57 protein-coding genes (2 of these 57 cut by a window edge) are annotated in these 55,153 nt (G+C 70.8%); 29 read left to right on the top strand and 28 right to left on the bottom strand.

Features of this window, described 5'->3' with window-relative positions:
- Positions 1-18, bottom strand: partial view of an HD domain-containing protein gene (locus tag N5096_RS04070; protein WP_379789938.1) — the 5' portion only. It extends 918 nt beyond the left edge of the window; only the first 18 of its 936 coding nucleotides appear in the window; the start codon lies at positions 16-18; the stop codon falls past the left edge of the window.
- Between the two features lie 303 nt (positions 19-321).
- Between N5096_RS04070 and dapA the strand changes: the two genes are divergently transcribed.
- Genes dapA through N5096_RS04100 form a run of 6 tightly spaced genes read left to right on the top strand, consistent with a single transcriptional unit; the run spans position 322 to position 6,530 of the window.
- Positions 322-1,323, top strand: a complete 1,002-nt coding sequence (dapA, locus tag N5096_RS04075; protein ID WP_267663053.1) for a 4-hydroxy-tetrahydrodipicolinate synthase — start codon at positions 322-324, stop codon at positions 1,321-1,323.
- Entirely contained in the window at positions 1,320-2,117 is a 798-nt protein-coding gene (gene dapB / locus N5096_RS04080) for a 4-hydroxy-tetrahydrodipicolinate reductase (RefSeq protein ID WP_267663054.1), read from the top strand. The genes dapA and dapB overlap by 4 nt, the downstream gene beginning before the upstream one ends.
- 57 nt (positions 2,118-2,174) lie before the next feature.
- Positions 2,175-3,014: a 2,3,4,5-tetrahydropyridine-2,6-dicarboxylate N-succinyltransferase gene (locus N5096_RS04085; RefSeq protein WP_267663055.1), complete on the top strand. Its 840-nt coding sequence runs from the start codon at positions 2,175-2,177 to the stop codon at positions 3,012-3,014.
- Positions 3,011-4,360 (top strand): diaminopimelate decarboxylase, encoded by a 1,350-nt coding sequence (lysA, locus tag N5096_RS04090; RefSeq protein ID WP_267663056.1) that lies wholly within the window; start codon positions 3,011-3,013, stop codon positions 4,358-4,360. The genes N5096_RS04085 and lysA overlap by 4 nt, the downstream gene beginning before the upstream one ends.
- Entirely contained in the window at positions 4,357-5,307 is a 951-nt protein-coding gene (gene dapF / locus N5096_RS04095) for a diaminopimelate epimerase (RefSeq protein ID WP_267663057.1), read from the top strand. The genes lysA and dapF overlap by 4 nt, the downstream gene beginning before the upstream one ends.
- Positions 5,304-6,530: a M20/M25/M40 family metallo-hydrolase gene (locus tag N5096_RS04100; RefSeq protein ID WP_267663058.1), complete on the top strand. Its 1,227-nt coding sequence runs from the start codon at positions 5,304-5,306 to the stop codon at positions 6,528-6,530. Before dapF ends, N5096_RS04100 begins: the two co-directional genes overlap by 4 nt.
- Here the strand turns inward: N5096_RS04100 and N5096_RS04105 are convergent.
- Complete coding sequence (locus tag N5096_RS04105) at positions 6,527-7,024, bottom strand: LabA-like NYN domain-containing protein (protein WP_267663059.1); 498 nt, start codon at positions 7,022-7,024, stop codon at positions 6,527-6,529. The two genes, N5096_RS04100 and N5096_RS04105, sit on opposite strands and share 4 nt — an antisense overlap.
- 218 nt (positions 7,025-7,242) lie before the next feature.
- On the opposite strand from N5096_RS04105, the gene N5096_RS04110 reads away from it, so the two are divergent.
- Positions 7,243-9,153, top strand: coding sequence for an ABC transporter substrate-binding protein (locus N5096_RS04110; protein ID WP_267663060.1), 1,911 nt, complete (start codon positions 7,243-7,245; stop codon positions 9,151-9,153).
- A gap of 184 nt (positions 9,154-9,337) precedes the next feature.
- Here the strand turns inward: N5096_RS04110 and N5096_RS04115 are convergent, their stop codons facing one another.
- The 5 genes from N5096_RS04115 to tpiA form a co-directional block, all read right to left on the bottom strand.
- Entirely contained in the window at positions 9,338-10,078 is a 741-nt protein-coding gene (locus N5096_RS04115; RefSeq protein WP_267663061.1) for an acyl-CoA synthetase family protein, read from the bottom strand.
- A gap of 134 nt (positions 10,079-10,212) precedes the next feature.
- Positions 10,213-10,533 (bottom strand): cupin domain-containing protein, encoded by a 321-nt coding sequence (locus N5096_RS04120; protein WP_267663062.1) that lies wholly within the window; start codon positions 10,531-10,533, stop codon positions 10,213-10,215.
- 63 nt (positions 10,534-10,596) lie between these two features.
- Entirely contained in the window at positions 10,597-11,769 is a 1,173-nt protein-coding gene (dnaJ, locus tag N5096_RS04125) for a molecular chaperone DnaJ (RefSeq protein ID WP_267663063.1), read from the bottom strand.
- 74 nt (positions 11,770-11,843) lie between these two features.
- Positions 11,844-13,778, bottom strand: a complete 1,935-nt coding sequence (gene dnaK, locus N5096_RS04130) for a molecular chaperone DnaK (RefSeq protein ID WP_267663064.1) — start codon at positions 13,776-13,778, stop codon at positions 11,844-11,846.
- 204 nt (positions 13,779-13,982) lie between these two features.
- Positions 13,983-14,627: a triose-phosphate isomerase gene (tpiA, locus tag N5096_RS04135; RefSeq protein ID WP_267663065.1), complete on the bottom strand. Its 645-nt coding sequence runs from the start codon at positions 14,625-14,627 to the stop codon at positions 13,983-13,985.
- A 131-nt stretch (positions 14,628-14,758) separates the two neighbouring features.
- Here tpiA and N5096_RS04140 point away from each other — a divergent pair, with 131 nt between their 5' ends.
- Complete coding sequence (locus N5096_RS04140) at positions 14,759-15,562, top strand: DICT sensory domain-containing protein (RefSeq protein ID WP_267663066.1); 804 nt, start codon at positions 14,759-14,761, stop codon at positions 15,560-15,562.
- A gap of 21 nt (positions 15,563-15,583) precedes the next feature.
- Here the strand turns inward: N5096_RS04140 and N5096_RS04145 are convergent, their stop codons facing one another.
- On the bottom strand, positions 15,584-16,120 hold the full coding sequence (locus N5096_RS04145; protein ID WP_267663067.1) for a multiprotein bridging factor aMBF1: 537 nt from the start codon (positions 16,118-16,120) through the stop codon (positions 15,584-15,586).
- Between the two features lie 142 nt (positions 16,121-16,262).
- On the opposite strand from N5096_RS04145, the gene aroA reads away from it, so the two are divergent.
- Together aroA and N5096_RS04155 are read left to right on the top strand one after the other, a co-directional pair.
- Positions 16,263-17,648: a 3-phosphoshikimate 1-carboxyvinyltransferase gene (gene aroA / locus N5096_RS04150; protein WP_267663068.1), complete on the top strand. Its 1,386-nt coding sequence runs from the start codon at positions 16,263-16,265 to the stop codon at positions 17,646-17,648.
- 528 nt (positions 17,649-18,176) lie between these two features.
- Positions 18,177-19,361, top strand: coding sequence for an ArsA family ATPase (locus N5096_RS04155; RefSeq protein ID WP_267663069.1), 1,185 nt, complete (start codon positions 18,177-18,179; stop codon positions 19,359-19,361).
- Positions 19,362-19,756: 395 nt separating this feature from the next.
- Here N5096_RS04155 and N5096_RS04160 read toward each other — a convergent pair whose 3' ends face one another.
- Together N5096_RS04160 and N5096_RS04165 are read right to left on the bottom strand one after the other, a co-directional pair.
- Positions 19,757-20,404 carry a DUF2238 domain-containing protein gene (locus tag N5096_RS04160; protein WP_267663070.1) on the bottom strand — a complete coding sequence of 216 codons (648 nt, stop codon included), beginning with the start codon at positions 20,402-20,404 and terminating at the stop codon, positions 19,757-19,759.
- Positions 20,401-21,135: a hypothetical protein gene (locus tag N5096_RS04165; RefSeq protein WP_267663071.1), complete on the bottom strand. Its 735-nt coding sequence runs from the start codon at positions 21,133-21,135 to the stop codon at positions 20,401-20,403. Before N5096_RS04165 ends, N5096_RS04160 begins: the two co-directional genes overlap by 4 nt.
- A gap of 90 nt (positions 21,136-21,225) precedes the next feature.
- On the opposite strand from N5096_RS04165, the gene N5096_RS04170 reads away from it, so the two are divergent.
- From N5096_RS04170 to N5096_RS04205, 8 genes are all read left to right on the top strand, one after another.
- Positions 21,226-21,993, top strand: a complete 768-nt coding sequence (locus N5096_RS04170; RefSeq protein ID WP_267663072.1) for a DUF2103 domain-containing protein — start codon at positions 21,226-21,228, stop codon at positions 21,991-21,993.
- Between the two features lie 77 nt (positions 21,994-22,070).
- Complete coding sequence (locus N5096_RS04175; protein WP_267663073.1) at positions 22,071-22,730, top strand: metal-dependent transcriptional regulator; 660 nt, start codon at positions 22,071-22,073, stop codon at positions 22,728-22,730.
- A gap of 134 nt (positions 22,731-22,864) precedes the next feature.
- Positions 22,865-23,563, top strand: coding sequence for a LysE family translocator (locus tag N5096_RS04180; protein ID WP_267663074.1), 699 nt, complete (start codon positions 22,865-22,867; stop codon positions 23,561-23,563).
- Positions 23,564-23,639: 76 nt separating this feature from the next.
- Complete coding sequence (locus N5096_RS04185; RefSeq protein ID WP_267663075.1) at positions 23,640-24,692, top strand: NAD(P)-dependent glycerol-1-phosphate dehydrogenase; 1,053 nt, start codon at positions 23,640-23,642, stop codon at positions 24,690-24,692.
- A 96-nt stretch (positions 24,693-24,788) separates the two neighbouring features.
- The gene (locus N5096_RS04190; RefSeq protein WP_267663076.1) at positions 24,789-25,448 is read left to right on the top strand and encodes a DUF420 domain-containing protein; all 660 of its coding nucleotides are present in this window, start codon (positions 24,789-24,791) and stop codon (positions 25,446-25,448) included.
- Between the two features lie 62 nt (positions 25,449-25,510).
- Positions 25,511-26,833, top strand: a complete 1,323-nt coding sequence (locus N5096_RS04195; protein ID WP_267663077.1) for a M28 family metallopeptidase — start codon at positions 25,511-25,513, stop codon at positions 26,831-26,833.
- Between the two features lie 52 nt (positions 26,834-26,885).
- On the top strand, positions 26,886-27,656 hold the full coding sequence (locus N5096_RS04200; protein WP_267663078.1) for an NAD(+)/NADH kinase: 771 nt from the start codon (positions 26,886-26,888) through the stop codon (positions 27,654-27,656).
- A 24-nt stretch (positions 27,657-27,680) separates the two neighbouring features.
- Complete coding sequence (locus tag N5096_RS04205) at positions 27,681-28,124, top strand: DUF7313 family protein (protein WP_267663079.1); 444 nt, start codon at positions 27,681-27,683, stop codon at positions 28,122-28,124.
- A gap of 287 nt (positions 28,125-28,411) precedes the next feature.
- Here the strand turns inward: N5096_RS04205 and N5096_RS04210 are convergent, their stop codons facing one another.
- The 7 genes from N5096_RS04210 to N5096_RS04240 all read right to left on the bottom strand — a co-directional run bounded on the left by N5096_RS04210 (position 28,412) and on the right by N5096_RS04240 (position 32,786).
- Positions 28,412-28,696: a DUF7314 family protein gene (locus N5096_RS04210; protein WP_267663080.1), complete on the bottom strand. Its 285-nt coding sequence runs from the start codon at positions 28,694-28,696 to the stop codon at positions 28,412-28,414.
- A gap of 4 nt (positions 28,697-28,700) precedes the next feature.
- Complete coding sequence (locus N5096_RS04215) at positions 28,701-29,132, bottom strand: DUF7315 family membrane protein (protein ID WP_267663081.1); 432 nt, start codon at positions 29,130-29,132, stop codon at positions 28,701-28,703.
- Positions 29,133-29,177: 45 nt separating this feature from the next.
- Complete coding sequence (locus N5096_RS04220; protein WP_267663082.1) at positions 29,178-29,966, bottom strand: cytochrome b family protein; 789 nt, start codon at positions 29,964-29,966, stop codon at positions 29,178-29,180.
- Between the two features lie 4 nt (positions 29,967-29,970).
- Complete coding sequence (locus N5096_RS04225; RefSeq protein WP_267663083.1) at positions 29,971-30,780, bottom strand: cytochrome b; 810 nt, start codon at positions 30,778-30,780, stop codon at positions 29,971-29,973.
- A 4-nt stretch (positions 30,781-30,784) separates the two neighbouring features.
- On the bottom strand, positions 30,785-31,174 hold the full coding sequence (locus tag N5096_RS04230) for a DUF7318 family protein (protein ID WP_267663084.1): 390 nt from the start codon (positions 31,172-31,174) through the stop codon (positions 30,785-30,787).
- The gene (locus tag N5096_RS04235; protein ID WP_267663085.1) at positions 31,171-31,818 is read right to left on the bottom strand and encodes a halocyanin domain-containing protein; all 648 of its coding nucleotides are present in this window, start codon (positions 31,816-31,818) and stop codon (positions 31,171-31,173) included. The genes N5096_RS04230 and N5096_RS04235 overlap by 4 nt, the downstream gene beginning before the upstream one ends.
- Positions 31,819-31,913: 95 nt before the next feature.
- Positions 31,914-32,786 carry a DUF7319 domain-containing protein gene (locus N5096_RS04240; protein ID WP_267663086.1) on the bottom strand — a complete coding sequence of 291 codons (873 nt, stop codon included), beginning with the start codon at positions 32,784-32,786 and terminating at the stop codon, positions 31,914-31,916.
- A 95-nt stretch (positions 32,787-32,881) separates the two neighbouring features.
- Between N5096_RS04240 and N5096_RS04245 the strand changes: the two genes are divergently transcribed.
- Positions 32,882-33,364, top strand: a complete 483-nt coding sequence (locus N5096_RS04245) for a DUF7321 family protein (protein ID WP_267663087.1) — start codon at positions 32,882-32,884, stop codon at positions 33,362-33,364.
- Positions 33,365-33,447: 83 nt separating this feature from the next.
- On the top strand, positions 33,448-34,068 hold the full coding sequence (locus N5096_RS04250) for an HAD family hydrolase (protein ID WP_267663088.1): 621 nt from the start codon (positions 33,448-33,450) through the stop codon (positions 34,066-34,068).
- A 9-nt stretch (positions 34,069-34,077) separates the two neighbouring features.
- Here the strand turns inward: N5096_RS04250 and N5096_RS04255 are convergent, their stop codons facing one another.
- From N5096_RS04255 to N5096_RS04265, 3 genes are all read right to left on the bottom strand, one after another.
- Complete coding sequence (locus N5096_RS04255; RefSeq protein WP_267663089.1) at positions 34,078-34,920, bottom strand: MBL fold metallo-hydrolase; 843 nt, start codon at positions 34,918-34,920, stop codon at positions 34,078-34,080.
- Between the two features lie 4 nt (positions 34,921-34,924).
- Positions 34,925-36,805: a radical SAM protein gene (locus N5096_RS04260; protein ID WP_267663090.1), complete on the bottom strand. Its 1,881-nt coding sequence runs from the start codon at positions 36,803-36,805 to the stop codon at positions 34,925-34,927.
- A gap of 94 nt (positions 36,806-36,899) precedes the next feature.
- Positions 36,900-37,892 carry a DUF429 domain-containing protein gene (locus N5096_RS04265; RefSeq protein WP_267663091.1) on the bottom strand — a complete coding sequence of 331 codons (993 nt, stop codon included), beginning with the start codon at positions 37,890-37,892 and terminating at the stop codon, positions 36,900-36,902.
- A gap of 56 nt (positions 37,893-37,948) precedes the next feature.
- On the opposite strand from N5096_RS04265, the gene N5096_RS04270 reads away from it, so the two are divergent.
- On the top strand, positions 37,949-38,104 hold the full coding sequence (locus N5096_RS04270; protein ID WP_008004573.1) for a DUF7559 family protein: 156 nt from the start codon (positions 37,949-37,951) through the stop codon (positions 38,102-38,104).
- Between the two features lie 3 nt (positions 38,105-38,107).
- A complete protein-coding gene (locus N5096_RS04275) occupies positions 38,108-38,536 on the top strand; it encodes an Hsp20/alpha crystallin family protein (protein WP_267663092.1) in 429 nt (142 codons plus the stop codon).
- 24 nt (positions 38,537-38,560) lie between these two features.
- On the opposite strand, the gene N5096_RS04280 is transcribed toward N5096_RS04275, so the two are convergent.
- The gene (locus N5096_RS04280) at positions 38,561-39,784 is read right to left on the bottom strand and encodes an NAD(P)/FAD-dependent oxidoreductase (RefSeq protein WP_267663093.1); all 1,224 of its coding nucleotides are present in this window, start codon (positions 39,782-39,784) and stop codon (positions 38,561-38,563) included.
- A gap of 136 nt (positions 39,785-39,920) precedes the next feature.
- Between N5096_RS04280 and N5096_RS04285 the strand changes: the two genes are divergently transcribed.
- From N5096_RS04285 to N5096_RS04310, 6 genes are all read left to right on the top strand, one after another.
- Positions 39,921-40,952: a glutathione S-transferase family protein gene (locus N5096_RS04285; RefSeq protein WP_267663094.1), complete on the top strand. Its 1,032-nt coding sequence runs from the start codon at positions 39,921-39,923 to the stop codon at positions 40,950-40,952.
- Between the two features lie 396 nt (positions 40,953-41,348).
- A complete protein-coding gene (gene mutL, locus N5096_RS04290; RefSeq protein ID WP_267663095.1) occupies positions 41,349-43,676 on the top strand; it encodes a DNA mismatch repair endonuclease MutL in 2,328 nt (775 codons plus the stop codon).
- A gap of 121 nt (positions 43,677-43,797) precedes the next feature.
- Entirely contained in the window at positions 43,798-45,342 is a 1,545-nt protein-coding gene (locus N5096_RS04295; RefSeq protein WP_267663096.1) for a methyl-accepting chemotaxis protein, read from the top strand.
- Positions 45,339-46,055, top strand: coding sequence for a bacteriorhodopsin (locus tag N5096_RS04300; protein ID WP_267663097.1), 717 nt, complete (start codon positions 45,339-45,341; stop codon positions 46,053-46,055). The genes N5096_RS04295 and N5096_RS04300 overlap by 4 nt, the downstream gene beginning before the upstream one ends.
- Before the next feature lie 162 nt (positions 46,056-46,217).
- Entirely contained in the window at positions 46,218-47,378 is a 1,161-nt protein-coding gene (locus tag N5096_RS04305) for a thiolase family protein (RefSeq protein WP_267663098.1), read from the top strand.
- Positions 47,375-47,848 carry a PhlB family protein gene (locus N5096_RS04310; protein ID WP_267663099.1) on the top strand — a complete coding sequence of 158 codons (474 nt, stop codon included), beginning with the start codon at positions 47,375-47,377 and terminating at the stop codon, positions 47,846-47,848. Before N5096_RS04305 ends, N5096_RS04310 begins: the two co-directional genes overlap by 4 nt.
- Before the next feature lie 27 nt (positions 47,849-47,875).
- On the opposite strand, the gene N5096_RS04315 is transcribed toward N5096_RS04310, so the two are convergent.
- The 4 genes from N5096_RS04315 to N5096_RS04330 are packed head-to-tail and all read right to left on the bottom strand — an operon-like array spanning position 47,876 to position 52,367.
- Positions 47,876-48,454: a putative phosphothreonine lyase domain-containing protein gene (locus N5096_RS04315; protein ID WP_267663100.1), complete on the bottom strand. Its 579-nt coding sequence runs from the start codon at positions 48,452-48,454 to the stop codon at positions 47,876-47,878.
- Between the two features lie 39 nt (positions 48,455-48,493).
- Positions 48,494-49,315, bottom strand: a complete 822-nt coding sequence (locus N5096_RS04320) for a metallophosphoesterase (RefSeq protein ID WP_267663101.1) — start codon at positions 49,313-49,315, stop codon at positions 48,494-48,496.
- Positions 49,315-51,096 (bottom strand): hypothetical protein, encoded by a 1,782-nt coding sequence (locus N5096_RS04325; protein ID WP_267663102.1) that lies wholly within the window; start codon positions 51,094-51,096, stop codon positions 49,315-49,317. Before N5096_RS04325 ends, N5096_RS04320 begins: the two co-directional genes overlap by 1 nt.
- Positions 51,093-52,367 carry a Single-stranded DNA binding protein gene (locus tag N5096_RS04330; RefSeq protein WP_267663103.1) on the bottom strand — a complete coding sequence of 425 codons (1,275 nt, stop codon included), beginning with the start codon at positions 52,365-52,367 and terminating at the stop codon, positions 51,093-51,095. The genes N5096_RS04325 and N5096_RS04330 overlap by 4 nt, the downstream gene beginning before the upstream one ends.
- A 107-nt stretch (positions 52,368-52,474) precedes the next feature.
- On the opposite strand from N5096_RS04330, the gene N5096_RS04335 reads away from it, so the two are divergent.
- Complete coding sequence (locus tag N5096_RS04335) at positions 52,475-52,795, top strand: DUF7510 family protein (protein ID WP_267663104.1); 321 nt, start codon at positions 52,475-52,477, stop codon at positions 52,793-52,795.
- Positions 52,796-52,825: 30 nt separating this feature from the next.
- On the opposite strand, the gene N5096_RS04340 is transcribed toward N5096_RS04335, so the two are convergent.
- From N5096_RS04340 to N5096_RS04350, 3 genes are all read right to left on the bottom strand, one after another.
- On the bottom strand, positions 52,826-53,854 hold the full coding sequence (locus N5096_RS04340) for a glycosyltransferase family 4 protein (protein WP_267663206.1): 1,029 nt from the start codon (positions 53,852-53,854) through the stop codon (positions 52,826-52,828).
- Between the two features lie 133 nt (positions 53,855-53,987).
- Entirely contained in the window at positions 53,988-54,266 is a 279-nt protein-coding gene (locus N5096_RS04345) for a DNA-directed RNA polymerase subunit L (protein ID WP_267663105.1), read from the bottom strand.
- A gap of 345 nt (positions 54,267-54,611) precedes the next feature.
- Positions 54,612-55,153, bottom strand: the 3' portion of a protein-coding gene (locus tag N5096_RS04350; protein WP_267663106.1) for a 30S ribosomal protein S3ae. It continues 103 nt past the right edge of the window; only the last 542 of its 645 coding nucleotides appear in the window; its start codon lies beyond the right edge, outside the window — the gene reads right to left on this strand; its stop codon occupies positions 54,612-54,614.

Consider the following 55,153-nt stretch of genomic DNA (forward strand, 5'->3'; position numbering starts at 1 on the left):
GTCGGTGGAATCGGTCATGAGATCGGGGAGGACGCGCCGGCGATTGAAAAGGGTGTGCGTGGGGCGGTCGTCGCCCGACCGGCAGTTTCGACCCGAGGCAAAATCTATAAGCGACGGAGCGTTCCATTACGGGCGTGAACCGACCCGCGTCCGGACGCGGCTCGCCGCCGTCGACAGCGACGCGGCTCTTCTCGAAGAAACGCGCGTGACCCGTCCGCCGGCGGGAGTGGCGACCCCGTCCCGGACGACCCCCGGCCCGCGCGCACCGTTCGCTGACAGACCGCAGATCCCGACTCGAACCCAGACACCGACCGCCCACCCATGACAGACGCGACCACCACGACGCCTTACGGCGCACAGGACGCGACGGACCGAGACTCGACCGACGAGCCCTTCGAGGGGGTGTACCCCGCGATGACGACCCCATTCACCGACGGCGACGAGGTCGACCACCAGCAGCTCGCCGACAACGCCCGCTACCTCGAGCGCGCGGGCGTCGACGGCGTCGTCCCCGTCGGCTCCACCGGCGAGTCGGCGACGATGAGCCACGACGAGCACGTCGACGTGATCGAGACGGTCCGCGACGCCCTCGACGACATCCCCGTGATCGCGGGTACCGGCTCGAACAACACCGCCGAGGCGCTCTCGCTTTCCCGGCGCGCCGCCGACGCGGGCGCCGACGGCCTCCTCCTGATTTCCCCCTACTACAACAGGCCCGAGCCCGCCGGCTTCCTCGAACACTACCGGACGATCGCCGACGAGGTCGACCTCCCGCAGATCGTCTACAACGTCCCGAGCCGGACCGGCCAGTCGATCCCGGTCGACGTCACCGCCGAGCTCGCCGAACACCCGAATATCCAGGGGTACAAGGCCGCCTCGGGCGACCTGAACCTCGTCAGCGAGGTGATCGAGCGCACCCGCGACGAGTCGTTCTCCGTGCTCTCCGGCGACGACGGGCTCACGCTCCCCGTGCTCTCGATCGGCGGCACCGGCACCATCAGCGTCGTTGGCAACGTCGAGCCGGAGCGCTCCTGTGCGATGGTCGGCGCCGCGCTCTCCGGCGACTACGACCGCGCTCGCGCGCTCCACCACGAACTCTCGCCGCTCGTCCGCGAGCTGTTCGCCGAGACGAACCCGATCCCGGTGAAGGAGGCGATGCACATCCGCGGCCGGGGCGGGCCCCTGGTCCGCTCGCCGCTCTCGCGGCTCTCCGAGGAGCGCCGGGAGGTCCTGCGCGAGCTGCTGGCCGAGTACGACGAGGCCGCGCCCGGGACCGTCGATCCGGCCGCCGTCGAACCCGCGGCGGCGGGGGACGCGGAATGAGCGGCGGCGCGACCGACGCCAACCTCCGGCTCGCCGTCACCGGCGCCGGCGGCCGGATGGGCCGCGAGGTGATCGAAGCCGCCGCCGACCGCGAGGGCGTCGCCGTCGCCGTCGCGGTCAACCGCACCGCGACCGAGCCCGTCGCGGGGGTCGACGTCGACTCCGCGGACCGGCTGAGAGAGCTGCTCGCGGCCGAGTCCCCCGACGTCCTCGTCGACTTCACCGGCCCGGAGTCGGCGATTGCGTACGCCGGGGCCTGCGCCGACGCCGACGTCCCGATGGTCACCGGCACGACCGGGTTCGCGGGCGCGCAGCTCGATGACCTCCGGGCCGCGAGCGACGCGGTCCCGGTGCTCAAGGCGTCGAACTTCGCCCGCGGCGTCGCCGCGCTCCGCCGCGCGGTTCGCGAGGCCGCGGCCGCGCTCCCCGGCTACGACGTGGAGCTGACCGAGACGCACCACAACGGAAAGCGCGACGCCCCCTCGGGCACCGCGAAGTCGATCCTCGACGACGTGGAGTCGGTCCGCGGGGACCTCGACGAGCGCGTGCACGGCCGCGAGGGCGACGCGCCGCGCGAGGCGAGCGAGATCGGCGTCCACGCCCGACGCGCGGGCGACGTGACCGGCGAGCACGAGGTCATGCTGGCGGGGAACCGCGAGACGCTCCGACTGACGCACCGCGCCGGCGACCGCGGGGTGTTCGCCGAGGGCGCGCTGGACGCCGCCGCTTGGCTCGCCGACAGCGACCCCGGCTGGTACGGGTTCGACGACGTGCTCGACGCCGGAAGTGAATAGCTCCGGAACATACGCGTATCGACGAATAAATACCGACACTCATCCATACACTATCCAATGACGCTTCGATCCGACGTCTCCGATCTGTGGGACCGCTATCAGGAGGGGCTGACCGCCGCCGACGCGACGAGCGAGGACGCCGACGTCCTCGAGTCGTTCCTCTCGGCGCTGGAGGCCGGCGAGGTCCGCGCCGCGGAGAAGACCGGCGACGACGTGACCACCTGGGAGGCAAACGAGTGGGTCAAGCGGGGAATCCTACTGAACTTCGGCCTGCGCGAGACCGAGCCCCGCGAGCACGGCGGCGTCACCTACTACGACGTGCTCCCGCTGCGCGACACCGCCGACCTCGGCGAGCGCGGCACCCGCAACACCCCCGACGGCACCGTCATCCGGCGCGGCGCCTACCTCGGGGGCGACTGTATCATGATGAGCCCCTCGTTCGTCAACATGGGCGCGCACGTCGGCGACGGCACCCTCGTCGACTCCTGTGACACGGTCGGCTCCTGCGCGCAGCTCGGCGAGAACGTGAAGCTCGGCGCCAACACGCTGATCGGCGGCGTGCTCGAACCGGTCGAGGACGCGCCGGTCGTGATCGAGGACGGCGTCTCGCTCGGCGCGGGCTGCCGGGTCACCTCGGGCTTCCGGGTCGGCGAGAACAGCATCGTCGGGGAGAACACCCTCTTGACCCCCCGCATCCCCGTCTACGACCTCGTCGAAGAGGAGATCCTCTACGGCCACCTCCCGGCCGACCGCCGGGCGTTCACCCGGATGGTGGAGTCGTCCGTGGGCGACCACGAGCTGTTCGAGGGCGGCGCCTACAAGCCCGCGGTCGTCGCGACCCACGTGGAGGAGGAGACGCTGGAGGCGACGCGGCGGGAGGACGCGCTCCGCGAATGAGCGACTCCGAGGCGGGCGCAACGGGCGCGCGAGAGAACCCCCCGGTCCGACGCGTGAGCGACTGGGACGCCGCCCAACTCGCCGAGCTCGCGATCGAGTACGGCACGCCCCTCTACGTGCAGGACCTCGACCGCGCCCGCGAGAACTGCGAGCGGCTGCGGGACGCCTTCCCGGACGCCGACGTCCGGTACGCCGTGAAGGCCCACACCGGCCGCCGGGTCCTCGAGACGGTCCGCGAGGCCGGGCTCGACGCCGAGTGCGCCTCCGCGGGCGAGGTCGACCGCGCGCTCGCGGCCGGCTTCGGCGGCGACCGCCTCCACTACACCGCGGTCAACCCGCCCGCCCGCGACCTCGACTACGTCGTCGGCGTCGCCGAGGCGGAGCCCGACCTCACGGTCACCGTCGGCGCCGTCGACACCCTCGATCGGCTCGCCGAGCGCGGCTACGAGGGTCGGGTCTGCGTCCGGGTGAACCCCGGCGTCGGCGCGGGCCACCACGAGAAGGTCCGGACCGGCGGCGCGGCGAAGTTCGGGATCCCGTCCGACCGCGCCGCCGAGGCGGCCCGCGAGGCCGCAGAGCGCTTCGACGTGGTCGGGGTCCACGCCCACGCCGGCTCCGGTATCGACCCGGAGCAGCTGGACAGCCATCGCGAGCTCGTCACCCGGATGGGCGAGCTGGCGCGGGAGCTCACCGATCCCGACGGCGACGCCGCCCCTCTCGACCTCGAATACGTCGACGTCGGCGGCGGGTTCGGCGTCCCGTATCAGGAAGACGAGCCTCCGCTCGGTCTCCCGGCGGTCGCCGAGGCGACCCGCGAGGCCGTCGCGCCGCTGCCCGCGGGCGTCGACCTCGCGATCGAGCCCGGCCGGTACGTCGTCGCCGACGCGGGCGTCCTCCTGACGCGCGTGAACACGGTGAAGCCCACGCCCGACGAGCGCGTCGTCGGCGTCGACGCCGGGATGACCGACCTGCTGCGCCCGGCGATGTACGACGCGTACCACCCGATTCGGAACCTCGGACGGGGACGGAGCGCCGACGGGGGCGACGCGCCGACCCCCGACGAGCGGGAGGCAACCCCTGTCACGGTCGCCGGACCTATCTGTGAGACCGGCGATACACTCTGCAAGGACCGAGCGCTCGCCGACCCGACTCGGGGGGACCTCCTCGCGGTCGGGGTCGCGGGCGCCTACGGATACGAGATGGCGAGCCAATACAACTCACGACCGCGGCCGGCGGAGGTCGCGCTCGACGACGGAACCGCGACGATCGCCCGACGCCGAGAGGGCCTGCCGGACCTGACCGCGGTCGAGCGGAACGCCGACACGCCGGCCGGAGGCGACCGATGAGCACCCACGCCGTCCCGGTCGAGAAGTACCACGGCACGGGCAACGACTTCCTCGTCGTCGACGCGAGCGCGCAGAGCGTCGGCGACCGCGCGGCGTTCGCCCGCGCCCACTGCGACCGCGAGACGGGCGTCAACGGGGCGGACTTCGGCGCCGCCCCCGGAAGCGACGGGGTCGCGGACCGCGACGGCAACGCCGGCCGACGCGGCGCCGACGGCGTTCTCTTTTTAAGCGTCGAGGAGCGGTTCAACCCGACGCGGGTCGTGATGACGCTCGTCCAGCCCGACGGCTCGACGGCGACGATGTGCGGCAACGGCGCGCGCGTCGTCGCGCTGTGGGCCCACGAACGGACGGGGGACCGGGAGTTCATGATCGACACGCAGGCGGGGACGCGGCGCGCCTCGGTGAACGCGGACGCGACCGCCGCGACCATCGAGATGGGAGAGCCGACGTTCGACCCCCGCTGGGTCCCGGTCGCGCGGGACGAGCCTCTGATCGACGAGCCGGTCGCGGGGCTGACCGTCACGGCCGTCAACACCGGCGTGCCCCACGCGGTCGCGTTCGTCGACGGCGGGCGCGACGACCCCGACGGCGTCGACGCGGTCGACCTCGACGCGGTCGCCCCGCCGGTCCGTCACGCCGACGCCTTCCCGGAGGGCGCAAACGTGAACCTCGCGGCCGTCGTCGACGACGGGAGCGGCGACGGGCCCGCGGTCCTCGACCAGCGCACCTTCGAGCGCGGCGTCGAGGGCGAGACCCGCTCCTGCGGCACCGGCGCGGTGGCGGTCGTTGCCGCCGCGCGCAGAGTCGGCGCGATCGAGGGCGAGTCGGCCGTGAGTCGGCCGCCGGGCGGCGATCTCGAGATCACCGTGCCCGACGCGGGCCACGCGACGCTGACCGGGCCCGTCGCCCACGAGTTCAGCGGGACCCTCTCCGCCGACCCGCGATGAGCCGCCCGCCGTTCGACCCCGTCTCCTTCCTCGAGAGCGCCGTCGGAACCCCCTCTCACGAGTCCGTCGACGAGACTCGCGAGCTCGTCGTCGAGGCGCTCGATCGACGCGGGGTTGAAACCGAGGTCGTCGCCGGCGGCTGCGTGCTCGCGGAGAAGCGCTCGCCAGCGCCCGACGCGGGGCCGCACCTCGTGGCCAACACGCACCTCGACACGGTGACCCCGCACGTCCCGTTCGAGCGGGGAGGGGCTCGCGAAGACGAGCGCGGCGGCGCCACCCCGGACGACGCCACCCCCGACGAAGTAATCCGCGGGCGGGGCGCCTGCGACGCGAAGGGACCGCTCGCGGCCCTCCTCTCGGGGTTCCTCGCGGCCGAGCCGGAGCGCGGCCGGCTCACGCTCGCGCTCACGCCCGACGAGGAGTCGCTGTCGCTCGGCGCGGCGGCGCTGACGGGGGAGCTGCCGGGGACGGAGGACCGCCTCGACGGCGACCTGTTCCTCGTGGGCGAGCCGACCGGGCTCGACGCGTGTACGGCCGCGAAGGGGCGGTTCCAGGGGACCGTCGAGCTGTCGGGCGTCGCCGCTCACGCCGCTGAGTTCGCGGGCGCGAACGCGGTCGCGGCCGCGGAGGGCGCGCTCGCGGCGGTCCGGGGCTTCGACGCGGACGCAGACGACCACCCGCAGCTTGGTCCGCCGAAGCTCACGCCGACCGTCATCGAGGGCGGCGCGGCGACGAACCAGGTGCCCGCGGAGTGTCGAATCACCGTCGACCGGCGGAGCGTCCCGCCGGAGTCGGCCGAGGGGTTCCGGTCGTCGTTCGCGGCCGCGGTGCGGGGACGCGTCCCGGACGACGTCGACGTCGACGTCGCGCTCACCGACCGAGAGTCGCCCTTCTTCGAGGCGTTCTCGACGGACCCCGACCACGAGCTGGTGGAGGCGGTCGCGGGCGCGGCGCGGGCGGCCGCCGATTCGACCGGACTGCCGACCGATCGCGGCGGCGCGGTGCGCCCCTTCGGCGCGGCGACGGAGGCGTCGTACTTCGCGCCCGCGCCGACGGTCGTGTTCGGCCCCGGCGACCTCGCCGACGACGCGGGGGCGGTCGCGCACGCCGAGCGCGAGTACGTCCGGGTGCGGGAGGTGGCGGCGGCCGCGGAGGCGGTCGAGCGCTCGATCGCGGCGCTGCTCGGGGAGGCGGGTTCGACGGGGGCTGACGACGCCGCCTAGAGCAGGAACGTCTCCTCCTCCTCGGCGAGGTCGACGAACTCGTCGGCGGCCTCGATCAGCTCGGCGGCGGCGGAGTTGCCGAACCCCATCGCCTCGACGCGGACACCCTCGTGGCGGAGGTGCGAGCAGAGGCGGGCGAAGTCGCCGTCGCCGGTACAGAGGACGACGGTGTCGACGTGGCTGGCGAGCGAGACGGCGTCGAGGCTGATCCCGAGGTCCCAGTCGGCCTTCTTCGAGCCGTCCGCGAACGTCTTGATCTCTTTGATCTTCGTCTCGAAGCCGATGTCGCGGAGCGCCTCGAAGAAGCTCTCCTCCTCCGGCGAGTCGGCGCGGATCACGTACGCGATGGCGCGGACCAGCGCCCGGTCGTTGACGGCGGCCTCCAGGAGCCCCGAGTAGTCGATGTTCTGCGAGTAGAAGCTCTGTGCGGAGTGGTAGAGGTTCTGCGAGTCGGCGAGCACCGCGACGCGCTGGTCGGGATGGATCTCGGTCATACCGCCCACTTCATCGGCGCGGCTTAGGGGCTTTGGGATCCGGGCGCCGGCCGCCGAGCGGCCTGTCCGGGAATCTCACGGCGATACCGGGAGATTCCTATTTATAAACTCCGCTGAAATAAAACATTCATTTATATTATATGACTAATTCCGGAAGTAGATCTCGGTCTCATCCGAAAATCTGAAGATTTTAGTACGTGAATTTGCAGTTCCGTGATATGTCACGGCGGCACACCGGAGGCGGCAACGACGGTCGGCGCCTCGGACGCCGACAGTGGCTCTCCACGCTCGGCGTCGGGGGCGCGACCGCGCTCGCCGGCTGTTCGGGTATCGACGGCGATGGTGGCGGTGACGGCGGTGACGGCGACGAAGCGTCCGGCGGCTCCGGCTCCGCCGGCGGCGACGTCGAACTCGGCGACTTCCCGCGCTTCGGTGTCGGCGACCTCTACGGACAAGCGGTCGCCAGGGACCTCGCAGCGCGGGCGTTCGACCGGTCGGACCACGAGTACGGCTTCGACGGCGACGCCATGATCAACCCGGACGGCGACCGGGTGGAGGTGGGGCTCGTCCACGTCGCCGGCGCCAAAACGAACCGGCTCACGGCCGAGTTCATCGCACGGGAGCTCGGCGATAACCTCGGCATGAGCGTCGCCGTCGACGCGATGGACTCGGCCCGGTTCAGAGACGACTACTGGCTCGGGGAGAGCGCCGAGGGAGGGACCGACACGGTCAATGGCGAGGAGGTCGAGTGGTCCGATCCGAATCCGAACAACCCGGGACCGCGGTCGGTGACGAGCAGCGAGCCCTGGGATATGTCGGTCGTGTACGGGCTGAACACGTACCCGCTCAACCCGTCGACGAACGGGGTGTTCTTCGACGGCGCGGACGCTCGGTACAACCCGGTCGGGTACTACCCTCAGTTCGACGTGACGGGCCTGTTCGAGCGGGCCAGACGGGCGACGAGCCGGGACGAGCTCCAACGGACGTTCGTCGAGATATTCGAGAACCTCGCCAGGGAGCAGCCGTACGTCATGCTGCTGTTCAGCGCGGACCTCATCGGTTACGACCCCGACCTCGTCGGGCCCAGCGAGAACTTCTCGAACGGCTGGGACTCCGGGCAGTGGCACTTCGACGAACCGACGATCTCCGGCTCGTACGACACGGTTACGAGTTCCGGGTACAGCACGCTCAATCCGCTGTACAACACGAAGGACAACGCCGACGACGCGATCGGCCGTGCGCTCGATCAGGGGTACACGTTCGACGAGAACCAGGACTTCTTCCCGCTCCTGTACGACATGTCCACCGAAGACGGGGACGTGTGGACGTTCGACGTCCGCGAGAACCTCCGGTTCAGCGACCCCTACGGGCGGGTCACCGCGGAGGACTTCGTCTACGCGATCCGGGAGCTCCACCAGACCGACTGGGCGAACACGGACGCCGCGACCGACTGGGAGGGCGTCGAGGTCGAACGGACCGGCGAGCTCGAGTTCCGGGCGACCCTCCCGACGGCGAATCTGCTCTGGCCCGAGACGTACGACCCGCTCATGTACCCCGTACCGCGGGGGCTCGTCGAGCCGTACGTGGAGGAGAAAGACGCGGAGGGGCTCAGGGAAGACGAGGCGCTGTCGGAGCTCCGGTTTGCCGGGAACCTCGGGGCCTTCCGACTCGACGAGTGGGAGCGCGGCTCCGGCGTGCGGTACACCCGCAACGACGAGTACTACCTGCGCGACATCCAGGAGGGGCCGGACCTGTTCTCCGAGGCCCCGCTGTTCGAGGAGTCGACGATCAGCGTCGTCGAGGAGCGGGCCTCTCGGCTCGGCGCCCTCGAGACCGGAGCGGCCGACGCGGCCGCTGTTCCCCCCGAGCAGTTCGAGTCGTACACCGAGAGCGAAAGCGTGACGGCGCGTCAGATCCCGACGCCGTTCAACTCGATCCTCTCCGTGAACCAGCGCGACAACGGATGGAACGCCGGTCCCGGCAACCTGTTCCGTCACGTCCCCTTCCGACAGGCGCTCTCGGCGGCGATCAGCAGAGACGAGCTCATCAGCGGCGTCTATCGCGACCTCGCGGAGCCTCACTTCACCTGGCAGCCGCGGTGGTCCGAGTTCTACCCGGGCGAGGAGTAGCGGAAGGGCCCGAACACTCAGTTATCATCGGACTTGGACGATCGGTCTCGCGGTCGCGGTGGGTCGACGTGTCGGTCGACCGCATCGGCATGCTCGCCGCCGCACTCCCGCTGGTCGCGTTGTCCGACCGGCGGATCCTCGACGAGCGGACGGCGACCCCCGATCCCGCCGGCCCTCTCGTCACCTATCCGTCGACGGCCGGGAGCGCGATCGGTCGCGGATCCCCGTCGTCCCCCTCCACGGCCACGGTCGGCTCGTCGTCACCGGCTTCGCCGCCAGCGAGGACGGCGGTCGCCCCCGCCGCGAGCGGCGCGACGACGCCGGCGGCCAGCGCTCGCGGGTCCGCGAAGTCGCCGCGGAGCACCACCCTCTCTCCCGGCTCGAGGCTCCGCTCGTCGACGACAGACGCCGCGGCGCCGAGGAGCGCGCCGTGGGAGACGTCGGCGCTCCCGTCCGAGTCACCGCCGTCCGTCGCTCGCACGACCGGGTCGTCCGGTCCGACCGAACTCGGCGGCATTCCGGGATTCTCGCTCCACAGCTCCTGCTCCCAGTGAGTCGTCTCGGGGCGCTCCGGCGCCCCGCCGAAGACGACGAGGCTGGTGCCGGGCGCCGGCTCCGTCGCCGGCTCGTCGGCCACGTCGACGAGGACGACGCGGTCGCCGCGCTCGATCCCCGCCGCGGGGTCGAACCGAACGGGAGCGCCCAGCCCGGCCGCGCCGAGGAAGGCGAGCGTCGTGTGGAAGCCGGGCGCCGGCTCGACGGCGACGGTCGACCCCTCCCGCGCGCCGAGGTAGCGGAGCACGTTGGCGGCCTTGTACGCGTTGGTGATCAGGTCGCGGTACGTGCGCTCGCGCCCGTCCGGGGTGACGAGTGCGAGGTCGCGGTTCCGGCGGTCGCGCGCGAGGAGATCGCCGACGACGTCCATGCCGGAGGCTCGGAGCGGCCGAGACTTAAAAACGAGGAGTGGGTCGGCCGAGGTCCGCAGTCAGGGGGCGCCGGCGATGACTATCATCGAGCCGGCGTCAGGGGGCGCCGGCGATGACCATCTTCGAGCCGGCGTCAGGGGGCGCCGGCGATGACCATCTTCGAGCCGTCCGCGGAGAAGGCCAAATCGCGGGTTGCGTCGCCGTCGACCCGGACCGCGTCGCCGGGCCCGAGCTCGACGTCGTCGCCGTCGACGGTCAGCGTCGCCTCGCCGTGGAGCAGCACGTACACCTCCTCGTGGTCGGTGTCGGCGTGGTCGTGTTCCATCCCCTCCCAGCCGTCGTCGGCCTCCACGACGGTCACGCCGAGGTTCTCGCAGCCGAGCGCGTCCCGGAGGAAGTACATCCCCGGCGCGCGCGGTTCGACGTCGTCGTAGGTGGTGGCGTCGTAGCCCATACGCTCCGGTACGCGGCGAGCGCTGGAAAAGCTACGGGTCGGGAAAACCGGGGGAGCCGGCCCTCAGAAGGAACTCTTCAGCCGCTCGAAGAAGCCGCCGCCCACGTCGATGTCCTCGCCGCCGGCCTCGGCGAACGCCTCCAGCGCCTCGCGCTGCTCCCCGTTCAGCGAGTCCGGGATCACGACCCCGACCTGCACGAAGAGGTCGCCGCGGCCGCGCCGTCGCAGCCGAGGCATCCCCTTGTCTTTCAGTCGGAACGTCTCGCCGCTCTGGGTGCCGGCGGGGACGTCCATCTCCACGCTGCCGTCGACCGTCTCGACTTCGAGCGTGTCGCCGAAGACGGCCTGCGGGAAGGAGACCGCCTCGCTGACGCGGAGGTCGTCCCCGTCGCGCTCGAACCGGTCACCGACGTCGACGTCGACCTCGATCAGCAGGTCGCCGTTGGGGCCGCCGTTCTCGCCGGGCGCGCCCTCGCGCTCCATCCGGAGGCTCTGCCCGGAGCGGATCCCCGCCGGGATCTCCACGGAGAGCGTCGCCTCCTCGCGGACGACGCCGTCGCCGCCGCAGTCGGAACAGTCCTCGCTGTACAGCTCGCCCTCGCCCTCGCAGCGGGGGCACGTCGAGGTCTGCTGGACCCGGCCGAGCGGCGTCTGCTGGACCTGCTGGACCTGGCCGCGCCCGTTACACTGCGGGCAGGTCTGCACGTCGGCGTCGGGCGGGTGGCCCGCGCCGTCGCAGGTGTCGCACGTCGTCGGTCGGGTGAGCGTGACCTCCTTGGTCGCGCCCTCGAACGCCTCCCCGAGGTCGATCGAGAGGCCCGTCCGGAGGTCCTGTCCCTGCCGCGGTCGGTTGCCGCCGCCGCCGCCGCGACCGCCGCCGCTCCCGCCGAAGAACTGGTTGAAGATGTCCTCGAAGCCGCCGGCCCCGCCCGCGCCGCCGGCTCCGCCGAAGGGGCCGCCCGCACCGCCCGCCCCGCCCGGACCGCCGCCGCCCGTCGCGCCGCGCTTGTCGGCTTCGGTGAAGCGGTCGTGGCCCAGCTGGTCGTACTGCTGGCGCTTCTGCTCGTCGGTGAGCACCTCCTTGGCCTTCTGGATCTTCTTGAACCGCTCCTCGGCGTCGTCGTCGTCGCTGACGTCGGGGTGGTGTTCGGCGGCCTGCTTGCGGTACGCCTTCTTGATCTCCTCCTCGCTGGCGTCCTGGGACACGCCGAGGACGTCGTAGAAGTTCTCGCTCATGCGTTACGTTCCTTGTTGAGTTGTTCGTGGCTGGGTCGTGTTAAGCGGCGCGTCCGAAGGCGAGGGTGTCGGCGCTACTCTTCGTCGTCGTCCACGTCTTCGAAGTCGGCGTCGACGTACTCCTCGTCGTCCTCGTCGGGGCTCGCGCCGCCGGGGCCGCCGCCGGCGCCGCCCGGACCGGCCGCACCGCCGGGCCCCGCTGCGCCGCCCATGCCGCCGGGGCCCGCCGCGCCGCCGGCGCCGCCCGGACCGGCCTGCGCGGCCTGTCCCTCGTACATCTGCTTGCCGATCTCCTGGAGTTCCTCCGTGAGCGCCTCGGTAGCGGACTCGAACTCCTCGGTGTCGGCGTCCTCGTCTTCGAGGACCGCCTCGACGTCCTCGATGGCCGCCTCGATGTCGTCGACGATCTCCTCGTCGAGGTCTTCCTCGTTCTCCTCGAGGAGAGTTTCGGCGCGCTGGATCGACGTCTCGGCCTCGTTACGGGCCTCGATCCGCTCGCGGCGGGCCTCGTCCTCCTCTTTGTGCTTCTCGGCCTCCTCCTGCATCTGGTCGATCTCCTCGTCTGAGAGGCCGACGCCGCCCTCGATGGTGATCGACTCGGCGTTGCCCGACCCCTGGTCTTCGGCCTCGACGTTGACGATGCCGTTCTCGTCGATGTTGAAGGAGACCTCGATCTGTGGGGTCCCGGCGGGCGCCGGCGGGATGCCGGAGAGCTGGAACGCGCCGAGCAGCTCGTTCTCGTCGGCGATCTCGCGTTCGCCCTGGAAGACGCGGACGTTGACGGAGGTCTGATTGTCCGCGGCCGTGGTGAACACCTTCGACTCCTCGGTCGGAATGGTGGTGTTCTTCTCGATGAGCCGCTCGAAGAGGCCGCCCTTGACCTCGATCCCGAGCGAGAGCGGGGTGACGTCCAGCAGGACGATGTCGTCGACGTCGCCGGAGAGGACGCCGCCCTGGACCGCCGCGCCGAGCCCGACCGCCTCGTCGGGGTTGACGTTCTTTTTCGGCTCCTGCCCGACGAGGTCCTCGACCTTCTCCTGGACCTGCGGCATCCGGGTCGAGCCCCCGACGAGGATCACCTCGTCGATGTCGCCCTTGTCGTAGCCGGCGTCCGAGAGCGCCTGCTCGGTCGGCTCGACGGTGCGGCCGATGAGGTCCGAGGTGAGGCTCTCGAACGTCGCGCGGGTGACCGACTGCTCGAGGTGAACCGGGCCGCTGTCGGTCGCGGTGATGAAGGGGAGGTTGACGGTCGTCTCCTTCTTGTTCGACAGCTCGATCTTCGCCTCCTCGGCGGCGTCTTTCAGCCGCTGGAGCGCCTGCCGGTCCTCCCGGAGGTCGATCCCGTGGTTGTTCTCGAACTCGTCGGCGAGGTGGTCGATGAGCGCCTCGTCCCAGTCGTCGCCGCCGAGGCCGTTGTCCCCGTTCGTGGCGACGACCTCGTAGACGCCGCCGCCCAGGTCGAGGACCGACACGTCGAACGTGCCGCCACCGAGGTCGTACACGAGGACGGTCTGGTCGGACTCGTCGTCGAGGCCGTACGCCATGGAGGCCGCGGTCGGCTCGTTGACGATACGTTCGACGTCGAAGCCGGCGATCTCGCCGGCGTCTTTCGTCGCCTGGCGCTGCTTGTCGTTGAAGTACGCGGGGACCGTGATCACGGCCTTCTCGACGTCGTCGCCGAGGTACTCCTCGGCGTCGCGCTTGAGCTTCTGGAGGATCATCGCCGAGACCTGCTCGGGCGTGTACTCCTCGTCACCGATCTCGACCGCGTAGTCGTCCTCGCCCATGTGCCGCTTGATCGACTGGATCGTGCGGTCGGGGTTCTGGACGGCCTGGTTCTTCGCCGGCTTTCCGACGAGTCGCTCGCCGTCGTCGGCGAAGGCGACGACCGACGGGGTGGTCCGGTCGCCTTCCGCGTTGGCGATGATCTCGGGCTCGTCGCCCTCCATCACCGCGAACGCGGAGTTGGTGGTACCCAGGTCGATACCGAGGATTTTGTTGCTCGCCATCTTGACCAAATGTAGCGGCTTGCGTCGGTTAAAGGTTACTAGACGGCGCGATCTCCGGCCTCTGCCTATCTCGCTCACGTCCTGCGGTTTCGACGACCGTGTGAACCCCTCGCATCGATGTCTTTATACAGATCCGCAAGCGCAGGAGCCCGACCCGGCCGACGGGCGGACGCGGGCGACGGGGCTCGTCTCGAAACGACGCCCTCAGAGCCCGGAGACGAGGTCCTCGAGCGCCGCCCGCGGGTCGTCGGCTTTCGCGACGCCGGAGGCCAACAGGATCCCCGAGGCCCCGAGGTCGCCCGCGGCGGCGAGGTCCTCCCCGGTCGAGACGCCGGCGCCGCAGAACACGTCGACGGAGGGGTCGACCGCGTCGGCGGCCGCGACCGCGTCTTCGACGATCCCGGGGTCGGCCGTCGAGACGGAGACGTCGCCGCCGATGAGTTCCGGCGGCTCGACGGCGACGGCGTCGGGACCGAGCGCGGCGGCCGCGCCCACCTGCGCGGGGTTGTTCGCGCAGACGATCGTCTCCAAGTCGGCGCGCTCGGCCGCGCGGACGGAGCCGTCGATGTCGGCGAGCTTCAGACGGTTCTCCGAGTGGTTAACGAGCGTCCCCTCGGCGCCGTTGTCGGCGACCGCCTCGGCGAGCGTCGAGCCGGTGTGGGAGCCGTGGGCGTTCGGCGAGACGTGCTGGGCCCACGCCTCGACGCCGGTGTCCGCGACGCGCGCGACGTCGGCCGCCTGCGGAGAGACCGCGATCCGCGCGCCGGACGACTCGGCGACGTCGCGGGCGGCGGTCGCGACTTCGATCGGGTCACACGGGTACGCCTTGAGGTTCACCAGGATGAACATACCCGGATTCGGGGGCCGCGGGCGCAAATAGCTTCATGCTCCGGCGACGCCTCCACGCCTATTTCGACCGAGATCCGTTCGCGGGAGCATAAACGACCTTATACCCCGGTACTGTGGGTCCGAACGAGCCAATGTCCCTCATCGAGCTCATCGCCGGCGTGGAGTCGCGCGAGCCCGAGCTGACCGTCTTCAACGCCGACGCGGCGGTCGCCGAGGAGCTCCGCGATCACTTCGCCGACCGCAACCTCCGGATCGCCGAGGAACGGACCGACGGGGGGCCCGAGGCGTACGCCGTCCTCTCGCGCGACGGCGAGTTCGTCACGGCCGTCACCGTCGACGAGCTCCTCCCGGGCATCGGCGACGAGACGGACGCGGCAGACGGGGATCCGCCCGCCGATAGAGGGGGAGAGAATCCGGAGCGCGGCGACCGCCAACGGGTCGGCGAGCCGATCCTCGACCACCTTGACGAGACGATGTTCACCTCCTACTCCCGCGACGACATGGTCGCCGCGTCCAGGGAGATCGAGGACCGCGCGTGGCGCGTCGGCGACGGCGAGCTCCACGCCGGGTTCCAGACCCTCGACGTCCTCACCAGGGAGGCGGACACCTACGACCTGCTCGGCGAGAAGGAGCGGCTCGAGGTCCACGCGTACGCCGCGAACGAGGGCGACCCGCCCGACGTGGGCCACTACACCGTCCACGTCGGGGAGACCGCGGAGATCCGCGAGACGTGGTTCGTCGCCTACGACGGCGGCGGCTACGACGACGCGAAGTGCGCGCTGCTCGCCGAGGAGCGCGCGCCGGGCGAGTTCTTCGGCTTCTGGAGCTACGACCCCGAGACGGTCGATCAGATCATCGACTACCTGACCGAGAGCTACGCTACCGGGGGCGGCGAGATCGGACTGACGGACGACGTCGGAGAAAACCGGGAGTGAGCCGGGCGGTCGCGCGCGGCCTCAGTCCTTTCGCTTGACGACGTCGCCGAGCGTCATGGTCCCCGAGTCGCCGGTGTCCCAGTCGGCGTCCTCGGCGGACTCGCCCTCGACGAGCGAGATGTCGAGCTCTCCCTCCAGCTTCCGCTGGATATCGTCGGTCGGGAGGGTGTCGCCGCGTTCGAGCTTGCGGATGAGGCTGGCCTTCTCGTTCAGCTGGTCGGCCAGCTCCTCCTGGCTTAGCCCGCGGGACTCGCGGGCGTTCCGGATCTGGTCGTCGTAGTCGGTGGCGATCTCGTCCATGTCGTCGAACATGTCGCGCGGCCGGGTCGAGCTCCCCGAGGAGCCGGACGACCCGCCGGAGGACCCGCCCGAGGAGCCGGACGACGACTTCCCGGTGCTCGAGCTCGTGGAGTACTTGCCGCCGCCGGAGCCGGTCGACTCGTCCCGGACCTCGGTGCCGAAGTCCGTACACGAGCTACACAGCTCCAGTTCGGCGCCTTCGACCTTCGTCGTCGTCAGCGAGGCCTCGTCGGCGCCACACATCTCACACTGGGGCATACGCGACGGTAACGCTCCCGGTGGTATAAAGGGTGCGACGGGCCGTCCAGACGGATACACCGGAGGGCGACGGCGACGGTGCCACCCAGCGGAATCGTGCCGCGTCCGGTACCGACTTGTCGCCGGGCCGGACAGGGACGGTATGGACGTTCACGTCACCAACTCGACCGTGCGGGGCGCGACCCGCGCGCCTCCCTCGAAGAGCTACACCCACCGCGCGCTGCTCGCCGCGGGGTACAGCGGCGGCGCGACCGTCCGGTCCCCCCTCGTCTCCGCGGACACGCGGGCGACCGCCCGCGCCGTGACCGCGTTCGGCGGCGCGGTCGGGCCGGCGTCCGGGAGCGACGCCGGTGACACCGACGCGCTTGTCCCCGACGACGCCGACGCGCTCGCGGTCGACGGATTCGACGGGCGACCGGCGGTCCCCGGCGACGTGATCGACTGCGCGAACTCTGGGACGACGATGCGGCTGGTCACGGCCGCGGCCGCGCTCGCCGACGGCGCGACGGTGCTGACGGGCGACGGGTCGCTCCGGTCTCGGCCGCAGGGACCGCTTTTAAAAGCGCTCGCCGACCTCGGCGTCCGCGCGGAGTCGACCCGGGACAACGGGCAGGCCCCGCTGGTCGTCTCCGGCCCTCTCGACGGCGGCGAAGTCGCCATTCCGGGCGACGTCTCCTCGCAGTACGTCACCGCGCTGCTGATGGCCGGAGCGGTCACCGACCGGGGAATCGAGGTCGATCTGACGACCGAGCTCAAATCGGCGCCGTACGTCGACATCACCCTCGAACTGCTCGACGATTTCGGGGTCGAGGCGACGCCCGTGGACGGGGGCGGCGAGGCGCTCGAGGGCGCGGCCGGCGCGGCGGGGTTCGTCGTCGAGGGCGGGCAGTCGTACGCGCCCGCCGGCGGGAGCTACGCCGTGCCCGGCGACTTCTCCTCCATCTCCTACCTCGTCGCGGCCGGGGCGGTCGCCGCCGAACCCGGAGAAGCGGTCCGGATCGAGGGCGCGCGACCCAGCGCGCAGGGCGACGCCGCGATCGTCGAGATCGCGGAGCGCATGGGCGCCGACGTCGAGTGGGACCGCGACGAGGGCGTCATCGCCGTCCGGCGTTCCGACCTCGCGGGCGTCGAGGTCGACGTGGGCGACACGCCCGACCTGCTCCCCACCATCGCCGCGCTGGGCGCGGTCGCCGACGACGACACCCGCATCGTGAACTGCGAGCACGTCCGGTACAAGGAGACGGACCGCGTCGCCGCGATGGCCGAGGAGCTGGAGACGCTCGGCGCCGAGACGACCGAGGAGCCGGACGTCCTGACGGTCCACGGCTCCGAGAGCGACCTTCGGGGGGCGACCGTCGACGGCCGCGCCGACCACCGAATCGTGATGTCGCTCGCCGTGGCCGCGCTCGCCGCGGAGGGCACCACCACGATCCGCGGCGGCGAGCACGTCGACGTCTCCTTCCCGGACTTCTTCGACGCCATGGCCGACCTCGGGATGGACGTCGAGCGCGACGGCGCGGGCGAGTAGAACACGATATATAAACCCCGACGGACGGCTCCGGCGACTGTTTATAAAAAGAACGCTGGCGCGTGCCGACGAGCGGCCGACAGGCCGCGAGTCGCACGCGCGAGGGAGTCGGTCGCCCGGAGCGAAGCGGAGGGCGGCCGACAGGGCGAGAGCGAAGCTCTCGCTTGCAGCCGGCGGCTTCGCCGCCGGCGACGAGGCTGGGGAGGCGTGAGGCTGCGGTTGCAGTGCGATCGGGTGGGATTCAAAGGGGCAGCCGCGAGGACGAAGCACGGTGCAGTAAGCACCGCAGGAACGAGCGAAGCGAGTGACGAGGAGCGCAGCAAGCCGCGCGAGTCGTCGCGGCTGGGGCTTTGGAGGTGTTCACCGATGATCCACGATCAGACATTTATAAGCGAATGACTGCGACTTCGGCGGCGCTCACCGCGATAGCGACAGCCTCCCCGGTCGCCTATCCCTCACGACCTGATTCCCACAAATTCACTTCGCAATACCGACGGGTACACAAACGCGCCGCGCCCACGACAGGGTATGGACGATATCGACGTCGAACCCGTGGATCGCGTCGAGGAGCCCGAAGGCGACGATCACGCGGCCGACCCCGAATCCGACGGTCACGCCGCCGCCTCCGAATCCGATCTCCCGGCCGAGACGGACGCCGCCACGGACCTCCCCGAGGGCGTCGACGCCTCCGAGTACGTCCTCTACGGCGGGAAGGGCGGGGTCGGCAAGACGACGATGGCGGCCGCCACCGGGCTCTCCTCGGCCGCGGGCGGCGTCCGCACGCTCGTCGTCTCCACGGACCCGGCCCACTCCCTCTCCGACACCTACGAGACGGAGATTCCGGCGGAGCCGAGCCGCATCCGGGAGGACATGCCCCTGTACGCCGCCGAGATCGACCCCGACGACGCGATGGAGGAGGGGATGTTCGGCGCCGACGGCGACCCCCTCGGCGGGATGGGCGAGATGGGTGACGCGCTGGGCGGCATGGGGGGAATGACGGGCGGCCCCGCGGACGGCGCGGACGACGAGGGCGTTGAGGAGGGGCTCGGCTCGCTGCTCGGCGGGACGATGCCCGGCGCCGACGAGGCGGCCGCGATGCGCCAGCTGCTCGAGTACCTCGACGACCCGCGCTTCGACCGGGTGATCGTCGACACCGCGCCGACCGGGCACACCCTTCGGCTCCTCCAGCTGCCCGAGATCATGGACTCGATGATCGGCCGCGTGATGAAGCTCCGCAACCGCTTTTCGGGGATGATGGACGGGCTCAAGGGGATGTTCGGCGGCGGGGACGACGACCCCGACCCCTCCCCGGATCTCGACGAGCTCCGGGAGCGGATCGAGCGCCTCCGGGCCGTGCTGCGGGATCCGGCCCAGACCGACTTCCGCGTCGTGACCATCCCCGAGGAGATGAGCGTGGTCGAGTCCGAGCGGCTGGTCGCCCGGCTTGACGAGTTCGGCGTCCCGGTGAACACGCTGATCGTCAATCGGGTGATGGAGGGCGTCGGCGACGTGGCCGACGTCGACCCCGCGTGGATCGTCGAGCCGAACCCCGACACCTGCGAGTTCTGCGCGCGGCGCTGGGAGGTCCAGCAGAGCGCGCTCCGCCGGGCCGCCGAGCTGTTCCGCGGCCGCGACGTGAAGCGCGTCCCGCTGCTCGCGAACGAGGTCCGCGGCGAGGCCGCGCTGCGGGTCGTGGCGGCCTGCCTGCGTTAGCTGACTATAGGCGCTAAGCCCCCGTCCTCAAGGAGCGAACGAAGTGAGCGAGTAGGGCGGGGATACAGCGCCGTCATCGTTTTAGTTTCACTACACGGCATAGCGTTACGACCCCTGCGGTCGATATCGGTAGTACGATGCTCACCACGCTTCCGGTGGTGTTCAAGCGCGACAAGAAGCGCGCACCCTCGGTTGTGGCTGAGTGTCCATCCGGTAGGAGTGGGAGACTCCGAACCACCCGTGAAGGGAAGTCGCCTGCGGAGTCTGGAATCCCTGTGCCCACGTCGGGTATAAATTCCGACGCAGAAACAGGAAGCCCTGTCCTCAACAAGCGAGGGGCGAGTAGCCCCGAGCGCGGTAGGTCAGGGTAGTTCACGGCGGCGCTCGACTCCCGGTCACTCGCCGGACGCCCCGAACAGCCCCTCTCGAACGCGCTCGGCGACGCCCGCGAGGTGCGCCTGACCGAACAGCGCCACGAGGAGCGCCCCCACGGAGTTGTACGTCAGGTCGGCCACGGTGTCGTCGAGTCCGAACTGGGCGAGCGGCATCTCGATGCCCGTCTCGTCCGCGAGGATGTCGAGCCCGAACTCGAACAGCTCCCAGACGACGCCGAACGCGAGCACGACGACGAAGATGAAGACGAACGCGAACCGCGACGGGATGTGGATATCGTCGTTGTGGAGGTCGACGGCGCGCAGGGTCGTGTACCCGGCCCCCGCTATCAGCGTCGCCGACAGCGCGTGCGTGAGGTGGTCCCACCACGGAACGCGGGCGTAGAACCCGGCCGACCCGACGGTGTGTAACAGCACCGCGGTCGTGATCCACACGCCGAGCCAGGGGTCGAGCGGGATGTCGTAGTTCCGCTCGAGCAGCGCCGGCACGAACGTGACGAACAGCCCGAGCCCGCCGTTGGTGATCGCCTTCGGATGGCCGAACGCCGCGCCGTAGACGACGATACCGGCGAGCAGGACCTGCATCCCCCTCGTGAGCCGACGCTGGGTCCGCAGCGACGGGCGAGCGCGGAGGGCTTCGCGGATGCTCATCGACGCACCACCCGCCCTATCGCACGCCGGAGCCGCGCTCCGCGCCGCCGGAAGTAGGCGTCGAAGAGGACGCCGGCGACGAGCCCGGCCAGCGTCACGTAGATCCATTCGACCATCAGCGCGTCGTTGGTCGTCAGGTAGCTGGTGCCGAGCACCCGGTCGGCGTTCCACCGGAGCACCGTCCACGCGGCCGCCGTCGCCATCGTCGTCAGCACGACGAACACGACCGCGAACCAGTGTGTCACGCGCAGCGTGGTGAACATCTGGAGCTCCACGGTGATGATCAGCGCGAACGCGGCGATCGCGAGGTACGTCGCAAACGTCCCGAGTTCGCCCCCGAGGAGCACGCGCACTAACACCGGCAACAGCGCCAGCCCGAGCACCTCCCACGGGAGCATCACCCGCGGGTTCCCCGCCGCGACCGCCGGCGCGACCACGACCGCGGCCATCGCGGCGACGAGGATCATCGGGAGGAGGTCGAAGTCGAGCAGGCTCTCGACGAACACGCCGACCAGCACCGCCAGCATCGCCCACGCGACCAGCGCGTTCGTCCGACCGTTGCGGAACAGCCGCGCCAGTCGGTCCTCGATGACGGTCCGCTCGGGGCTCTCCGGATCGCGGTCGGCCAGGTCGGACAGGCCGGAGCCGGGCGAGTCGGGGTCCGTGGGATCCGACCCGTCGACTTCGGAACCCTCGTCCGAAGCACCTCCCGCGGATCGGTCGGTGTCCATACCCTCTCTCAGGTCGGCCCCCGCTATATGGATTGCCTCTGTGCCACGCCGAACGGACGCCCTTTTGTCCGTCACGTCCCTCCCGTCGGTATGAACTGCCGGCGGTGTGGCACCCCGCTCCGTAAGCCCGGGGACTACTGTCTCACCTGTAACACCGCCAACGCCGACGCGGTCGTCGTCGAGTTCGCCGAGGACCGCGCGCGCCTGACGATGCTCGACGAGGACGAAGTCGTCGGCGAGACGACGGTGACGACCCGCCCCGAGAGCGACGAGCGGCTCACCCAGATCCAGCTCCGCAACTTCGCCGGGCAGGTTGCCGACGAGATCCGCCGCAAGCGACCCGACACCGTCTACGCCGCCGGCGCGCGCGAGCCCCTGCGGGAGACGCGCGCCCAGGTCCACCACGAGTTCTACCGCGTGCCGGACGCGGGCGTCGACGGGGAGTCCGACGACGGTCGCGAGCGCGCGAGCCCCGTCGTCTCGTGGGTGCTCGACCGGCGCGGCGACCGCGCGCTGGCGGTTGTCGAGACCCCGCCGCGAGAGAAGATCGGCGGCTCCCACTCGACGCTGATCGGCGACCGCAAGGGCCGGAAGGCGGTGAGCACCGTCGCGCAGCACCCACACGTCAAGAAGATCGTCCCGGGCCCTATCGACGCCGGGGGGACCGGATCGCGGACGGGGCTCCGCGCGAAGGCGACGCGCGCCGGGACCAACGGAAACGTCCGACTGCTCCTCCGCGACGGGTCCAGCGTGCAGGAGAATCGGATCGTCACCACCGCGATGGACCGCGAGACGGGCGAGCGCGTTCGCGAGGACCTCAACGAGGCGCTCCGGGAGGCGGAGCTTCAAGACGAGTGAGGAGCCGGCTCGCGCCGCCCCCCGCCGCCCGCGTTTTCCCGGTAGGTATATGAGCCGGCGGCCGCGATCGCTTATAAATGCTGAGCGACGTCATGGAGGACTACCTGAAGGCGATCTACGTCCTCCAGTCGGAGGGGGGCCCTCCCGTCTCGACGTCCGCGGTCGCGGAGTACCTCGAGAAGACCTCCCCGTCGGTCACGGACATGCTGGGGAAACTGGAGGAGCGCGGGCTCGTCGAGCGGGAGCCGTACCAGGGCGCGGAGCTCACCGCGGAGGGCGAGGCGGTCGCGCTGGAGGTCGTCCGCCACCACCGGCTGCTGGAGGCATTCCTCGCCGACCGACTCGACTACGACTGGAGCGAGGTCCACGACGAGGCCGACGCCCTGGAACACCACATCTCGGAGGAGTTCGAGCGTCGCGTCGCCGAGGCGCTCGGCGACCCCGCCGTCGACCCCCACGGCGACCCGATCCCCGGGGCCGACCTCGAACCCGTCGACGAGGGGAGCGGCCCGCGGCTCTCCGACCACGCCGAGGGCGACCGCGTGGTCGTCACCCGGGTGTCAGACCGCGACGAGGACGAGCTGGACTACCTCGCCGACGCCGGGATCACGCCCGGAACCGAGATCGATGTCGTCGATATCGCTCCCTTCGGGATGGTGACCGTGGCGACCCCGACCGCTGAGCAGAGCCTGCCGGCGGCGGTCGCCCGGTCGATCCGCGTCGAGGACGCGGACTGAGCGCGTCCGGGCTCCCGTCCGTCCCCGCTGCCCTCGTATCGCCCCCCACCTTCGGCCATCGGTGTCGCTTTTCCGGCCCTGACGCCCACTCTTCGTTCGCGGATTTTTTCACGAAACCGACCGTTCGGAGCGGTGTGAACCTCCTCGTCACGCTCGGTGCGGGGGTCGTCTTCGGCCTCGCGCTCGCGGCCCCGCCCGGCCCGATGAACGCCGTCATCGCCGGGGAGTCGGTGCTTCGGGGGCGATTCGCCGGCTTCCGCGCCGGGCTCGGCGCCGCCACCGCCGACGCGATATTCTTCGTACTCGCATACCTCGGGGTCGTCGCCGTCGTCGACTCGTTCCCGCTGCTCCGCGGCGCGATGGTCGCCGGCGGCGGCGTCCTGATGCTGTACTTCGCCGTCGGCGCGGCCCGCGGCGCGCGCGCGTCCTTCCGGCCGACCTCGGGCGACGAGCCGTCGATCGAGGCCGGAAAGGGGTTCCGCAAGGCGTTGGTACTCGCCCTGACAAACCCGTACCAAGTGCTGTTCTGGCTCACGGTCGGCGTCGGGATGCTGCGCCCCAGCGAGCTCGACGTGCTCGCCCGCCTCCCGGTCGTCGGCGCCGACCTCGCCGGGACCTTGGTGGTCTCCACCGGGTCGCCAGCGCTGATCGGCGGCTTCTTTCTCGGCGTGCTGATCTGGATCGTCGGGTTCCCCGTGGGACTCGCCGCCGCCGAGAACCGGACCGAGACGTTCGCGCCGGTCGTCGCGGTCGTCTCGGCGGTCGTGCTTGCCGGGTTCGGCGTCTTCTTCCTCTACGACGCGGCGACGACGCTCTCGGCGCTGGCGGGGTAGACGCCGCGGCGCGGCGAGGCCCCCGCCGGCCGCCGACATGGACAACGGCTTTGCCCCGCGAGCGCGACCGACCCGTATGTTCGAGAAGTCCACGTGGATCAAGCTCCCGCGCAACGTGCTCGTCGGTCACGACGTGATCGACGACCTCGGCGCCGCGGTCGGCGAGTTATACCTCACGGGACGGCCGCTGATCGTCACGAGCCCGACGCCGAACGAGATCGCCGGCGACCGGGTTCGCGCGCAGTTCGACGACCCCGAGACCGCGGTCGTCGAGGAGGCCTCCTTCGACGCGGTCGAGGAGCTCACCGCGACCGCCGAGGCGATCGACCCGGGCTACCTGATCGCCCTCGGCGGCGGGAAGCCGATCGACATCGCGAAGATGGCCGCCGACCACCTCGACGTCGGCTTCGTCTCCGTCCCCACGGTCGCCTCCCACGACGGGATCGTCTCCGGGCGCTCCTCCATCCCCGAGGGCGACACGCGCCACTCGGTCGCCGCCGACCCGCCGCTGGCGGTCGTCGCGGACACGACGCTGCTCGCGAACGCCCCGTGGCGGCTCACTACCGCGGGCTGTGCCGACATCATCTCGAACTACACCGCGGTGAAAGACTGGCGGCTCGCCCGGCGGCTCCGCAACGTCGAGTACAGCGAGTACGCCGGCGCGCTCTCGGAGATGACCGCGGAGCTGCTCGTCGAGAACGCCGACATGATCCGCCCGGGCTTGGAGGAGTCCTCGTGGGTCGTCGTGAAGGCGCTCGTCTCCTCCGGCGTCGCGATGTCGATCGCAGGCTCCTCGCGGCCCGCCTCCGGCGCGGAGCACCTCATCTCCCACCAGCTCGACCGCATCGCCCCCGGGAAGGCGCTCCACGGCCACCAGGTCGGCGTCGCCTCGATCATGACGGAGTATCTTCACAGCGGCGAGAACGGCCGATGGAGCGCGATCCGCGACGCACTCGACGAACTCGACGCCCCGACGACCGCCGCCGAGCTCGGCGTCGACGACGAGGAGCTGCTCGCCGCGCTGACCACCGCCCACGAGATCCGCGACCGCTACACGATCCTCCAAGGCGGGATCAACCAGGAGGCCGCCATCGAGGTCGCGACGGCGACGGGCGTCGTCGAGCGGTAGCCGGGACGACGTCGTCGAGCGGGAGGCAGCAGATAGCCCGCCCCGACCGGCGGGAGCACCCGAAGCCGACTTATCGCTCCGTTCCCTCCACCCGATATGTCCACCGCCAGCGTTCGCGACCGGGCCAAGGAGCGGGCCGGCGCGATCACCGTGATCCTCACGATCGTCGGCTACGGGGCCGTCGGCGGCGTCTTCCTCGTCCCGGAGTTCCAGGCGCTGTTCCCGACGCTGACCCGCGGCACCGTCGACCTGCTCGCGCACGCCATCGCCGCGGTCAACACCGTCACCGTCGTCACGCTCTCGCTCGGCTGGTACTGGATCCGCAACGACGAGGTCAGAAAGCACGCGGCCGCGATGACAACCTCTTTCGCTCTCATCCTCGTCTTCCTCGCGATGTACCTCCCGAAGGTCGCGGGCGGGGGAACGAAGGAGTTCGTCTTGGACTCGGCGTACGGCTGGGTCCCCTTATGGGAGTGGGTGTACCCGGCGTACCTGGTCATGCTCGCGGTCCACATCCTGCTCTCCGTCGTCTCCGTCCCCGTCGTCCTCTACGCGATCGTCCTCGGGCTCACGCATTCGGAGCGGGAGCTCCGGAACGAGACGCCGCACCGCCGCGTCGGTCGGATCGCCGCGAGCGCGTGGATCCTCTCGCTCGTGCTCGGCGTCGTCACCTACGTCCTGTTGAACCACCTGTACGACTCGACGTTCGCGGCCGCCGAGGCCGCGACGGTCCTCCTCCCGGTCGTCCTCGGCTGATGAACCCCGGCACCGGCCGCCCCCACCGAAACGCTTGACTCGCCGTCGCCACACCCTCACCCATGACCAACTGGATTGGCGACACATTCACCAGCGACGCCGGCTGGAGTCACCTCGAAGCGCTGGTCGACCTCGGGAGCCGCATGGCTGGCTCCGACGGCGAGCGCGAGGGGCTGGAGCTGACGCGCGACGCGCTGGCCGACGCCGGCGCGCGGAACGCGCGGATCGAGGCGTTCGAAATCCAGGGCTGGGAGCGCGGCGACAGCGCGATCCGGCTCGGTGACGAGACGCTCGCCGAGGGCATGAACGCCTGCATCGCGCTCCCGCGGAGCCCGAGCGGCGAGGCGACCGGTGAGTTCGTCGATCTGGGGTACGGCGTCCCCGAGGACTTCGAGGCCGACCTCGACGGGGCGGTCGTGATGGCCTCGTCGGACACGCCCGACTCGGTCGACCGGTTCGTTCACCGCAACGAGAAGTACTGCCGCGCCGTCGAGGCCGGCGCCGCCGCCTTCGTCTTCGCGAACCACGTTGAGGGGACGCTTCCGCCGACCGGCAGCGTCGGCACGGCGGACGCCCCCGTGGGCGATATCCCCGCGGTCGGCGTCTCGAAGGAGACCGGCTCGCGGCTCGCGCGTCGGTACGAGGGCGACGAGCTGACCGTCGCCGTCGACTGCGAGACGCCCGACGCGACGAGCGGGAACGCCGTGGCCGAGCTCGGCCCCGACACCGACGAGTACCTCGTCGTCTCCTCGCACGTCGACGCCCACGACCTCGCGGAGGGCGCGATGGACAACGGCGCCGGCACGGCGACGATCGTCGAGGTCGCCCGCGCGCTCGCCGCCCGCGAGGACGAGCTCGACCGGCGGGTCCGGTTCGTCGCCTTCGGCGCCGAGGAGGTCGGGCTCGTCGGTTCGTCGCTGTACGCGGAGGGTGTCGACCCCGACCGACTCGCGGCCGTCGTCAACGTTGACAGCAACGTGTTCGGCCGCACCCTCCGGCTCGACCACCACGGGTTCGACCCACTGGCGGCGGCCGGCGAGCGCGTGAGCGACCGCTTCGATCACCCAGTCTCGCTCGGCGCGGACCTGGTCCCCCACAGCGACCACTGGCCGTTCGTGGAGCGCGGGATCCCGGGGTACATGGTCTCCGGCGAGACCGAGGGCCGCGGCCGCGGCTGGGGCCACACCGGCGCCGACACGCTCGACAAGCTGGAATCCCGGAACCTCCGCGAGCAGGCGATCCTGCTGACCGAGCTCGTCGTCGAACTCGCCGACGAATCCGTAACAACCGAGCGCCGGGACCGCGACGAGATCGCGGCCGCCCTCGAGCGGGAGGGGAAGGCGACCGGCATGAAGGTCACCGGCGATTGGCCGTTCCAGCGGTAGCCCCCGCCGCGAACCGGGAGGTTTTCACGCGCGCCGGCCGCACCCCTCGCGTATGGAACCGTCGGAAGGGCGCATCGCGGTCGTCGGCGACGATCGGGCGACGGCGCTCCAGGACGCGCTCGCGGGCCTCTCCTACCGATCCGTCGACAGCGACGCCGCCGACGCCGTCGTCGCCGTCGGTGACGACGCCCTCCGCGACGCCCTCGTCGACGCGCCGAACGCCCCGGTGATTCCGGTCGGCGCGCGGCGGCTCGCGGTGGATGTCGACGCCGCCGAACGGCGGCTCCGGGCGCTGATCGACGCGGCGCTCCGCGGTGGGGAGGACGACGACGGGGGCGGTCCCGCGGCCGAAGTCCGGCGCGTCACGCATCCGACCCTCGCGGTCGACGCGGGAGACGGGCAGACGCGACGCGCCGCCTTCGACGTCGCGCTCGTCACCGCGGAGCCCGCCCGCATCTCCGAGTTCACGCTCGACATCGTCGACGGGACGAACGAGTCGTTCCGCGCGGACGGCTTCGTCGCCGCCACCCCGCTCGGGAGCGACGGGTACGCCAACGCCGTCGGCGGCCCGGTCGTCGAGCCCGGCGGCGGCCTCTCCGTGGTGCCGATCGCCCCGTTCCGGACCCGAACGGACACGTGGATCGCCGCGGACCGACTCTCGCTCTCAGTCGAGCGGGAGACGGAATCGGTCGCCCTCGTGGTCGACGGGGACGAGCGCGGGGCCGTCGCGCCGCACCGGCCGATCGCGATCGAGGCGGTCGACTCCGTCACGATCGTGACGCTCGCGGGCGGGCACCGAGCGCGGCGATCGGAAACACTCTAATAACTCGTCACCGGATGTGTCGATATGGACCCACTGCAGTTCCTCGTTCCCCTCGGCTGGCTGTCCGCCGTCGGACCGGTGCTGCCGTACGCGATACTCGTGATGGCGGTCGCGAACCTCGCGACGCGCCACCTCGCGCACCGCCGCCACGTCGAACAGGGCGACTCGGACGACGGCGTCGAGCCGTACACGCCGCACGCGTTCACGAACATCGGGCTCGTGCTGTTGAGCTTCCTGTTCGTGCTCGACGCCCCCGTCAGCGGCGTGATCCTCTCGGTGCTCGTGATCACGATGCTGATCGCCGACCTCTTCGAGCTGGAGGCGCGCAACGTCGAGGCGCGCAACGACATGCCGATCGAGGCCCCGAAGAGCTCGATCGCCGCGTCGCTGCTCGTCTTGGTGTTCGCCTCCTACTACGCCCTGTGGTTCCTCGTTTCGGGCCTCTGGGACCAGTTCGTCATCGCCTGAAACCGACTTCGGACGCCGCCGTTCCCGCCTCGCTATCGACGGTCGCGGTGTCGCTTTCTCCGTCGCTGCCACGTCCCTCCCACCCGTGACCTGCGCTTCTCCTGTTCCGCCGCGAGTTCCCCCTACCGTTCTCGAGGTCGCGGCTCCGCGCTCACGGTCGCGTCCGCTCGCCTGCTCTCGTCGGGGGTCTCGCGGGAGCCGTATCCACGCGGCGAGCCGGACGGACGTCTCCGGGTGACGGAAAATCGCGGAACAGAAGCGGGCCGAAAAACGACGCGGGCCGACGGTCAGTTCGCGGCGTCGCCGTCGGCGCCGTCGTCGAGGGCGTCGCGCAGTTCGCGGCTCGCTGGGATGAGCACCCAGAAGGTGAGCGCGCCGAGGATCATCACCCAGAAGAACGCGTCGCCGGCGACGAGGCCGATCTCTCCGTAGGCGCTGTCCACGCCCTCGGCGGGGTTGACCAGCTGCACGATGTCGTAGTACGAGGGCGTCCGGTACCATCCACCGAAGGTGAGCCAGCCGAGGCCACCGAGCGTGAACAGGGCGAACCCCTTCATGAACTCGTCTGCCATTGTTTTACGATTCGCCGGAGTCGTCTTGAGACTTTCCCATCCCCTGGCCGCGGAACCGCGTCCCGAGCACGTACACGGCGGTCCCGCCGACGATAAACGCGATGCCCGCGATCGCCAGCACGGCGACCAGCGCGTCCTTCGAGGGGTAAAGGCCGGCGCTGTTCAGGAGATAGACGATCGTCGTCCGAACGAAGCTGATCTGCAGCGTCGCGGCGTCGACGAGCGTGAACCCGATCAGGTACGCGACCACGGCCGCCAGCGTCGAGAAGACGGTGACGGCCTTGTACAGGCGGAACGGAACGACGACCTCGCGCCCCTCGGTCCCGGCTCGGGGGCCGGTCGGCTCGCTACGGGGGTCCTCCTGTTCGTCCGCGGCGATCGGGTCGCCCGTCTCGTCGAACGCCTGTGCGTCGTCGTGGTCGGTGGGTGATGACATCGAGGGAGTGTGCGGCGGGAAAACGGAACCGGGTGTTCGAGGCCGTTACTTCGGCGGGCGCAGCATGTAGTACCGCCGGTTCAGGTCGTACATGTACCCTTCACGCATCGTTTTCAACACCGCGTAGGTGATGATACCGCCGACGAGCGGGAGCATGAACGTCAGCGTGAGCAGCAGGTCGAGCGAGATCGGGAAGAAGTTCTGGATCGCGAGGGCCGCGAGCGTGATCGACAGGACGACCCCGGTCACGCCGACGGCCGCCCAGAACGGCTGCTCGACGGGACGCCGCGCGCCCCCCTTGTTGAGGAACGGCACGAGCGTGATGGCACCGAAGACGATCCCGTGAGCGGTGATCCCGAGGAACTCGTTGGAGATGGCGATGTTCCCGCCGAGCACCTCAAGGCTCGGGTTGATAGGGTTGAGCTTCAGCAGGCCGAACGACCAGTAGAGGTACCAGTCGGGCAGGATGATCCCCGGCGTCGAGCCGGGGTTCGCCGGCTCGCCGTAGTGCGCCGGCATCAGCGCCGCGATGAGGACGATAATTCCCACGAAGAAGCTCGTGATAGCGAGGTTCCGGATCGTCTCGTGGGGCCACGTGGGGAAGCCGAGCACGTCGCGCTCGACGTACGTCGACTCCGCGCGGAGGTCCTCGTCCTCGCGCCGGGAGCGCTCGAAGTACTGATAGGTGAGCTGCGCGAGCCCGCTGGAGTGCTCCTTGCGCTCGGTCCAGGTCGGCGTCTCGTCGTCCGGCGGCACGGTCGCCGGCGGACCGCCGTCGGTGCGCGCCTCCTCGTCGGTGCCTCCGTCCGTCATGGGGGTGGTGTCGTCGGTCATTGGATTAGTGCGGCTCGGCGATCCCCTGCACCCAGACGATGCCGACGTGGAGCGCGATGAGGCCGGTCACCACGAACGGCAGCACGAAGACGTGCAGGATGTACATTCTCACGAGCGTCGCCTGTCCAAGCGTGAACCCGCCGAACAGGAGCTGGGCCGCCCACTCGCCTACGATAGGCGTCGCGAGCGCCATCTCGACGCCGATCTGTGCGGCCCAGAAGGACAGCTGCTTCCACGGGAGCACGTACCCGGAGAAGCCGAACAGGAGTGTCAGGCTGATGAGCACGACCCCGAGGATCCAGTTGACCTCGCGGGGCTCCTTGTACGACCCGGTGAAGTACACGCGGAGCATGTGCAGGAACACCGCGGCGACCATGAACTGGGCCGACCAGCTGTGGATGGAGCGGAGCATGTAGCCGAACTGGACGTCCGTCATGATCATCACGACGGAGTCGTACGCGGCTGTCGGGTCGCCCTGCGCGACGGCGCCGGCGGTCGACGGGGAGTAGTAGAACCCGAGCAGCGCGCCGGAGACCGCCGCGACCAGGTACGCGATGATCGACAGCGACCCGAGCGAGTACAGCGGGTACCAGTACCAGAACTTGTTGTCTAAGTCGTACTGCTCCGTGTGGCTCTTCGGCATCTGGAGGTTCGCGCGGTAGTACATCGTCTCCAACAGCTCGAGGTAGTCGACGATGCGGAGCCGCTTGTCCAGCCAGATGAGCGTGGTAAGGAACGCGGTCTCGATGGCCGTCAGATCCTGATTTTTGAGCCACGCGTTGTGGTCCATGTCGTCCTGTTTCTTGAGGCTCATTGTGTCACTTCTTGTAGTACGGGTAGACAGCCCGCTTGATGGTGTCCATTGCGCCGCCGGTGTCTATCCCGACGCCGTCTTTGTCTTCCTCACGGACGTAGAGGTCCTCCCACTTGCGACGACGCTTCTTCACGATCATCACGTCGGGGAGGAACTCCTTGCGGTACAACAGGAGGATGAAGGCGAGGTCGATGAAGATCATCGCCAGTAACGCGCCGGCGAACATGTTTCCGAACTCCGTCGAGGCCCACGCGGACATGAGCCCGAAGACGAACAGGGAGACGAACACGACCTCGATGACGGTGAGGAGCACGATCGCGATCGCGGCGGCGGTGCTCTCGCGAGCGGGCTCGTACCGGTGGATGTCGCCGTACGAGGATCCCCCAGAGCTCATTGTGCACCTCCGTGGCCGGTGTGGGCGGACTCGCCGTACTTCAGCAGGTAGAACGTGAACACGAACGTGAGCGAGATGCCCAGCATCGCGGCGATACCGACCCAGTGCGCGTGAAGCGGCACCCCGACGTGGGCGATGTTCTCCGGCCACCCGTTGGACGCGCCGCCGACCTCGACGGTCGGGACGTCCTCGCCGACTGCGAGGCCGCCGTGCATCCCCGTCGCCGTGTGAGGGACGCAGTGGTAGTGAGTGATGCCGGCGTCCTCCTCGGTCACCTCGTACTCGTAGGTCGCGCCCTCTTCTCCGATCGGGTCACCGCTGTCGAGGCTCGCCGGGCCGCCGCCGTCGACGGTGGCCACGTTGTGGGCGCCGCCCTCGCCGGTCCACTCCCACGTGACGGTCGTCCCCGGGTCGACCCACAACTTGGTCGCGTCGAACGCGAGCCCGCTGTCGCCCGCGCCGACCTGGACGGTCACCTCGCTCTCGCCGCGGGCGTCCTGATAGGATCCCAGGTTCCCGCCCGTGACCCCGCTCGGCCACTCCGGTTGTACCTCCTGTGCGGCGGCCGTCCCGGTCGCGCCGGCACCGGCCGCGACCGCGGCGGTCGCACCCCCGGCCGTCCGCACGAATTCCCGCCTTTTCATACAGTTTTACTCAGGACGGCGTGCGCTTAAACCCACCGACTGACCCCGTCGACGGGGGGACGTATACAGGGCCTCTATGCCGCGATATCGGCGCTTTACTCGTCGAGTTGGTCCTCGTCTACGACCCCTCCTTCGACCGGGACGAAGTCGGGACGCTCCTTGGCCTCGCGGAGGGCCCGCAGCCGCTCTCGGTACTCCTCCGAGCGGAAGCGATCCGAGAGCCGCGCGTTCGCCACCATCACGAACAGGAAGAGGCCGACGAGCAGGAACACGACCCCCATCGCCGGCGCCACGATCGTGTCGAGGTCGGTGAGGAGCGTGGCCCCGAGCAGCGCGGCGCCGGCGATCAACTGCACGACCGCGATCACCTGGACCATCAGGTTCCCGAACTCACCGGACCCCTCGGGGACGGTGTCGGGGTGCGGAAGCGACCAGTCCTCCGGCGGCTGGGGGACGTCGTACGACTCCATGGCCGCCAGCGCGACGACGGGCTCGATGTCGCGAAGCACCGTCCCCTGTCCGGCCACCTCGCCGGTCGGTCGGACGATGGCGTACCCCTCGTCGGAGTAGACCAAGATCCGCTCCTCGCCGTCGGCGCGCACGCGCTCCAACACACCAAACACCTCCCGACGGGCGATCCGCGACTTGAGCTCCGCCTCGGCGCGTTCGAGCAGGCGGTCGCCCGTGATCCACGAATCGGCGTCGAAGGCGGCGTCCCACTCCTCGGCGCTCATCCGGGCCATGTCCGACGGGCCGAAGTCGTCGAAGTCGTACTCCTCCTCGACGCGCCGCCTGAGCTCGTCGAGGTCGCCCGCGGCGTCGTCCTCGACGGTCTGTCCCGCCCCGTCCCCGGGCCTCTCGCCGCCGGGAGACGCCTCGTCGCCGTCGGGTGACGCCCCGTCATCGGACGCGCCCGGTTCCCGGTTCGGTCTCGGTTCCGACTCCGATCCCGTCGAGGTGTCCTCCATCGCTCTCCAGTACGGGCTCCGCACGCTAACTGTTTTCGTCCTCGCTCCGAGGCGGATCGGGGAGTTTTACGCGCCGGAGCCCGAACCGTTAATCGATGGTAGACGAGTCGGTCTTCGCGGCGCTCGCCGGGCTGTCGGTGACGACGAGTCTCCCCTTCCTGCTGTACGGGGCGTGGATCATGATCGACGCCGAGACGGTGAGCTGGAACGTCCTCACGCACCACCTCTGGTACATCGGTACCGGGCTGGCGCTGACGACGGTCCCCATCGTCGTATGGATGATCCCCCGCCTCTTCCGGCGGCTGTCTGGGCTCGCCGTGATCCACGCGTTCCTCGGACTCCAGGCGTACGCGCTGCTGGCGTTCGCGCTCACCGGTATCGTCCGCATCTTGCAGGCCAAGCGAAACGCCGACGCGTACGACGACCCCGACGTCGACATCGACGAGATCCACGAGGACATGAGCCACTGGCGCGCCCGGCTCCGCGTCGGCGTTGCGGGGTTCATGCTCCTCTGGCTCTGCGCGTGGGTGACGGGCCTTTACCGCTTCTACTCGATCCACGTGGCCACGGCGATCTGAGGAGCACAGTCTTCCGCCGTTCGATCCCCGCCTCCCTCCCCGACCGACAGCTTCAATCCCGTTTTACTCTAACAGGGCGTATCGTGGCAGTCACCTTCGACCTGTTCGGGACGCTCGTCGACGTCGAGTACCCCTCGGACCCCGCGGAGACCGTCGCGCGAGAGCTGGAGTCCCGCGGCATCGCGGTGCCGGACGACTGGCACGTCGCGTACGGCGAGCGACACGTGGACGCCCCGGCCGGGGCCGAGGTCCCGCTCCCGGCGCACGTCGCACACGCGCTCGACTCCCGCGGCGTCGACGCCGCGGAGAACGTCGTCCGGCACGCCGTCGTCGCGGCGTTCGACCCGGACGTGACGAGACGCGACGGCGCCCTCGAGGCCGTCCGCGACGTGGGCGCGCAGGGGCCGGTCGGGCTCCTCTCGAACTGCGCCGTGCCGGAGCTCGTCTCCAAGACCCTGATCCGCGCCGGCCTCCGCGGCGAGTTCGACGCCGTCACCGCCAGCGTCGGCTGCGGCTGGCGGAAGCCCCACTCGAAGGCGTTCGAGGCCGCGGCCGACGCGCTCGACGTCGCTCCCGAGACGCTGGTCCACGTCGGCGACAACCCCGACACCGACGGGGGAATCAAGGACGTCGGCGGTCGCTTCGTCGACGTGACGGAGACGCCGCTCTCGCAGGTCGCGGCCGAGTTCGAAGCCGAGCCGTAGCGTCGTCTTTTAAATACCTCGCTCGCGAGAGAGGCGGTCCGCCCACTCCTCTCCGATCCGCCCCTCCGCCACGAGCTTCTCCAGGTGCGCGACGACCGTCGCCCGCGCGAGGTCCGCGACGCCCGTCAGGTCCTTCTCGTAAGCGGCGTCGACGACCGCGTCCACGCCGCTCGCGCCGCTCTCGACCGCCGCGAGGACCGCCCGCTCGCGGTCCAGTCGGTGGTCGATCAGTCGCTGACAGGCGCTTCTCGGATCGCTAATCACGGGACCGTGACCCGGGTAGAGTCGGTCGTAGCCGCCGTCTCGGACCCGTTCCAGGCTGTCGAGGTACTCGCGGAGGTCGCCCTCAGGGGCCCCCACCACGACGCTGCCCTCGGCGACCGCGAGGTCGCCACAGAGGAGCCCGTTGGGGGCAGTTCCGTCCCTGCGGCCCTCGGTGACCGCGAAGGCGACGTGGTCCGGCGCGTGGCCGGGCGTGTCGACCGCGCGGACGTCGGTGTCCCCCACGGTCTCCCCGTCTGCGAACGTCCCGTCGGGCTCCACGCCGGTCGCCTCCGCGAACCGGTCGATGTGGTCGGCGTGCGCGAAAACGGGAGCGCCCGTGAGCTCCGCGTACTCGCCGACCGCGCCGACGTGGTCCGGATGGGCGTGGGTGACCGCGATCGCGTCTATCGCGGCGTCGGAGCGGCCCTCACCGTTGAGGTCGATCGCGTCGTCCAGCGCGTCGGTGCGGGCCGCGGGGTCGACGAGGAGCCCGCCGGCGACGTGGGCGTTCGTCGTCCCGCCCGGCGCGCGGGTGTCGACCGGAGCCGGGACGCGGGTGATCGACTGACTCGGGTCCGACGCCGCCATCGCTTCAGTCCCCGCGGCCGACCGAGGAGCCCTCTCGGCGGTCGAGCAGGGAGCGCGCGGCCGGACCGGGCCCGGACCCCGCGCGCTCGCGGCCGGGAATCGGCGCGTCGACGTCGGCGTCGGCGACGGCGAACCGAGAGAGGTCGGCGACGCCGGCGTCGACCTCGTCGACCGAGCCGTACGGGCGCCCGACGACGATGTCGCCCGCCTTGCTCCGGTTGATCCCGGGGACCGCCGTCAGCTCGGCCATCGACGCCGCGTTGACGTCGAGGGGGTACGGGACGCCCGTCACGGAGCGGTAGCCGTGGTCGGTGATCGCCACGTCGATGGCGGTGCCGAGCTCGCGCTCGCCGGGAACGGCGACGAGGAGGGCGTACGTGCCGAGCTGCCGGCCGAACGTCTTCCCGTCCTGGTGGTACTCCAAGTGGAGGTCGGGGAGCACCGTCCCGGGCGGGACGACGCGGTCGAGCATCGGGTTGTCGACCGTCTCGCGCACCTCCCGCTTGTACGCCTGGAACTGGTCTTTGTGCTCCTGGGCGATGTCGGCGCCCGTCTCGGCCATCTCGGTGCCGGCGAACGCCATCACCTGCCGGATGTTGATTCGCCGGAGCATCAGCCCCTCGTCGTAGACGCTCTCGAGGAAGCGCTTGTTGTGCTCGTACGTCTCCGGGCGCTCGCCCGTGAGCCCGTGGACGAGGTTGATCCCGGGGAGGAGCTTCGGGAGCCGTGGCGAGGCGTCGGGCCCGGTCGAGGGGCCGACCACTCGGTCGTCGGGGCCGGGGGTCGTCTCGGGGGTGTCGCCCGGGCGCCACCCGCCCTCCTCGTTGACGACGCGGACGGCCTCCAGACACTCCTCGGCGGTGACGAGCAGGTTGTTCCGCTCTTGGACGACCGGGTCCGCCGATTCGAGCCCGAACGCGGCGGTGTCACCGGGCGTGTTGTGCGCGGCGATGACCCGGATCGCCTCGCGGGAGGCCTCGGGGTAGTCGGTGATCGTCACCGGGTTCATGTTGTCGAGGTGGAGCGTCCGGAGGTCGGGCGCGGCCTCGCGGATCCCGCCGTACAGCTCACGCAGGGCGTCGGGGTTCGGCGCTTCGCCGTCGCCGCCGAACGCGAGGATGTCGGCCTGTCGGCCGAGCCGGAAGTGCCTGACCCCGCGGTCGGAGAGCGCGTCGACCTCGTCGACGACGGAGCCGGGAGTGCGGAACGCCGGGTCGCCGTACAGCGGCTCCGTGCAGAACGAACAGCGGTAGGCGCAGCCCCGGGAGGTCTCCATCTCGCAGATGAGGTAGTCCGGGTGGTTCGGGTGTTGCTCGACGACGAACGCCCCCTTCTCGGCCCACCGATCGATCTCCGCGTTGTCGCGCATCCGGTTGCCGAACCCCTCTAACCCCTCGCTGACGAGGTCGTACGCGGCCGCCTCCACGTCGCCCATGGCGACGAAGTCGTAGTCGAGGTCGTCGCGCTCGGTCTCCTGGGCGCCCGCGTTCTCTTCCCCGACGCCGAACCGCACGGGGCCGCCGAGCAGGGTGACGCCGTCCGCGGTCCAGCCCAGCTCCCGAACCTCGTCGGGCTCGGCCGGGGTCCCGCCGACGTACTTCCCGGGGACCGTCATCCCGCCGACGTACACCATGAGGTCGGCGTCGGCGACGTCCGCGCGCTTCGAACGGTCGTCGCGCAGCTCGTCGATGGTGTGGTAGGTGATCCGCGACTCGGGGACGCCCGCGTCGACGAGCGCGCCGGCCGTGTACCGCGGGTACGTCGAGATGTACGGGGGGACGCCGAAGTGCGCCGGCTCGTCGACGTAGCCGTCGACGACCGTGACGGAGAGGTCGGCCGGATCGGGCGGGAGGGAGCCGCGGTCGGCCGGAGCGGAATCGGTCATGTTGCCCCACCGTAGTCGGCCGAGACGGGAAAAGCGTGCGGAACGGCGGGGCTCGCCGGATCGGGCATCGCTGCGCCGCGAGCCACGACGCCGCTCAGCCGTAGATGTACCCTTCGAGCGCGACCGCGTCGGGGTCGTCGAACGCCGCGACGTCCGTCTCGTACCCCCGCTTCCACGCGGCGAACGCCCCGACGCAGGCGGCGACGGCGTCGAGGGCGTCGCCGCCCGCCTCGGCGACCATTGCGTCCGCGAGTCCCTCCCCGGATTTATAAGCCACCTCGGCCGCCTCGACCAGCCCCTCGGCGTTCCGCCGGCGACGGGTCGCTTCCGACTCGCCGCCGCCCTTGTAGCTCGTCCGGTAGAGCCCGAGGCGGTCCAGCACCGCGGCCGGATACGTCTCGAGGACCGTCGGTCCCGGCGGCGTCCCGGGCCGCCACCCCCCCTCCGTCCGGTCCATCGGCGCGAACCGGACGTCGTCGGCGAGCGGCGCGAGCACGTCGCGCATGCCGTAAAAGGCGATCGTGTCGGCGATGAACCCGTACGGTGATCGCGCGCCGACGGCGGCGTCCGTCCGGCGCTTGTCGTAGGTCCCCTCGCCGTACCGTTCGGTCAACCCGACACAGCGCTCGGCGAACGCCCGGACCGGGTCGCCCGCCGCGTCGCTCTCGTCGCCGCCGTCACCAGCATCCCCCTCACCGGCACCGATCGATTTCGGGAACTCGCTTATAAATGAACGCCACGAGTCGTTGCCGGTCTCCTCGACGACGAACCGGGGGAGCCCGAACGGGAAGTCGAGCCCGACCGCAGCGCTCTGGTCGCGCTCGCGGACCCACGCCGCGAGCGCCGGGAGCGCGTCCTCGCGGGCGGCGCCTCGACGGCCGCGGCCGTCGCCGTCGAGGCCGGCGAGTTCGGCGAGCGGCCGGAGATCGGTCACGAGCAGCCCGTCGCTCTCGGGGTCGACCGTCCCGCTCGCGACCCACGTCTTCCGCCCCGCATCGTCCGCCGCCGCGCTGAAGTCGACGCCGTGGACGCGGACCGGCCCGTCGCCCGCCCGGTCCGCCCCGCCGCCGTCGTCGGTACCCTCCATGCACGGACGGCCGCCGCCACGCCGTTTAAGCCCTCGCCGACACAACAATAGCGTATATGCCATCGACGATGGAGGTCAAATGCGAGAGCGACGACTGCGAGCTCGACATGTTCGAGAACCACTACACGTACGACGTGCCCGACGACCACGCGGTCGAGGACCTGTCGTGCCCGTACTGCGGCGGGAGCGACCTCGCCGAGATCGAGGTGTAACCCGTGAGCGAGCTCGTCGAGACCGGCCGGTCGATCGTCCGTCGCGCCCTCGAACGCGTCGGCCGCGGGTGGAGCAAGATGCAGGAGCGTCGCCCGCTCTCGTACGACCTCCTCGAGAGCGACGACGCCTACCTCGTCGTCTTCGACGCCCCCGGCGTCCGCGGCGACGACCTCAACGTGACGTTCCTCGACCACACTGTCGAGGTCGAGCTCGACCGGTTCCGCGACTTCTACGACGGCTACGAGATGCTGTTCCCCGGGCGGGGGATCTCGCTCTCCGGGAGCGCCGACCTCCCCCGCGACGCGAACGTCACCCCGGAGGGTGCGAACGCGACGCTGACGCGCAACGGGACGCTTCAGGTGGAGATCCCGAAGAACGACGACGCGCGGGACGTCGCGGTCGTCGAGGAAGACGACATCGACGAAGCCTGACCCCGGCGAACGCCGACCGCGCTCCTATCGCTTCTCCCCGATCCGCCCTTCGACCGACATCCCCTCCGTGATCTCGAACGCCTCGCCCCCGTCGAACCGGTCGGGGTCGAACGGGTCGATCCACGGCGACTCGCTGTCGGCGTCGGTCCCGTCGAGCGACGCCAGCACGCCCTCGGCGACGTGCTCGCCCACCGCCGGCGCTCGCATGAAGCCGTGGCCCTGCCAGCCGGCGGCGACGAACAGGCTCCCCGCCCTTCCCACCGGTCCGACGAGCGGGTCGCCGTCGGGCGTCGCCGTGCAGAGCCCGGCCCACGCCCGCTCCGAGTTTAACTCGCCCCCGCTCACCGCGTCGACGCGCTCGCGGAGCGTCTCGGTGACGGAGTCGACGAACCAGTCGTCGCCCCCGCGCTCGTAGTCGTCCGGGTCGGCCGCGACCGGTTCGGTCCCGTCGCCGGCAAGCAGGCCGGTGGGACGGGGCCGGAGGTAGACGCCCGCGCTCGCGTCGTAGACCATCGGGCCGTCGTAGGCGACCCCGGTCGTCAGCGCCTGCACGCGGTACGGGACCACCGGGACCGCGACCCCGACGTCGGCGAGGACGTCGGCGGTGTGCGCGCCGGCGGCGACGACGACCGCGTCGAACTCCCGGGTCTCGGCGCCGCTCCCACCGTCGGCTTCGATCCGGAGCTCGGCCGCGTCGCCGGTCAGCGAGACGGCCGTCTCGGTCTCGACGGCGACCCCTTCGCGGCGCGCCCGGCGTCCCATCGCCGCGACGTAGCTCGCCGGGTCACACCAGCCCGCGCCCTCGGCGACCGCGGCGACCGCGAGGTCGTCGGTCGCGACCGGGAAGCGATCGCCGAGGGCGTCAGGGGTCACGAGGGAGACGTCGCGGCCGTGCGAGCGCATCCGGTCGACCATCGCGGGGACGGCGTCGGCGTCCGGGTCGCCATCGCGGACCGCGATCACGTACGGGCAGGGCGTGAATTCGAACCCGGGCAGCGACCGGTCGATCGCGCGGAACCGCTCCATGGCGCGGGCGGCCAGCGCGGCGTCGACGTCCTCGGCGTACGCGTCGTACAGCACGCCGGCGGCGCGGCCGGAGCTCCCGGCGCCGAGGTCGCCGCGCTCGTACAGCGTCACGCTCGCGCCGCGGGCCGCGAGGTCGGCGGCCGCGGTAACGCCGACGGCGCCGCCCCCGACGACCGCGACCGCGGGCGAGTCTCCGGAACTGCTTCGCGCGGGTCGGCTCATGCGCTCGCCTCTCGCGGGACGGTGTTAACGGTAGCGCCGGGCGGCCGTCGACGCGGGGCGCCCCGGAGGCCGACCCCCCGCCGGGTGACACGCGTGTCCCCGCCCACGTTATGCGCGTCGAGCCCGTTGATCGAGTATGAACCAGCTCGTGGACGGAGAGTGGAGGACTGACACGTACGAGACGACGGACGAGGAGGGCTCGTTCCAGCGCGGCGAGACGACGTTCCGGAACTGGATCGCGGGCAGCGACGTGCCGGACCACGTCGACGCCGAGCCGGACGAGCGGTTCCAGCCCGAGGCGGGCCGGTACCACCTGTACGTCTCCTACGCCTGTCCGTGGGCGCACCGAACCCTTATCGCGCGGTCGCTGCTCGGCCTGGAGGACGCCATCAGCGTCTCGGTCGTGGACCCGTACCGCGGGGAGGGCGGCTGGCAGTTCACCCCCGAGAAGGAGGCGTGCACCCGGGACCACCTGCGCGACAGCGACTACCTCCGCGAGCTGTACGTCGAGGCCGACCCCGACGCCACCTGTCGGGTGACCGTCCCCGTCCTCTGGGACACCGAGGCGGACACGATAGTCAACAACGAGTCCCGAGAGATCCTCCGGATGCTCTCGACCGCCTTCGACGACCTCGGCAACGACGTCTCGCTGCTGCCGGACGACGGCGACGAGGCGACCGTCGCCGACGTCGACGAGGTCGTCACCGAGATCTACGAGCCGGTCAACAACGGTGTCTACCGCGCCGGCTTCGCGAAGTCCCAGGGGCCGTACGACGAGGCGATAGACGAGCTGTTCGGCGCGCTCGACCGCTGGAACGAGCACCTCGCCGACCAGCGCTACCTCGTCGGGGACTCGCTCACCGAGGCCGACATCTGCATGTTCACGACGCTGATCCGGTTCGACCAGGTGTACCACACCCACTTCATGTGCAACAAGAAGCACATCCACCAGTACGAGCATCTGTGGCCGTACCTCCGCGACCTCTACCAGACCGAGGGCGTGACCGAGACGGTGAACATGAGCCACATCAAAGAGCACTACTACACGACCCACCCGGACGTGACGCCCTCCGGGATCATCGCGCGCGGTCCCGATCTGGAGTTCGAGGCGGACCACGACCGCGACGCGCTCGGCGGCGAGGCGCCGACGCCGACTGCCGACGACTGAGCGCCACACGGCCCGCGCGACAGCGGCTATTTATAAATGAACTGCGGCGCGTGCCCGTGAGCGGCCCCTGGGCCGCGAACAGCGAGGGACCTTCGGTCCCTCTGGCAGCCGGCGGCTCTGCCGCCGGCTGCCCGTGGCGCTACGCGCCACGCTGCCGCGAGGACGAAGCCCGGCGACGCAAGCACTACGAGGAGCGAATGGAGTGAGCGACTGACGCGCGCAGCAAGCCGCGCGAGTCGTCGCGGCTGGGGCGCCGGAGGCATTCACCACCGATCCGCAGACAGCTACTTATAAGCGATCGGCCGGAACTTCGGCGGTACTCGCCGAAATCGCCTCTCCGACATATCGTCGCCGACAACGGCTTCAAGTGCGCGCTCGTCCCACCGGAGAGTAGCAATGGAGCCGCCGAACATCGAGCGGTTGGACGAGCGCACCGTCCAGCGCATCGCGGCCGGCGAGGTCGTCGAGCGCCCGGCGAGCGTCGTCAAGGAGCTGATCGAGAACAGCCTCGACGCGGGCGCGAGCCGCGTCGCCGTCTCGGTCGAGGCCGGCGGCACCGAGGGGGTCCGCGTCCGCGACGACGGCGTGGGGATCCCCGCCGACCAACTCGAGGCCGCCGTCGCGGAGCACGCCACCTCGAAGATCGGCGACATCGAGGACCTCGACCGCGGGGTCGGCACGCTCGGCTTCCGTGGCGAGGCGCTGTACACCGTCGGCGCGGTCTCGCGGCTCACCGTCCGGTCCCGCCCCCCGGACGCCGAGGCGGGCGCCGAGATAACGGTCGAGGGCGGCGACGTCGGTGAGGTCCGGCCCGCAGGCTGTCCCGAGGGGACGACCGTCGAGGTGACGGACCTCTTCTATAACACCCCCGCCCGAAAGAAGTTCCTCAAGCGGACGACCACCGAGTTCGACCGGGTGAACACGGTCGTCACGGGCTACGCGCTCGCGAACCCCGACGTCGCGGTCTCGCTGGAACACGACGGCCGCGAGACGTTCGCGACCGAGGGGAACGGCGACCTCCGGTCGGCCGTGCTGGCCGTCTACGGCCGCGAGGTCGCGGAGGCGATGGTGGACGTGGCGTGGGAACCCGACGGCGGCGTCGATTCGGCCCACGCCGCCGGCGACCCCGACGACCCGCCCGTCCGCCGCGTCACGGGGCTCGTCTCGCACCCGGAGGCGACGCGCTCGACCCGTGAGTACCTCGCCACCTACGTCAACGACCGGTACGTCACCGCGAGCGCGCTCCGCGAGGCGGCACTGGACGCGTACGGCGGCCAGCTCGCGCCCGACCGCTACCCCTTCGCGGTGCTGTTCGTCGAGGTGCCCCCCGGCGACGTCGACGTGAACGTCCACCCCCGCAAGCTGGAGGTCCGCTTCGACGAGGAGCCCGCCGTGCGCGCCGCGGTCGAGGAGGCGGTCGAGAGCGCCCTGCTCGACCACGGCCTGATCCGCTCGACCGCGCCGCGGGGCCAGTCGGCCCCGGATCAGACCGAGATCACCCCTGAGGGCCCCGACACCGAGGCCGTCGGCGGCGCCGGGACCGACCACGAGCGCGCGGCGCTCGGCGACCGCGACGCCGGCGACGACACGGGAACCCCCGACGAATCCGCGACCGCCGCGTCCGAACTGGACCCGACGGACGAGGACGCGTGGTCGGTGGGCGACGCGGACTCGGACGGCGCCGTCGACGCCATCGACTCCACAGAATCCCCCGCCGACCGTCCTTCACCGCGGAGCTGGCAGTCGGACACGGACGACGCCGAGACCGACTCGGGAGACGGTGACGCGGCGGCCGCCGAGGTCGATTTCGAGGGCGACGCCGAGACGCCGGGGGGACTCGACCGGTTCGGCGACGGCGAGGCCGACGCCAACACCGGTCTTGCGACCGACGTCGACGCCGACTCCGCGACTGACGCCGACTCCGCGACTGACGCCGACTCCGCGACGAACGCCGATTCCGCGGCGGACGCCGCCACCGGTCCCGCTCCGAACGACCCCGCTCCCGCGTCGGACGAACGTGGGGCTCCGGCGACCGAGTCACGCTCGACTCCGACCGCCCAGCGCACCCTCGCGGGCGACACCACCGAGGCCGCGGAGCGGACCTACGACTCGCTCCCGCCGCTGCGGGTGCTCGGCCAGCTCCACGAGACGTACGTCGTCGCGGAGGCGCCCGACGGGCTCGTGCTGATCGACCAGCACGCGGCCGACGAGCGGGTGAACTACGAGCGCCTGCAGGCGGCCTTCGCCGACGGCGCCGACGCGCAGGCGCTCGCGGAGCCGGTGCGCGTCGAACTCACGGCGCGCGAGGCGGCGCTGTTCGACGACTTCGTCGACGACCTCGCCGCGATCGGGTTCCGCGCCGAGCGCGCCGGCGAGCGCGAGGTGGCCGTCCGGTCGGTCCCCGCCGTCTTCGACGCCGCGCTCGACCCGGACCTCCTCCGGGACGTCCTCTCCGCGTTCGTCGGGGACGCCACCGAAGGCGACGAGCCGGTGACGGACGTCGTCGACGAGCTCCTCGCGGACCTGGCGTGTTACCCGTCCGTGACCGGGAACACCTCGCTGACCGAGGGGCGAGTGGTCGACCTGCTCGACCGGCTCGACGCCTGCGAGAACCCGTACGCCTGCCCCCACGGCCGCCCGGTCGTGATCCGGCTCGACCGCGACGAGATCGGATCGCGGTTCGAGCGCGACTACCCCGGCCACGCGGGTCGGCGCGCGGAGTGAGACCGCCGCGTCGGGAGCGGTGTCGACGAACCGGATCGGGGTCGCCGACGCGGTGGCGGATATTATTCGAATTGATAATTTTGTGCTGTTGATTTATGTTGTTCGTCTCGTGACGTAGATTATGAGCATTGCAGGGGTCAAAGGCAGTTACGGCGTCAAACTGGGACTGGGATACGTCGCCACCGGCGCGTTCGTCGTCACAGTTGGAATGGTGACCGGCGAGGTCAACGCGACGATCGTCGCGGCCGTGGCCGGCCTCCTGACGCTGGGGTCGATCAACGCGGCCGAGACGATCGCCAGCGTCACCGAAATCGCGGCGCAGACGCGTCGCGTCGCCGAGGGGGACATCGACAGCGAGGTCAGGTCCACCCGCACCGACGAGTTCGGCCAGTTGGCCGGATCGATCGAGGAGATGCGGGCCTCGCTGAAGTCGCGATTAGCGGAGATGGAACGGGCACAGGAGGAGGCGGAGACCGCCCGGACGGAGGCGACCGAGATGGCCGACCAGTACCGCGCGACCGCGGAGCAGTACGGCGAGGTGATGGAGCGCGCGGCCACCGGCGACCTCACGCAGCGGGTGGACGTCGACGTGGACAACGAGGGGATGGCGACGGTCGGCGAGTCGTTCAACCGCATGATGGACGACCTGCAGGCCACAGTCGAGACGGTGACCGAGATGGCCGACCGGATCGAGACCGACGCAGGCGATATGGCCGAGATGAGCAACGAGGTCGAACAGCAGGTCTCCGGGGCGGTCGGGTCCGCCTCCACGATCAGGACGCAGGCGGAGGACCAACGCGAGGAGCTGGGGTCGATCGCGGCCGACGTCGAGGACGTCAGCGCCTCCGCGGAGGAGATCGCGGCCACCGTCGACGACCTCTCCGCCCGCAGCGAGGAGGTCACGACGGCAAGCAGCGACGCCCGGGAGTCCTCGCGGGCCGCCCTCGACGAGATGGCCAAGGTCGAGACCGAGGCGGAGCGGGCCGTCGACCGGGTCGAACAGCTCAGGGAGGGAATGGACGAGATCACCGAGATCGTCGACATCATCGGCGGGATCGCCGAACAGACCAACATGCTGGCGTTGAACGCCTCGATCGAGGCCGCCCGGGCCGGGGGCGACATGGACGGGGACGGATTCAACGTGGTCGCCGAGGAGGTGAAGGGTCTCGCCGAGGAGACCCAGTCTCGGGCCAACGAAATCGACGCCATGATCGATGAGATCGCCGACCAGACCGAGGAGGTGACGGTCTCCATCCGCTCGACGCAGGAGCGGGTCCAGGCCGGCACCGACACCGTCGAATCGACGCTGACCGACATCGAGACGATCGCCGACTCCGTCGACGAGATCAACCAGTCGCTCGACGAGATACGCCAGACGACGGCCGAACAGGCCGACACCGTTCAGGACACCGCCGGCTCGGTCGACTCGATCACCGACCTCAGCACCGAGACCGCCGACACCGCGGCCGACACGGTCGAGCAGGTCCGGAGCGGGCAGGAAGTCGTGGAGCGCGTCTCCGACTCGCTACGGGCGTTCCAGCAGGACGCCGTGACCACGCTCCAAGACCGCGTCTCCGCGTTCACGGTGGAGGGCGACGGTCGAGGCGGGCCGACCGGCAGCGGAACGGCGCCGCCACGGGCGACGACCGACGGGGGTGACCGATGACCGACCCGATCACGGTCGCGTACGGGGCGGCCGCCGCCGCCTTCCTCGTCGGCGTGGGGATCTCGGCCGCGCTGTACGCCAGCCTCGGGAGCTCGACCAACCGCGGCCGCCTCGCCGCGCTGGCGATCATCCCCGGGTTCGCCGGCATCTCGTACGTCGCCATGGCGCTCGGGATCGGGACGGTCACGGTCAACGGCACGGAGTTCGTCGGATTCCGGTACGTCGACTGGGTGATCACCACGCCGCTTCTGGTCGGCTTCGTCGGATACGTCGCCGGGGCGTCCCGCCGCACCATCGCGGGCGTGATGCTCGCCGACGCGCTGATGATCGTCTTCGGCGCCGCCGGGGTCGTCGCGGGCGGGACGACCAAGTGGCTGCTGTTCGGGGTGTCTTCGGTGTTCCACCTCTCCCTGTTCGGCTACCTGTACCTGATATTCCCGCGGACGCTCCCCGATAACCCGATGCAGCGCGGGCTGTTCAGTCTGCTTAAAAACCACATCGGACTGCTGTGGTTGGCGTACCCGTTCGTCTGGCTGATGGGCCCGGAGGGCATCGGCTTCGCCGGCGCGGTCGGGACCGCGCTCACGTACGCCTTCCTGGACGTCCTGGCGAAGGTGCCGTACGTCTACTTCTTCTACGCCCGTCGACGGGCGTTCGGCGACGTCGGGACGGCCGAGCCGACCGCCGACCGAACGCCGGCGACGGCGGACTGACTCCGAGCCCTCCCGCACCGGTCGGCGTCGTTCCTCGCACCTGTCGACTGCTTCCCTCCACAGGTTGATGGCTCCCCTCCACAGGTCGACGGCCTCTCTTCCACCGACCCGCCCCCGGCCGCAGAGAGGTACGCTTTAGGCCGACGCCGTGGACCCACGCGTATGGAACGCGTAGCGATCGTCGGCGCGTCGATGACCCGGTTCGGGCAACGCGACGCCTGGGTGCGCGAGCTGCTGGCCGAGGCGGGCGCGGCCGCGCTCGATGACGCCGGCGTCGACGGCGGCGACCTCGATCACCTGTACGTCTCGAACATGGCCAGCGGCGAGTTCGAGGGCCAGACCGGCGTCCCGAACGCCCTCGCGCACGACCTGGCGGCCACCCCGGCGTACACCGCCCGGATCGACCAGACCTCCTCGTCGGGCGGTGCCGGCGTGTACGCCGCGTGGCAGTCGGTCGCCTCCGGCGCGAGCGACCTCACGATGTTGGTCGGCGGCGAGAAGATGACCCACCGGACGACCGCGGAGGCGACCGACGTGATCGCGTCGCTCACGCACCCGGTCGAGTACAAACAGGGCGTCACGCTCCCCTCCTTCGCGGGGCTCACGGCCCGCCTCTACCTCGACGAGTACGACGCGCCCCGCGAGAGCCTCGGGAAGGTGGCGGTGAAGAACCACAAGAACGGCGTGGACAACCCGCACGCGCAGTTCCGGAAGGAGGTCGACCTCGACACCGTCCTCGACTCCCCCATAGTGGCCGACCCCCTCCGGCTGTACGACTTCTGTCCGATCACCGACGGCTCCGCCGCGCTCGTGTTCTGCCCGGAGTCCGTCGCCGAGGAGTACGCGCCCGACGGGAACTACGCCGTCGTCTCGGGGATCGGCGGCGCGACCGACACCCACGTCGTCCACGAGCGCGCGGACCCGACGACGATGGGCGGCGTCGTCGACTCCTCGGACATCGCCTACGAGATGGCCGGGATCGGCCCGGACGACGTCGACGTGGCGGAGCTCCACGACATGTTCACCATCCTCGAGTTCCTCCAGAGCGAGGACCTCGGCTTCTTCGAGAAGGGCGAGGGGTGGAAGGCGGTCGAGGAGGGCGTCACCGACCGCGACGGCGAGCTCCCGATCAACACCTCCGGCGGGCTCAAGTCGAAGGGGCACCCGCTCGGGGCCAGCGGCGTCGCGCAGGTGTACGAGATATTCAAGCAGGTCACCGACGACGCCGGGCCGCGGCAGGTCGAGGCCGACGCGGGGCTCGCCTGCAACGTCGGCGGGTTCGGGAACTGCGTGACCACGACGATCCTGGAGGGAAGCCAATGAGCGACCACGAGAGCGACGAGACGGCCGGAAGCGACGCGGACGAGCAGGAGGAGCCGACCTTCGAGGCCGCCGAGTACGCGGATGGGACGGTCACCTACCCGCCCCACACTGTGGGCCCGAACGGCGCCGAGCGCGTCGGGACGGTCGACCTCCGCGAGTACGAGGCTCGGGTCGTCACGTGGACGACGTCGACGGCGACGCCCCCGGGCGTGCGCGAGCCGAACACCCTCGCGATCGTCGAGTTCGACATGGGCGACGACTACGACGGGCCGGTGGTCCGCGCGCTCGGACAGATAGCCGAGCGCGGAAGCAGCGACGGCGACGACGGCGAGGGCGACGAGCAGTTCGACGTCGACATCGGCGACCGCGTCGAACCCGTCTACGCCGCCGACCTCAGGGACCCAGGCGCGGGGATCCGCGAGCCGGAGAGCCAGGAGTGGGACGGCTTCCGGTTCCGGCCGGTCGAGTGATCCAGCGACCCGTTTTTAAATAGCCGCTCAGTCCCGGAACCGCGACGCCGCCGAGTCGCTGAGCTTGCCGAGCCGCTCCTCGTGGCCCCCGTCGAGCGTGTAGGCGTCGGGCCGGTATCGGACCTCCTCGGTCACCCCGTGGGCCTCCCTGAGCCGTCGCCGAACCCGGTCGACGTCCGCCCGGTCGAAGTAGTTCGGCGTGAACACGAGCACGGCGTGTTCCGTCTCTCCGAACGCCTCGCAGCCGGCGCGGGTCACGACCTTCGCGTCCCAGAACCGCTCGGCCGCGACGTCTTCGACCACCGCCTCCCAGAGGTCGTCGACCGTCTCGGGCGGACGCTCGACGAGCCACTTCCCGCTCAGGTAGGTCGTTTCGAGAGCGAGCCGGTCCGCGTCGGCGACGGTCTCGGCGTCGGCCGGGAGCGGTTCCTCTCCGCCCTCGTCGCCGCGGGGCAGGTCCGCCTCCCTCGTCGCCGCGGGCCGCGTCACGCCGTGTTTCGGGAAGTAGCCGTCGCGAGCGTTCCGCGGGAATCCGGTCACGTGTTTGACCCGGAGCCAGTGCCACCCCGGCTCGTCGATCTCGGTCGGCGTGCGATCAGTGACCATGGGACACGTTTCGTGTCCCGGCAAAAAACGGTCTCGTCTTCAGATCCGGCGGAAATCGCCGAGCCGCGTCCCGTTCAGGAGGTAGGCGTCGCCGGCCGGGAGCGCGTCGGGGAGGAACGGCGCGAGGAACGACTGCCCGTCGACGTTGACCCACGTTCCGCCGGAGCGCTCGTTGAACGCCGGGAAGACGACGAGTTCGGGCGGCTCTCCCCGGACGGCGGCGTCGCCGTCCGCGTCGCTCCCATCGACGAACGTCGCCGGGTCGAGCCGCCCGCGGAGCCACACCCGCTCGACCCGCGACCCGCCGACCGAGTCCTCCAACCGGACCCGCGGGTGCTCGTGGCCCATACACACCACGTCGGCGCCGAGGAGCGCCGGGTCCGGCCACGTGTGACCGTGGCAGACGCCGACGCCGCCGGTTCCGGCTCTCCCGTCCTCGTCGCCCTCACCGCCGCCTATCACGCCACCGTCGGCCCCGATCACGTCGAGGTCGCTCGCGAACGCCTCGGCGACGCCGGCGTCGTGATTCCCCTCGACGAGCGTCATCGGAACGCGGTCGGTCACCGCCCCGATCAGGGCCTCCAGCTCCTCGCGCTCCTCGCCCTCGGGCGCCGCGATGCGGTGGGCGAGGTCGCCGAGAACGACGAGCCGGTCCGCGCCCGTCTCCGCGAGGAGATCGCAGAGCCGCTCGCGGCGCTCGTCGGCGCGGCTGTCGAGTTCGACGCCGCGCTCGTAGCGCAGGCCGACCTCGACCCCGGCGTGGACGTCGGCGACGAGCAGCGCCCGCTCGCCGCCGAGGTCGGCCACGGCCGCCGGCTCGCCCACGACCGGCTCGACCGCGGGCGTCGCGCCCGGGGGCATCAGATCGGCTTGAGCACGCCGTCGCCGGGCTCGTAGCACTTCCCGCTCATCAGCGCGTCCTGGATCGCGTCCTCAACGGCGCCGGCGTCCGCGCCGTGCTCGCCGATCACGCGCTCGACGACCGCCTCGCGGTCGGCGCCGTCGCCGTCGTCGAGCGCGCCCATGGCGTCGACGGCGGCGGTCTCGAGGTCGACGTCTCCGGGGGTCTCGTCGCCGTCGGACTCGTCGCCCGCGTCCGTCTCGTCGCCCCCGTCGTCTGCCGTGTCAGCCGTGTCGGCCGGTTCGGCGTCGAGGTCGGCCGCCGGGGCGTCCTCGGGCGTCTCCTGCAGCTCCTCCGGGTCGGGCACGTCGATGTCGGCCTCCCCGGGCTCTTCGACCTCGGAGCCGGTCGCGAAGTCGGTGCCGAACTCGGACTCGATCTCCTCGCGCTCCGTCTCGCCGAGCTCGTACATCTCGTCGCTCGCGGGGTCCGGGTCGCCGGCGTCGGAATCGGACGATACCGAGGCGTCGTCGGTCCCCTCGCCGGCGGCGCCGAGCGTCTCCTCGGGGGCGTCGGCGTCGCCCTCGCCATCGCCGCCCTCGTCGACGTCGCCGCCGGTCTCGAAGTCCCCGAGCCCGCTGTCCCCGGCGTCCGCGGTCGACCCCGCGCTGCCCTCGATCGGGTCGGTCTCGTCGGCATCGGCTGCGCTCTCCTCGGCGGCGTCAGTCGGCTCGCTCCCGGCGTCGTCGAGCGCGTTCCCGGCGTCGTCGAGCGCGTTCCCGGCGTCGTCGAGCGCGTTCCCGGCGGTGTCGGTCGAACCGCTCGATTCTCTCGGTTCGCTCGAGTCGGCCGTTTCGCCCGATCCCGTCGGCCCGGGCTCTCCGCCGGCGTCGGCAGCCGCGGTCGATTCGGTATCGGTCGTCGCCCCGTCTTCGGTCTCGGCACCGGTCGCCGTCGCCGTCCCGGTACCGGTCGCCGTCGCCGTCTCGGGCTCGTCGGCCGCTTCGGTCTCGGAACCGGCGGCCGCTTCGGCGTCTCCCGACGGCGACGCGGCCCCGCTCGGCGCCTCGACCGTCACGTCGGTCTCCGGGAGCGCGCCGACGGCGGCGTCGCCCCCCGCGTCGGGGGCGAGGTCGAGCGAGCGGACCTCGTCGCGGTCGCCCGCGATCAGCTCCAAGGCGTCGACGGCGAGCCGCCGGACCGCCTCGACGTAGGCCGTCGAGGTGTCGTAGTGGCCGATCGCTTTCGGAATTCCGGCCGCGAGCGACGGCGCGACGCCGCCCGACTCGAGGGCGACGCGGAGTTCCTCGCCGCGGAGGTCGGAGTCGAGGGCCCGCTCGAAGACGGCTAGCCGGTCGAGCGTGGCCCGCGCGGCGGAGACGACCCAGCGGTCGCGGGTGTCGGCGTCGACCTCGTTGAGGCTCTCGGGCCGGGCCGAGGTGAACACGCGGTCGGAGTCCTCCGGCTCGAAGGTGCGCGCCTTCCCCGTGAGCGCGACGAACGACGGCGGGTCGGCGCGCTCTAGGAAGGCCTGCGCCTCGGGCTGGTACTGGCCGGCGTAAGTGACGAACGCGCCGGACGGGTCGACCACCCGCCCGCGGCGCGTCTCGTCGTTCACGCGCTCGACCTCGGTGAGCACGCCGGCGACGAACAGCCGGTTCACGCGCGCGCCGGTCGGCGTGACGACGTAGTTCGGGGCGCGCTCCTCGTCGCTCTCGGAGTACGAGAGCGAGGCGTCGTCGAACTCGGCGGCGAACACGCGGTGAGCGACCTCGCGGGCGCCCGGCCCGTCGTCGCTCATTCCCCCACCTCCGCGAGCGCGGCGCGGGCGGCGTCCGCGGGGTCGTCGTCCGCGAGCTCGAACTCGCTCGCGTCGAGGTTGGCGCCGTAGTCGTCGACGGAGAGGTTCCCGCGGACGCGGTACGCCCGCCCGACGAGCGAGTCGGCGATCGTCTCGGCGACGACCTCCTTGTCCATCGCCTCTTTCGCGGCGTCGAGCGCGTCCTCGAGGCCGCCCCCGTACACCTCGGCCGTCATCTCGTCGTCTAAGACGACGGTGACGGTGTCGGTGCCGTCGTCGAGGATCGCCTTCACGCGGAGGTCGTCCTCGCCGTCGACGTCGCCGTGGCTCCGGCACTGGCCGTTCTGAACCACCCGGCCGCACTCCGGACAGCGCTCGATAAGCCCGGAGCCGTCCCGGATTTCGAGGACGTTCCCGACGACCTCGACGTCGAACATCCCGCCGGAGCCGACCGCCTCGCCGACCGAGAGGCGGGGCGCGTCCTCGGCGACCTCGACGGGGTCCGGGAGCGGCGTCACCGTCGAGAACTCGGTGAGGTTGAGCGAGGGGACGCCGCGGAACTCGCGGACGTACACGTCCTCGATCCGGAGGTCGGCGCCCGGCTCCAGCTCGGCGCGGGGCTGCCAGTCCGTGAAGGGGAGCTTCGCGGTCGCGTCGCCGACGACGCCCTCCAGGATGTCGGTCTCGCCGTCGCGCCCGGAGATCGTCTTCTCGTCGACCTCCAGCACGCGGACCTCGACGTTGCGCCCGCGGTCCCCCGCGGCGATGTCGACGAGGTTGCGGTCGCCGCCGACCTCGGGGTCGACCTCGACCGGCTCGTCCGCGATGGCGACGGTGGTGGAGTCGTTGAGGTTGAGCTCCGGCGCGCCCTCCCACTCGCGGACGCCGGCGTTGCCGATCGTCAGCGAGTCGCCCGGCTCGAACCCGAAGTCCTGCCAGGCGGTGTAGGCGATGACGCCCGTCTCGTCGGCGACCGCCCCCTCGCGGATCGTGAGGTCGTCGCCCTGGTATCGGATCGTCCGCGTCCCCTGCGTGAGCACTTTGACCGTGACCGTCACGCCGTCGTTGTCGGTGGTGATATCGCCGACGTCGACGGCGTCGGGGGTCGGCGTCGAGCCGCCGCCACCGCCGCCGTGCTTCCGGCGGACGCTCTGTTTCGCCTCGTCGATCGGGACGCTGTACTCCAGTAAGTTCTCTAAGTCGGCTTTGACCTCCTCTTTGTCGACGCCGAGGTCGGAGGCGAGCTCCTCGGCATGGCTGTTGACGTCCATCGGCCCCGACTTCGACGCGACCGCACAAAAGGATTCACCACCGGGGGTGGTCCGGACGCCCGAACGACGCCGGTAGGGCTAAACCGTCCCCGTCCGCATCGTGGGGCATGGACGAGATCGACATCGACGCGCGCGTCACGGGGGAGCGAACCGTCATCGACGTGACCGGGACCCGCGACGTCGCGGTCGTCGTTCGCTCCGCGGGCGGCGAGCGGATCTACCTCCCGCCGGAGAGCTTCGACGAGCCCGTGTCGGGGTCGCCGTACACCTCGCCGTATCAGGGCGGGAGCGGGATCGACGGCGAGGAGAGCCCGTACGGCGGCGGCACCGGCAGCACCCGGGGCGTGGTCGAGACGGCCGAGGGGTTCCGGATCAGCCACCCCGAGGCGGCAACCGAGTTCGACGTCTACCGCGGCGACGAGGAGTAGGCCGTTTAAAATCCGAGCCGGGGGCCGGCTTCAGGCGACGTCTTCGTACACCGATAGCATGTCCCTCGCCACGTCCAGCCACTCTCGACGGTCGTACTCGGGGAGCCCCTCGCGGTTTAGCGCCTCGCGGAGCCCCGCGACGATCGACTCCGAGTCCGTTTCGACCTCCACGAGACAGTCCTCGGGCAGCACCTCGGCGACGCCCGAGGGGGTCGCGACGACCTGCGTCCCGGCCTCCAGCGCCTCCGTGATCGTGATCCCGAACGGCTCCGCGTACGAGGGCGAGACGAACGCGTCCGACGCGGCGTAGTAGTCGCCGAGCTCCCCCTCGGGGACGTAGCCGACGAACTCGACGCGGTCCTCGATGCCGATCAGCTCCGCGAACCGCTTCAGCTGGTCGGTCTGGTGGCCCGACCCGCCGACGACGAGGGTGACGTCGCGCCCGCGGAGCTTCTTCATCGCGAACAGCAGGTGCGAGATCCCCTTCTGGTCGGTGTGGCGCCCGACGAAGAACAGCATCTCGCCGTCGATGTCGAGCTCCTCGCGGACGTCCTTCCCGGAGAACGTCGGCGTCGAGAACCCGTTGTAGACGACGCGGGAGTCGGCGTCGTACAGCTCCCTGATGTCCCCGCGGACGATTTCGCTGACGGCGATGTTCGTGTCGGCGGCGTTCGCGAGCCGGCGCTCGGTCTCGACCTCGCGTTTGGGCGGGTCGATGTTGCGGTCGCTCGCGAGCGAGTGGAACGACGAGACCCACGTCGCGTCCGACGCGCGGGCGGCCTGTCGCCCCGGGGCGTAACCGAACCAGTCGTGCGTGTGGATCACGTCGTGATCGGGCGCCAGCTCCGCGAACCGGTCGCTGAGGCGCTCGATCCGGGCGGCGATGTCGCCGTCGCCGGTCTCGACCGGTTCGAGCCCCGGCTCGTCGTCCGGGGCGAACTCCGCGGGTAACACGAGAGTGGCCTCGATCTCGAAATCGTCGCGGAGCCCGGAGAACAGTTCGCCGACGTGGACGTCGAGCCCGCCGGTGATGTTCGGCGGGTACCCCCATCCCAGCATGAGTACGCTCGGTGGCATGGCTCCCCGTTTTGCGAGTCGGCACTTAGGTATGCCCCTCATCCGGCCGGCCGAGCGGCTCGCTGCGGCGTGAGAGTATATAAAAGGACGCTCGGCGGTGTCCGTCGGCCTCGGTTCAGGCCGCCTGCACGGCGTCGCGCAGCGCGTCAGTCCGGTCGGTGATCGCCTCGGCGGCGTTCGCGAGCAGGTCGAGCGGATCGTCGGACTCCGATTTCACCGTCAGCACCGGCTCCGTCTGGCCGCCTGACTGCTCGGGGTTCATGTCGTAGGTCGCGGCCGCGACGCCGTCCGTCTTCAGGAGGACACCCTTCAGCACGTTCATGAACGTGTGGTCCTCGCCGGCGATCTCGATGCGGAGTTCCGTGTCGGTCTTCTCGATGACCCGCAGTTCCATATTCCTGAGGTCGGGCGAGCGGCGTTTCAAGCTTTCGTCTCCCGGATATCGCCGGATGCGGACGACCCGCACGCGCGACTGATGCTTTAACCGGCGGGGATGCAGGCGACGGTGCGAAAGTCCGATGACTTCCGACAACGTGACCGGCCACTCTGCGGTGACCGTCTCTGAAGCCCCGTCCGATCAGTTATAAATAATTGGCCGCAGATCGACGGAGAACGTCTCCGAAGCCCCGGCCGTCCGCACCGCACAGCACCGCATCCGACCCCGCTCGCGACGGCTCGCGCCATCGCCGCCGCTACGCGACTGATAAATGAAAAAACTGCGGGTGCGATCGGCGAGGCGTTACTCGTCGCCGACGGCCACTTCGTCGCCGTCGACCTCGACGGATGCTTCCTCCTCGGCGGCGACCTCTCGCGGGCGCGCTTCGAGGGTCAGTTTCTGGACCTCGACGCGGCGCAGCGGGTAGATCAGCTTCGCCTCGCCGTAGACGGCCGAGGAGAGGTTCCCCTCGACGATGGCGTCGACGAACGCCTCGAAGGTGCGCTCCTCGGCGGCGGCGTGGACCTTGTCGATCATGACGCGGCGGATCGCCTTCTCCTGGGAGCGGTCGGCCTTCTTCGTCGTCAGCGCGACGGGCTGGACGCGGATCCGGTAGTCGTCCGTCGTCAGCACCGTGATCGACGCCTCGACCTTCGAGGCGCCGCGGCGGACGAGCGAGCGCAGGTAGTCCCGCGTGAGCTCGTACTTGATGAACTCTGTGTACGCCGTGTCGCTGCCGACGTCGGTGATCTTGAACGTCAGCTTCGTGTTGTTCGCGCCGGAGTCGCCGGTCAGCTCCCCCAGCGTCGTGGTGATCGTGCGGCCGACGACCTGGTCGGGCTCCT

This window comes from Halorubrum yunnanense (genome assembly GCF_026586675.1).
GTDB lineage: Archaea > Halobacteriota > Halobacteria > Halobacteriales > Haloferacaceae > Halorubrum > Halorubrum yunnanense.

Coding starts and splice junctions, on each gene's coding strand:
- dapA (WP_267663053.1), top strand. CDS start 322: ATGACAGACGCGACCACCACGACGCCTTACGGCGCACAGGACGCGACG.
- dapB (WP_267663054.1), top strand. CDS start 1,320: ATGAGCGGCGGCGCGACCGACGCCAACCTCCGGCTCGCCGTCACCGGC.
- N5096_RS04085 (WP_267663055.1), top strand. CDS start 2,175: ATGACGCTTCGATCCGACGTCTCCGATCTGTGGGACCGCTATCAGGAG.
- lysA (WP_267663056.1), top strand. CDS start 3,011: ATGAGCGACTCCGAGGCGGGCGCAACGGGCGCGCGAGAGAACCCCCCG.
- dapF (WP_267663057.1), top strand. CDS start 4,357: ATGAGCACCCACGCCGTCCCGGTCGAGAAGTACCACGGCACGGGCAAC.
- N5096_RS04100 (WP_267663058.1), top strand. CDS start 5,304: ATGAGCCGCCCGCCGTTCGACCCCGTCTCCTTCCTCGAGAGCGCCGTC.
- N5096_RS04105 (WP_267663059.1), bottom strand. CDS start 7,024: ATGACCGAGATCCATCCCGACCAGCGCGTCGCGGTGCTCGCCGACTCG.
- N5096_RS04110 (WP_267663060.1), top strand. CDS start 7,243: ATGTCACGGCGGCACACCGGAGGCGGCAACGACGGTCGGCGCCTCGGA.
- N5096_RS04115 (WP_267663061.1), bottom strand. CDS start 10,078: ATGGACGTCGTCGGCGATCTCCTCGCGCGCGACCGCCGGAACCGCGAC.
- N5096_RS04120 (WP_267663062.1), bottom strand. CDS start 10,533: ATGGGCTACGACGCCACCACCTACGACGACGTCGAACCGCGCGCGCCG.
- dnaJ (WP_267663063.1), bottom strand. CDS start 11,769: ATGAGCGAGAACTTCTACGACGTCCTCGGCGTGTCCCAGGACGCCAGC.
- dnaK (WP_267663064.1), bottom strand. CDS start 13,778: ATGGCGAGCAACAAAATCCTCGGTATCGACCTGGGTACCACCAACTCC.
- tpiA (WP_267663065.1), bottom strand. CDS start 14,627: ATGTTCATCCTGGTGAACCTCAAGGCGTACCCGTGTGACCCGATCGAA.
- N5096_RS04140 (WP_267663066.1), top strand. CDS start 14,759: ATGTCCCTCATCGAGCTCATCGCCGGCGTGGAGTCGCGCGAGCCCGAG.
- N5096_RS04145 (WP_267663067.1), bottom strand. CDS start 16,120: ATGCCCCAGTGTGAGATGTGTGGCGCCGACGAGGCCTCGCTGACGACG.
- aroA (WP_267663068.1), top strand. CDS start 16,263: ATGGACGTTCACGTCACCAACTCGACCGTGCGGGGCGCGACCCGCGCG.
- N5096_RS04155 (WP_267663069.1), top strand. CDS start 18,177: ATGGACGATATCGACGTCGAACCCGTGGATCGCGTCGAGGAGCCCGAA.
- N5096_RS04160 (WP_267663070.1), bottom strand. CDS start 20,404: ATGAGCATCCGCGAAGCCCTCCGCGCTCGCCCGTCGCTGCGGACCCAG.
- N5096_RS04165 (WP_267663071.1), bottom strand. CDS start 21,135: ATGGACACCGACCGATCCGCGGGAGGTGCTTCGGACGAGGGTTCCGAA.
- N5096_RS04170 (WP_267663072.1), top strand. CDS start 21,226: ATGAACTGCCGGCGGTGTGGCACCCCGCTCCGTAAGCCCGGGGACTAC.
- N5096_RS04175 (WP_267663073.1), top strand. CDS start 22,071: ATGCTGAGCGACGTCATGGAGGACTACCTGAAGGCGATCTACGTCCTC.
- N5096_RS04185 (WP_267663075.1), top strand. CDS start 23,640: ATGTTCGAGAAGTCCACGTGGATCAAGCTCCCGCGCAACGTGCTCGTC.
- N5096_RS04190 (WP_267663076.1), top strand. CDS start 24,789: ATGTCCACCGCCAGCGTTCGCGACCGGGCCAAGGAGCGGGCCGGCGCG.
- N5096_RS04195 (WP_267663077.1), top strand. CDS start 25,511: ATGACCAACTGGATTGGCGACACATTCACCAGCGACGCCGGCTGGAGT.
- N5096_RS04200 (WP_267663078.1), top strand. CDS start 26,886: ATGGAACCGTCGGAAGGGCGCATCGCGGTCGTCGGCGACGATCGGGCG.
- N5096_RS04205 (WP_267663079.1), top strand. CDS start 27,681: ATGGACCCACTGCAGTTCCTCGTTCCCCTCGGCTGGCTGTCCGCCGTC.
- N5096_RS04210 (WP_267663080.1), bottom strand. CDS start 28,696: ATGGCAGACGAGTTCATGAAGGGGTTCGCCCTGTTCACGCTCGGTGGC.
- N5096_RS04215 (WP_267663081.1), bottom strand. CDS start 29,132: ATGTCATCACCCACCGACCACGACGACGCACAGGCGTTCGACGAGACG.
- N5096_RS04220 (WP_267663082.1), bottom strand. CDS start 29,966: ATGACCGACGACACCACCCCCATGACGGACGGAGGCACCGACGAGGAG.
- N5096_RS04225 (WP_267663083.1), bottom strand. CDS start 30,780: ATGAGCCTCAAGAAACAGGACGACATGGACCACAACGCGTGGCTCAAA.
- N5096_RS04230 (WP_267663084.1), bottom strand. CDS start 31,174: ATGAGCTCTGGGGGATCCTCGTACGGCGACATCCACCGGTACGAGCCC.
- N5096_RS04235 (WP_267663085.1), bottom strand. CDS start 31,818: ATGAAAAGGCGGGAATTCGTGCGGACGGCCGGGGGTGCGACCGCCGCG.
- N5096_RS04240 (WP_267663086.1), bottom strand. CDS start 32,786: ATGGAGGACACCTCGACGGGATCGGAGTCGGAACCGAGACCGAACCGG.
- N5096_RS04245 (WP_267663087.1), top strand. CDS start 32,882: ATGGTAGACGAGTCGGTCTTCGCGGCGCTCGCCGGGCTGTCGGTGACG.
- N5096_RS04255 (WP_267663089.1), bottom strand. CDS start 34,920: ATGGCGGCGTCGGACCCGAGTCAGTCGATCACCCGCGTCCCGGCTCCG.
- N5096_RS04260 (WP_267663090.1), bottom strand. CDS start 36,805: ATGACCGATTCCGCTCCGGCCGACCGCGGCTCCCTCCCGCCCGATCCG.
- N5096_RS04265 (WP_267663091.1), bottom strand. CDS start 37,892: ATGGAGGGTACCGACGACGGCGGCGGGGCGGACCGGGCGGGCGACGGG.
- N5096_RS04270 (WP_008004573.1), top strand. CDS start 37,949: ATGCCATCGACGATGGAGGTCAAATGCGAGAGCGACGACTGCGAGCTC.
- N5096_RS04280 (WP_267663093.1), bottom strand. CDS start 39,784: ATGAGCCGACCCGCGCGAAGCAGTTCCGGAGACTCGCCCGCGGTCGCG.
- N5096_RS04285 (WP_267663094.1), top strand. CDS start 39,921: ATGAACCAGCTCGTGGACGGAGAGTGGAGGACTGACACGTACGAGACG.
- mutL (WP_267663095.1), top strand. CDS start 41,349: ATGGAGCCGCCGAACATCGAGCGGTTGGACGAGCGCACCGTCCAGCGC.
- N5096_RS04295 (WP_267663096.1), top strand. CDS start 43,798: ATGAGCATTGCAGGGGTCAAAGGCAGTTACGGCGTCAAACTGGGACTG.
- N5096_RS04300 (WP_267663097.1), top strand. CDS start 45,339: ATGACCGACCCGATCACGGTCGCGTACGGGGCGGCCGCCGCCGCCTTC.
- N5096_RS04305 (WP_267663098.1), top strand. CDS start 46,218: ATGGAACGCGTAGCGATCGTCGGCGCGTCGATGACCCGGTTCGGGCAA.
- N5096_RS04310 (WP_267663099.1), top strand. CDS start 47,375: ATGAGCGACCACGAGAGCGACGAGACGGCCGGAAGCGACGCGGACGAG.
- N5096_RS04315 (WP_267663100.1), bottom strand. CDS start 48,454: ATGGTCACTGATCGCACGCCGACCGAGATCGACGAGCCGGGGTGGCAC.
- N5096_RS04320 (WP_267663101.1), bottom strand. CDS start 49,315: ATGCCCCCGGGCGCGACGCCCGCGGTCGAGCCGGTCGTGGGCGAGCCG.
- N5096_RS04325 (WP_267663102.1), bottom strand. CDS start 51,096: ATGAGCGACGACGGGCCGGGCGCCCGCGAGGTCGCTCACCGCGTGTTC.
- N5096_RS04330 (WP_267663103.1), bottom strand. CDS start 52,367: ATGGACGTCAACAGCCATGCCGAGGAGCTCGCCTCCGACCTCGGCGTC.
- N5096_RS04335 (WP_267663104.1), top strand. CDS start 52,475: ATGGACGAGATCGACATCGACGCGCGCGTCACGGGGGAGCGAACCGTC.
- N5096_RS04340 (WP_267663206.1), bottom strand. CDS start 53,854: ATGCTGGGATGGGGGTACCCGCCGAACATCACCGGCGGGCTCGACGTC.
- N5096_RS04345 (WP_267663105.1), bottom strand. CDS start 54,266: ATGGAACTGCGGGTCATCGAGAAGACCGACACGGAACTCCGCATCGAG.